This is a genomic window from Kribbella sp. DT2 (assembly GCF_049844575.1).
Lineage (GTDB): Bacteria > Actinomycetota > Actinomycetes > Propionibacteriales > Kribbellaceae > Kribbella.
Window position 1 is genome coordinate 495,917 of sequence record NZ_JBNCLH010000006.1, and the last position, 54,383, is coordinate 550,299.

The window sequence follows — 54,383 nt, forward strand, 5'->3', positions numbered from 1 at the left end:
AGCCCCGACTCCTCGACGTACCCGTTGCCGCCCAGGCACTCCAGTGCCTCGGCGACCATCATCGGCGTCCGCTTGCAGACCCAGAACTTGGCCAGCGGCAGCGCGATCCGCCGGAACGCCTTGGCCTGCTCGTCACCCGCCTCGGACGCGTCGACCGCCGAAGCGAGCCGCATCGCGAGAGCGGTTGCTGCCTCGCTCTCGACCGCCAGGTCCGCCAGCACGTTGCGCATCGCGGGCTTGTCGCGGAGCAGGTCTCCGAAGGCACTCCGGTACGACGTGTGCCAGGTCGCCTCGACCAGCGCGCGCCGCATCAGCGCCGCCGACCCGAGCACGCAGTCCAGCCGGGTCGCGGCCACCATCTCGATGATCGTGCGCACTCCGGCGCCCTCGTCGCCGAGCCGGTACCCGACCGTGCCGCTGAACTCGACCTCGCTGGACGCGTTGGAGCGGTTGCCGAGCTTGTCCTTCAGCCGCTGCAGCGCGAAGACGTTCCGGTTGCCGTCAGCAAGCACCCTCGGCACGACGAAGCAGCTCAAACCCTCGGGCGCCTGGGCGAGCACGAGGAACACGTCGGCCTGCGGTGCCGAGCAGAACCACTTGTGCCCGGTCAGCAGGTACTCGTCACCGCTGCCGGTCGGCGTCGCCGTGGTCAGGTTCGCTCGGACGTCGGAGCCGCCCTGCTTCTCGGTCATCCCCATGCCCGCGAGCACGCCGGTCTTCTCGGCGACGGGCAGCCGGCGTACGTCGTACTGGGTGGAGGTGAGCTTCGGGATCCACTCGCTGCCGAGGGACTCGGAGGCGCGCAGCGCCGGTACGGCGGCGTACGTCATCGAGATCGGGCAGCCGTGGCCGGGCTCGACCTGGGACCACACGTAGAACCCGGCCGCGCGGGTCAGGTGCGGGGACGCCTTGTCGCTGGTCCACGGCGCGGCCTGGAGCCCGAAGCCGACGGCCTTGTCCATCAGCCAGTGCCACGACGGGTGGAAGTCCACCTCGTCGATCCGGTTCCCGTACCGATCGTGCGTCTTCAGGGCCGGCGAGTTCTGGTTCGCCGGGAGCGCGTGGGAGAGCGCTTCCTGCGTTCCCGCGAGCTCTCCGAGCTCCGCCAGCGCCGGATCTTTCGCCAGGTCCCCGTGCGGGCGCAGAGCGTCACCGAGGGAGGAGTCCTGCGTGAAGAAGTTCACTCCGTGGAGTGGGGGAGCCTGGTTCGTTGCAGCGTTTGGGTCCGCCATGTCAGTACGGTAAGCGGTATGGCACGCTCTGGGTCAGCGCGAGGCGGTGGGACGTCGGTCTCACTCGCCTGGTTGCGACGTATTCCCGCGACGACCTGGAAGCTGATCACCCAGACCGTCGGTACCTGTCTGCGCTACCGGGTCACCGGGCTGGCCGCCGAGGGAGCGTTCTTCGCGATCCTCTCGCTGCCGCCGCTGATCTTCGGGCTGGCCGGCTCGATCGGTTTCATCGCCTCGCGGTACTTCGAGGTCGAGACGATCGAGGACATCAAGATCCAGATCGCCGACCTGGCGGCCCGCGCGCTGACTGACGACTCGGTCAAGACCGTCATCGTGCCGACGCTGAACCAGGTGCTCAACGGCGGCCGGCCCGACGTGATCTCGATCGGTTTCGTGCTCGCGCTGTGGTCGGGCAGCCGGGCGCTCAACGTGTTCGTCGACACGATCACGATCATGTACGGGATGGGCGGCAAGCGCGGCATCGTCCGGACCCGGGCACTGTCGTTCAGCCTGTACTGCGCGGCGCTGGTGATCGGTGTCATCGTGCTGCCGCTGGTCCTGGCCGGCCCGGACGCGGTCGACGCGTTGCTGCCGCACCGGCTGGACTTCCTGCACCAGCTGTACTGGCCCGTCGTGACGATCCTGTCGGCGGGCTTCCTGAACACGCTGTACCACCTGTCGGTGCCGGTCCGGACGCCGTGGGTCTCGGACCTGCCCGGCTCGTTCCTGGCGTTGTCGATCTGGATCCTCGGCAGCTTCGTGCTGCGCTGGATCCTGCAGAGCACGGTCGGCGGTACGTCGATCTACGGGCCGCTGGCGGCGCCGATCGCCGTACTGATGTGGCTGTACATGACGGCGATCGCCGTACTGATCGGTGCCGCGCTGAACGCGGTCGTCGACCGGCTCTGGCCGCACAAGGCGCGCAAGGAAGAGCCGGTGATGAAGGCCGAGGCCGAGCCGCACCACGAGGAGCATCCGCTGACACCGGGCGAGCTGCGGCCTGAGGTGAAGCTTGCTCGGACCGTCGAGGCGATGTCGCCGGGGTCGCCTGTTGATCCGCCGGGGCACGAGGTGGGATATCCGTCGCACGACGGGCAGCCGGCGCCGGAGAAGCAGCCGGTGGTGGCCGAGGCGCCTGCTGTTGAGCCTCCTGCTGTTGAGCCTCCTGCTGTCGAAAACCCTGCTGCCGAGAAGCCTGCTGTTGAGAAGCCGGCGGCCGAGATGGCGACCGCCGAGCCCGACAAGGTTTCGCAGACGAACCGGTCCGAATCCACGCCGTAGTAATTCCGGTGCGGTGGGTCGCAAGTCGACCTACGCTTCTCCGTAGCGCGACAGTCCGCCGGGATCCGGCGGCAGGAACCCCTGAAGGGAGTTGAGACGACCATGAACTCCGATCTGGCCCACGAGGACCACCGAGCCGATGGGCCTGCTCTCTCCCACACTGTTCGGCCGCCGAGCTGATCTCCGCGGCCGGGCCTCCCGAAAGGTTCGTCGCACCATGTCAGCAACGCTCGAATCCCTCGGCCTGGACCAGCCCACGGCCGACTACCTCTCTGCTCTTCCGGGCCTGATCCACGGCCGCGTCATCCGGGTCGACAAAGGCCTGTCCACCGTTCTCACCGAGGACGGTCCCGTCCGCGCCAGCTGGTCCGGTGGCGTGCTCGCCGCCGTCGCCGAGGACTCCCAGTCGTCCCCGTGCACCGGCGACTGGGTCGGCCTGCGGCAGTGGCCCGACGACCGGATCACGCTCGAGGCGATCGCTCCACGCCGTACGGCGATCGTCCGCGCCGAGGTCGGCGGATCGTCCCGCGGCCAGGTGCTCGCCTCCAACGTCGACGTGATCGCCATCGTCGTCGGCCTGATCCCCGAGCCGAACATCGGCCGGATCGAACGCTTCCTCGCCCTGGCCTGGGAGAGCGGCGCGCAGCCGGTCGTCGTACTGACCAAGTCCGATCTCGTCGGCGACGCGGACTCGATCGCCGAGGACGTCGCCACGGCCGCGCCCGGTGCCGACGTAGTGGTCTGCAGCGCGACGACCGGCGAAGGGATCTCCGAGGTTCGCGGGTTGCTCGCCGGCAACGCGACGATGGCGCTGCTCGGCGTCAGTGGCGCGGGCAAGTCGTCGCTCGTCAACGCCCTGGCCGGCGTCGAGCTGCTCGACGTCCAGGCGATCCGCGAGGACGGCAAGGGGCGTCACACTTCCGTACGCCGTGAGCTGATCCTGCTGCCGCAGGGCGGCGTCGTGATCGACACACCTGGACTGCGGGGGATCGGGCTGCAGGAGTTCGGCGAGGGGCTGACCTCGGCGTTCCCGGACATCAGCGGGCTGGCGGAGCACTGCAAGTTCAAGGACTGCGTCCACCAGACCGAGCCCGGCTGCGCGGTGCAGAAAGCCCTTGCCGACGGCACCCTTCCGGTCCGCCGGTACGAGAGCTGGATCAAGCTGAAGCGCGAGGCCGCGTTCATGGCCCGGCGGACGGACGCCCGGCTGCGCGCGGAGGCGAAGAAGGAGTGGGCCCGGCAGACGAAGAACTACCGCAAGGACATCACGCCGCGGCAGTGAGTGATCCGGCCGAGTGTGCGATCGGGATCGGTGGAAGACTCGGGGTATGAGTCGATCGGTGCTGGTGACGGGAGCTTCCCGAGGAATCGGCGCGGCAACAGCGAAGGCTTTTGCCGCGGCCGGGGACCGGGTCGCGGTGCACTACGGCGCGTCGGCCTCGGCCGCCGCGGACGTGCTGAAGGAGCTGCCGGGGGAGGGGCACGTCGTCGTACAGGCTGAGCTGGCCGACCCCGACGCGATCCGCCGGATGGTCGACGAAGCCGCGGCGGCGCTCGGCGGGATCGACGTGCTGGTCAACAACGCGGCGGTGTACGCGCCGCATCCGATCCGGCGTACGTCGTACGAGGAATGGCAGCAGGCCTGGGCCGACACGCTCGGCGTGAACCTGATCGGCGCGGCCAACGCGTGCTGGTGCGCCGTCCAGCACATGAGCCGCGGCGGCCGCATCGTCAACGTCTCGTCCCGGGGAGCCTTCCGCGGCGAACCGAACCAACCGGCGTACGGCGTCAGCAAGGCCGGCCTGGTCTCGCTCTCCCAGTCCTTGGCCCGAGCCCTGGGCCCCGAGGGCATCGCCGTCACCGCGATCGCCCCCGGCTGGACCACCACCGACATGGCGGCAGAAGCCCTGGCCGGCGACGGCTACGAACGCCGCCGTATGGAGAGCCCGCTAGAACGAGTCGCAGCACCCGAAGAAGTCGCCGCAGCAATCCTCTATCTCGCCTCACCCGCCGCAGAGTTCGCCACCGGCACGGTCCTCGACTTCAACGGCGGCTCTCACCTCCGCATGTGAAGCGCGGCGAACTCCTCCGCGGTCATCCCGAACACGACCAGGTCCTGGTAGGCCCCCGCCAGAAACTCGTGGTCCCGCAGCTGCCCCTCCCGCTGAAACCCCAGCCGCTCCTGCAACGCGAGCGAAGCCTCGTTGTAGGCGTACACCCCAGCCTCGGCCTTGTGGTACCGCCGCTCCTCGAACATGAACCGCAACAACACCTTCACCGCATCACTGGCGTACCCGTTGCGCTGGTGCTCCCGCCCGATCGCGATCCCGTAACTGAACCGCCCCGCCCGCCGATCGGTGTCGTCGGTCGAACAGGCCCCCACCAACGTGTCCGTCTCCACGGCCTCGATCGCCAACTGCAGTTTGTCGTCAGCCTCTCCCCGCGTAGCCTGCTCCTCCGCCCAAGCCTGCATCCCGAACGCCGACCGAGGCACGTGCACCATGTCAGCGTTCCGCTGCACCTCACTGTCCTGGTCGAACCGCAAGAAGTCCGCCCAGTCCTCCGGCTCGATCGCCCGCAGCCGAACCCGCTCACCCACCCACACAGAGCCCATGCCCCAGGATTCAAACAGCCCCAAGGATCAACTTCCACGCAATAACCACGGGCCGGCCACGCGTCCGACGAGGTGCCCCATGGTTGAGCGCCCCCATCGGCCGGGGCGCAGAAGACGGTCATGTCGCCGAGGGCACACGGCCCAGCTTGCATGCCTACGGGGCCGCCCTGGCGGTACTCGGCCAGAACGATGGCGATGCCGGCACCGCTCACCAGGCCCTGCAGAGCCCCGCGCTCTCACCACCCGCTACATGCTGTTCCCGCCGCCCCGCGCTCTCACTACCTGCTACATGCCGTTCCCGCCGCCCCGCGCTCCCTCTCCCAGTCGAGTTTGTGCACCGGCCAGTCGCGCCTGTCTCACTTTGTGCACCCACCAGCCGTCCGGAGGCCACGAGTATGGCTGACCGGTGCACAGAGTCCCGCGAGCGCAGGGGGCGAGCGGCCGCGGGACGCGGGCCGTGGCGCGGGCGGGCGCGGACCGGCGGGCCGGTGGCCGGTTGACTTTGTGCACGGTCAGCCGTTTGAGGTGCCTGGAGATGGCCGGCTGGTGCACAAAGTGGCGACGGGGCCGGCGGGTGTGAGGCAGGCGGCAGTTGGTGCCCGGCAGTCGCGTGGTGGCACGAGGGCGCGGGGCGGTGTCAATGTCACCACCCTGACGGCCGAGTACACCTAGAGTCGGAGGCCTGCGTAGCTCCCGCCGGTTGAGCAACGCCCGCGACGCCGGTCGCGTCGTGGCTCCGCCAACTCCGCCGAGCGAAGCGATGGCGCCACCGGGCAAGGGCGCAGGGCGGTCGGCTCTGCGGCTGGGGAGGTGTCCCGTGGCTGAGCTCGCGGCGGTCGGTAGTACGGGAGGAGGGGCGCCGAGGTCGGCGACGGATCCCCGGGGCATCGGTAGCCGAACGCGCGCGGTGCGGGGGCGCGCGTGGGGGATGGATGGGGTGGGGGAGGTTGGCGATGCGGCCGGGCAGGTGTCTTGTGGTTGAGGTCGCGGCGGCCGGAGTACAGGAGTGGACGCCGAGGGGGGCGACGGATCCCTGTGGCATCGGTAGCCGAGCGAAGCGAAGGTGGGGGTGTGCGCGGTGGGGGTGTGCGCGGTGGGGGTGTGCGCGGTGGGGGTGTGCGCGGTGGGGGTGTGCGCGGTGGGGGTGCGGCCTACCAACCCCATCAACCCACTGGCCGAGCGAAGCGAAGGCCCACCCGGCAGCGAACCTCAGCCACAGCAGCCGAGCGAAGCGAAGGCGGAGCGGTGGGCGGTACCGAACGGCCGGCCCAACGCGGTACGACAGCCCACCCCAGCCCCAGCAGCCGAGCGAAGCGAAGGCGAAAGGGGGTGCGGGTGGCGAAGCCCCCGCAACGCGGCAAGCGAAGCGCAGCCGCACAAAACGACGAAGGCGACCCGGTCCGCGCTCTCCGCGGACACAAGTCGCCTATCGCCTTCGTGGACGATACTGGGATCGAACCAGTGACCTCTTCCGTGTCAGGGAAGCGCGCTACCGCTGCGCCAATCGTCCGTATGAACTTTTGAAGGTTTTGCGAGGTGGAGACGGGATTCGAACCCGTGTACACGGATTTGCAGTCCGTTGCCTCGCCTCTCGGCCACTCCACCACAGAGTCTCAGCCTGCTGACCTCTTCCGAGCGAACGACCGGGTTCGAACCGGCGACCTCAACCTTGGCAAGGTTGCGCTCTACCAACTGAGCTACGTTCGCACTCTCACCGGGACCTTTTCGCTCCCTGCGAGAGCAGAACAGTAGCGCACTTTCGGGGCCAAGAAAAATCGGTATCCCACCCTCCTGAACCCCCTGATTTGGCACACTTCGGGTGTGACGAGCACCAACACACCCCCTCCCGCGCGCCCTCTTGCCACCCGCAAAGCCGACGCGCTATTGCGCCTGACCACCGACGTCGACGCCTGGGTCTCCACGGCCTCGACGGACGGCGCTCCCTACCTCGTCCCGCTCTCCTTCATCTGGACCGGCGAGACCTTCTTCCTGTCCACCGCCTCCCGCAACCCCACCAGCCTCAACCTTCAGGCCAACCCGCACCTCCACCTGGCCATCGGCGGCACCCGCGACGTCCTCCTCGTCACCGGTACGGCGCAACGCTTTACCCCCACCCAGGAGCAGGGCGACACCTTCGCCGACAAGACAGGCTTCGACCCGAGAACCCTCAAGGCGACGTACCCGTTCTTCGAGGTCACCCCGGTGAGAATCCAGTCCTGGCGCGAGGCGAACGAGCTCAAAGGCAGGGACCTGATGCTCGACGGCACCTGGCTGGTCTGAGGGCAGCGCTCGAGTTCCCGCCGGGCAGGCCGCCTACCGCGCCTTCGCCTCACGCAGGATCGCGGCGATCTCGTCGTACCCGCGCCGCCGCGCGTGCTGCAGCGGAGTCACCCCGTCACGGTCGGCGAGCGACGGGTCGGCGCCGGCGGCGAGCACGCGGACGATCTCCTGCCACGGCGCGGTGCCCTTGCCGAGGATGACGGCTTCCAGCAGCGCGGTCCAGCCGAGATCGTTGACGTGATCGACGGCGATCTCGGTCCGGACGACGCGACGGACGTACTCGACGTGCCCGCGTTCGCTGGCGGGAATCACCGATACGCCGCCGAACCGGTCGCGCAGGGTGAGGTCCGGGTGCGCCGGCAGGAGTGTCTCGAGCATGGCGACGCTCCCGGTGACACCGGTGACGAGCCGGCCGAATCCTGCCGATCGTCCTGAGCGTCCGGGTCCGCGCCGAGCCCGACCAGCAACCGGGCGACCTCCACGCGGTCGTTCGATGACGCCAGCAGCAGCGGCGTACGGCCGTGTTGTCGGTCGACTCGATCGGCGCACCGGCGGCCAGAGCTGCGGCGGCCCGGTTCGCATCGCCCGAGGTCGCCGCAGCGAGCAGCGCGGCCGCGGGGGAGTCCGGGCGCTCAGTCTCGAGTACGGCGGACACGGCGCTCTGCCCAAGCTTCCGTGCGCCCTGCACCGCCGTGGTGCCGTCGCGCTCGGCCGGCTTGGTGCGGTCGGCTCCCGCCGCGATCAGAAGCCGCACGGTGTCGACGTACTGCGGTGTGCCCTTGCCGAGCAGAACAGCCTCGTGCAGCGCGGTCCAGCCGAGGTTGTTGACGTGATCCACCGCCACTCCTGCCCGGAGCAGCCGGCCGAGCACGTTCGCGTGACCACGCTCAGCAGCGCGGATCAGCGCCGTACCGCGGTAGCTGTCGAGGCTCCGGACGTCGGCTCCGTGCTGCAATGTGAGGTCGAGCAACTCGACGTACCCCTCGCTGGCGGCGATCAGGAAGGCACTCTGCACGGTGTCGTCGACCGCGTTGACGTCCGCACTGGCGGTGATCAAGCGGCGCGCGGCGGCGAGCCCGCCTGCTACGCCGAACAGGCCCCCTACTCACCGACCGGGAAGTACAAATCCTCGCCCTCCTCGCCATAGGCCAGGCCAACCGCGAGATAGCCCGCAACCTGTTCGTCAGCGAGGCGACAGTCAAGTCCCACCTCTCCCACATCTACACGAATCTAGAGGTAGACACCCGAGCCGCAGCAGTAGCCAGAGCAATCGAACAACGCATAATCCGCCCACCCACCTGACCCAGCCGAGCGAAGCGAAGGCGAACCCAACAGACCACCTCAGCCACGGAGCCGAGCGAAGCGAAGGCAGACAGGTGGGCGGCAAAAAAGCACCAGCCAGAACGCGCACACCAGACAACCCCAACCACAACGGCCGAGCGAAGCGAAGGCCCAGGGGGTGCGGGTGGCGAAGCCCCCGCACGCGGCGAGCGAAGCGAAGCCGCACAAAACGACGAAAGCGACCCGGTCCGCGCTCTCCGCGGACACAAGTCGCCTATCGCTTTCGTGGGCGATACTGGGTTCGAACCAGTGACCTCTTCGGTGTGAACGAAGCGCGCTACCACTGCGCCAATCGCCCGTTCTGGGGTGTTGCTGGTGTTGCTCGGGAGAAACCATAGCGCATGGAACGGCGACGTACGAAACCGGCCGGGCTACTCTTGCTGCAGGACGGAGACCCCGTCGCGTTGGAGACGTGATTGTGACTTTCTCGCACGACACCGAGCATGCGCTCGGCACGCTGGTCCGGCTGGTCAACACGCTGCCCGGGCCGAACAGCCAGGTCGACACGATGGACTCGCTCGAGGAGCTGGAGAAGTTCGTTCAGGAGCGGGAGTTCAGCGCGGTCGGGGCGCTCACCGCGACGGATCTGCAGGAGGTCCGGGATCTGCGGCCGTTGTTCTCGCCGGTGTTCACGACGGGTTCGGACGCGGAGGCGGCGGCGATGATCAACGCGATCGTCGCGCGCGGTACGACGACGCCCCGGTTGACCAACCACGACGGTCATCCGTGGCACATCCACTACTCGCGGGACGGTGCGTCGCTGACCTGCCGGATCACGGTCGAGTGCGGGATCGCGCTGGCCCAGGTGATCTCGGCGGGGGAGCGCGAACGTTTGCGTCGCTGTGAGGCACCGGACTGCGACGACGCGTTGATCGATCTGTCGCGGAACCGCTCGAAGCGGTACTGCGACGCGCGGACCTGTGGCAACCGCCTGCACGTGGCGGCGTACCGGGAACGCCGTAAGGCGTCGGGGGAGTAGCAGGCCCTCGTACGACGTACGCCGCGCCGGTGCTCGCACCGGCGCGGCTTGTCGTTGTGCCCGTGGCGGGTACCGAACGACAGGAGGTCACCGCTCAGGTGGCTCGCATCGCCGCGATTCCCAGCGTGCGAAGCAGAACCCAGCGGCGAGACGTCCTGTTGCTCGGTACCACAGCGGTTACGGGTCGACGTCCTCGGCGGACCGTTCGGCAAAGACCTTGGCGACGGCGGCGGTGACTTCGCCGGGCGTGGCGAGGTCGCGGTCGTCGGCGCGATGGATGGCCTGGACGTCGCGGGTGGTCGAGGTGAGGAAGATCTCGTCGGCCTCGGCCAGCTTCGCCAGCGGTACGTCGCGCTCGACGGCGCCGAACCAGGCGATCACCAGACCGCGGGTGACGCCGGCCAGCGCGCCGGACCCGAGGGTCGGGGTGACGAGCTCCCCGTCGTACACGCAGAAGATGTTCGACCCGGTGCCTTCGCACAGGTTGCCGATCGTGTTGGCGAAGATCGCCTCGCTGGCACCGCGTTCCTTGGCGTAGGCGAGGGCGCGCACGTTCTCGGCGTACGACGTGGTCTTGAGCCCGGCGACCGCGCTGCGCTCGTTGCGGACCCACGGGACCGTGACGATCGCGGAGGTCGGCGCCGGTGCCTTGATCGCCTGCGACGCGACGGCCAGCGTCGGGCCGGACGTGCCGCGCTCCGAGGACAGCGGCGAAACCCCGCCGGTGTAGGTGATGCGCAGCCGGCCGAACGCGATGTCCGGGTCGGCCTTCACCACCGTCGCGATCGCGTCCTCGACCTGGGCCACGTCCGGAGCCGGCAACCCCAGCCCGGTCGCCGACCGCACCAGCCGCTCCAGGTGCTTGGTCACCGCGAACGGCTGCCCGTCGACGATCTTCAGCGTTTCGAAGACACCGTCACCCGTGGTCAGCCCGTGGTCCAGCACCGACAACCCGGTCGACGACGGATCCGGCAGAACGGCCCCGTTGAGCCAGACGATCATTCCCTGCTCCTTCCAACGGCCCACACAGTAGCTCTCCGTACGGCGATTCGTCTTACACCGTTGGGATTTCGGCTCCTGAGGCGTGATCAGGTGGTGAACGCAGGGTGACGAAGGGGTACCCCGATTTTTGTTCTCCCGCCTGGATGGGCTAATGTTCTTCTCGCGCCGGGGGAACGAAAACCGGTCGCGACGCGGACGTAGCTCAGTTGGTAGAGCGCAACCTTGCCAAGGTTGAGGTCGCCGGTTCGAATCCGGTCGTCCGCTCGGAGAGGGTATCCGGCAGGCCGCTTTCTCACCTGGTGGAGTGGCCGAGAGGCGAGGCAACGGCCTGCAAAGCCGTGTACACGGGTTCGAATCCCGTCTCCACCTCTGATCAACCCCGCTCGTACAACTCAACACATGGACGATTGGCGCAGCGGTAGCGCGCTTCCCTGACACGGAAGAGGTCACTGGTTCGATCCCAGTATCGTCCACGAAGGCGATAGGCGACTTGTGTCCGCGGAGAGCGCGGACCGGGTCGCCTTCGTCGTTTTGTGCGGCTGCGCTTCGCTTGCCGCGTTGCGGGGGCTTCGCCACCCGCACCCCCTTTCGCCTTCGCTTCGCTCGGCTGCTGGGGCTGGGGTGGGCTGTCGTACCGCGTTGGGCCGGCCGTTCGGTGCCGCCCACCGCTCCGCCTTCGCTTCGCTCGGCTGCTGTGGTTGAGGTTCGCTGCCGGGTGGGCCTTCGCTTCGCTCGGCCGCTGGGGTGATGGAGTTGGTGCGCCGCACCCCTACCGCGCACACCCCACTTCTGCTGGTCAGTAGTAGCGGCGGAGGTCGGGCCAGAGGGCTGACCATGGCTTGGTCGGGCCGGTGCAGAGGAGGACGTGGGCGTTCTGTTCCTCGTTGTCGACGTCTTGGCCGTTGTCCACGCGGGCGGCGTCGGAGCAGGTGCGGAAGTGGGCCTCGTATTGGGGTGAGCGTTCTTGGGCGACCAGGACGACTGGGCCGTCGTGGTCGTCGGTCGGGGGTGGCCAGTCGGCGTAGCTCATGTGGCCTGAGTAGGCCGGGGGGAGGCCTTCGTTGTACTTGGCGAGGGCGCCGGCTTCGCCGTAGTTCGCGGCGAAGAGGACGGCGCGATCACGCTCTCCGGGTGGGATCTGCTCCCAGACGGTCTTGACGGTGGCGGCCAGTTCGGGCCAGCCGATCTGTTCGCCTTGTTCGGCGTTGACGGGGAGGACGAGGTTGACGGCCGACTCCGGCAGGACCGGGAGGGTGAAGGCTGCGGAGGTGACGGCGGTGAGGACGGCGGCTGCGGCGAAGGCGGTACGGCGTACTGGCTGTCGGCCTCGGGACAGCCAGTCGAGCGTGGGTTGGGTGCCTGCGGCAACCAGTACGAGGAGCAGGGGGAGCGCGTAGTAAGACTTGCCGCCGGTGGCCAGGACGATGACGCAGAGGATCGGGTAGGCGAGCGCGACCGGGCGCGACCAGGTGAGCGTCGATGTGCGCCAGAGGTGGCGGAAGCCGGCGATCCAGAGTGGGACCAGGAACGGGGAGAGCTGGGCGATCTGGAGGGGGATGAACATGATGCGGTTCTCGGTGCCGTCGTCCTCGCTGATGCCGCCGGCGACGGTGAGTTGGGGCCAGCCGTGGGTTGCCTGCCAGATCAAGTTGGGGGCTGCGATCAGGACGGCTACCGCGATGCCTGCGGGGAGGTACCAGGTCTTGAGGATCGTGCGGGGGCCGGTGACGAGGACGGCGATCAGGAGGGCGGCCAGGGGGAGGACCACCAGGTACTTGTTCTCCAGGGCGATGCCGGTGGTGAGGCCCAGGGGAATCCACCAGCGGCCGTCGTTCGTGCGGAGCAGGCGGAGGGCGAACAGCGCGATGACCATCCAGGCGAGCAGGTCGAAGGTGGCGGTGGAGACCATGTGGCCGGTGCCGAGGACGAAGCCTGCGAGCGCCGTACAGGTGGCGGCGAGGATCTGGGCGTTGCGTTCGCCGGTGAGCTCGCGGGCGATCAGGGCCACGACGACGACGGTGAGCGCGGTGCTCACCGTCGCGACGACGCGGAGGCCCATCGGGGTGTCGCCGAAGAGCGTGATGGACACCTTGGCGAGCAGTGGGGTGAGCGGCGGCTGGTCGGTGTAGCCCCAGGCGAGGTGGTCGGCGGCGACGCGGAAGTAGAGCTCGTCGCGGTGGTAGCCGTACCGGCCGGACAGCGCGGTGAGCACGGCGGCGACCGCGGCGGCGATCAGGGTGGCGGGGACGGTGGCGAAGGCAGGGACCGACGGGCGCGTCATGGCGAAATGCTGTCAGCCGCGGGGGTCCGCAACTAGAGGTCGAGCAGCTCCGGTGGGCGCTCTCTTTCGAGCAGGATCACGCGGCCGGCGAGTGAGTCGTCCTCGATGAGTCGTACGACGGCGTCGGTGAGGGTTCGCAGCGGGATCTGCTCGGGCCCGCGGTCCTCGAGCGGAAGGGCTTCGCGTTCGGCGATGCCACGCTCGGTCGCCACCCAGTCCGGTACTACGCAGTTGACGCGGACGCGGTGCGTTTCCCGCAGCGGCGCGAGGGTCGCGGTGAAGCGGATCAGGCCGGCCTTCGAGGCGCTGTACTCCGGGGAGGCGTGCGGGCCCAGACCGCGGCCGGCGGTCGAGCCGACGTTGACGACCGCTCCGCCGTCGGCTTGGCGCATGTGGTCGAGGACGAGTTGGGTGGCGAGCATCGGGGCGCGCAGGTTGAGGTCGAGCGAGGCCGACCAGCGGGCCGCGTCGGCGTCGGGGAAGCAGGGGCGCAGTACGGCGCCGCCGCCGGCGTTGTTGACGAGGATGTCGGGACGGGCTTCGTCGAGGAGCCTCGCGAGTGCGTGGTCGTCGAGCAGGTCGACGTGTTCGTAGCGCGCCCGGGTGAGGGCTCCAGCGGCCTGGCGGCCGGCGTCGTCATCGATGTCGACCAGGGCGACCTCGGCGCCCTCCGCGGCCAGGCGGGTGGCGATGGCTCGACCGGTGCCGACGGCGGCGCCGGTAACGACTGCTCGCTTTCCGGAGATGTCCATGCGAACCACAGTGCCCGGTCCCACCGACAGATTCCGGGTTGGTATGTCTCGGCCTGTGTGAGGGCACTTGTCTGGAAGGCAGGCGGGTGATTTGGTATGTCAACCTGCCCGCCGACCGGAGGTCCGGATGACGCTGCTCTACGAGCGGATCAGTGAGTACGTGCTGGAGGAGATCCGCAGCGGCGCGCTCGGGCCGGGGGACCGGGTCGCGTCGGAGATGGAGCTGGCGGCGCAGTTCGGGGTCAGCCGGATCACGTCGAAGCGCGCGCTGGAGGTGCTGCGGGAGGCGGGGCTGATCGAGCGCGTCCGGGGCAAGGGGTCGTTCGTCGTACAGGAACTGCCGGATCTGGACGGTGTCACGACACCGCTGCGTGGACGGATCGCGGCCGCGCCGGCGCAGGCGCGGCGGAGGCCGGGGACGATCGGGCTGATCGTGCCGGACGTCTCCGAGGCCTACGGGCTCGAGCTGCTGCGCGCGATCGAGGAGCGCTGCGCCGACCACGGCGTCCACCTGCTCGTACGACGGACGCGCGGCCGGCAGGCCGACGAGGAGAAGGCCGTCGACACGTTCGTCGCCTCCGGTGAGGTCGATGGGATGATCGTGTTCCCGGTGCACGGCGACTTCTACAACGCGAGCCTGCTGCGCCAGGTGCTCGACGGCTACCCGATCGTGCTGGTCGACCGGCACCTGTCCGGGATCCCGGTCTCGGCCGTGCACACCGACAACGTCGCGGCCGCCCGGGCGCTGACCGAGCGGCTGCTCGACCGCGGGCACCGCCACATCGCGTTCGTCTCCCCGCCGCCGCAGAACACCTCCAGCATCGAGGAACGCCTGAAGGGTTTCCGCGCCGCCTTCACCGAGCGCGGGCCCGGTCCGCACCGGGCCCACCAGCTCACGACCCTGCGGGCGACGCTGCCCGGGTCGTTCACCGAGGACAGCGTGCGCTCCGACGTCGCCACGATCCGCGCGTTCCGCGCGCAGGAGCCGGAGGTGACCGCCTTCGTCGCCTGCGAGTACAACCTCGCCCGGATGCTCGACCGGGCGTTCTCCACGCCGCCGGACGGTTCAGGCGCGCACAGCGGTTCGACCCGGGCAGAGGCGCGGAGCGGCTCCACGCCGGCAGATGTCGGTTCAGGAGCGCGGAGCGGCTCGACGGCGGCAGACGTCGGTTCAGGAGCGCGGAGCGGCTCGGCGCCGGCAGATGTCGGTTCAGGAGCGCGGAGCGGCTCGACGCCTGCGGGGGTCGGCGCGAACGTCCCTGTGATCGCCTGCTTCGACTCGCCCGGCGACCCGATCTCCGGAGCGCCGTACCTGCACGTCCGGCAGGACCAGGAGGAGATGGGCCGCCAGGCCGTCGATCTCCTCCTGGCGCGCCTCCGCGGCGAGGCCGTGCCGAATCTGTCCATGGTCCCGTTCCGGCTGGTCGATGCCGACGACAACTGACTTTCGGCAGTACTGCGGTGGAGCCGTGAGTGTGTAGCGTCGGGGGGGTGACTTGGCAGCGGGCTGGTGACCTCGGGCTGTGGGGCGGCCTGGCGTTCCTGGTGCTCGCGGAGGGCGGCTCGCGGAGCGACCCGTACTGGTTGATCGGCGGCTGCGCCGCGTTCCTGGCCGTCGCGGTCCTGCTGCGGCGGACCTGGCCGATGATCGCGCTCTCCGCGGTGATCCTGCCCGAGACCGCGATCATCGGCGCCACGATGAACACGACCTCCGGGACGCCGATCGCGCTGATGCCCGCGATCTCGGCGTTCGCGTACCTGGCGGGCCGGCGGAACACGCAGCTGCGGCCCTTCGTCGCGCTGACGAGTGGATCGCTGCTCCTGCTGCTCCTGCTGCGCGTGCTCCTGTCCCGCGGTGTGGTGGTGGCCGACTCGGTGCTGGGCTGGCTGGCCGTCGTACTGCTCGCTCTCGTCCTGGTGGTGATGCCGTGGCTGATCGGCCGATACCGCGCACAGCAGGCGTTGCTCGCGACCGCCGGCTGGGAACGCGCCGAGCGGATCGAGCGGGAGCAGCGCCTGGAGATCAACCAGGTCCGGCTCAGGGAGCGCTCTCGCATCGCCGAGGACATGCACGACTCGGTCGGCCACGAGCTCAGCCTGATCGCGCTCCGGGCCGCGGCGCTGGAGGTGGACGCCGACCTGCCCGAGCGGCACCGTCACGCCGCGACCGAGCTGCGCGAGGCAGCTGCGACGGCGACCGAGCGGCTCGGCGAGATCATCGGCGTCCTGCGGGACGCGGAGGCGCAGGCGCCCGTCGTACCGAGTGACGAGTCGGTCGCGGAGCTGGTCGAACGCGCGGCGGCGTCCGGACTGGTCGTTCGGCTGGTGCAGGAGGGCGCAGCCGAGCCGTCGCCGATGGTCGACCGCGCGATCCACCGGGTGGTCCAGGAGTCGCTGACCAACGCCAGCAAGCACGCGCCCGGCGCCGAGGTCGTGGTCACGCTGACCCGTGCCGAGGACGAGATCCTCGTGAAGATCGGCGACACAGGTCCGACGCGGGCCGTCGCCGACACCGTGCCTTCGACAGGAAGCGGTCTGGCCGGGCTGACCGAGCGGGTTCGTCTGGTCGGCGGCACTTTGACCGCCGGGCCGAGAGCTGCCGGTGGGTTCGAGGTCCTCGCTCGGGTTCCCCGCGGTGGCGGGCGGCCGGAGCCGGTGATCGACGTCCGGTCGGCCACGGCCGACGAGCGTGACGTCGTACGACGACGCGCGCGGCGCGGCCTGATCACGGCGCTGCTCGTCCCGGCCGGGCTGGCGGCCGCGATCGGAGTCATTGCCTTGGGCTACTACTTGGTGGCCGGGTACAACTCGGTGCTGCGGCCGGCCCAGTACGACGCGTTGCGGATCGGGCAGAGTTTCGCCGAGGTCGAGACGGTGCTGCCGCGGATGCAGATGCTCGACCCGCCGCGGGAACGCGCGGTCGAGCGCGAAAACTGGACCTGCCGGTTCTACCGTCCCGGCAGACCGTTCTCGACCAACTACGCGTACCGGCTGTGCTTCGAGAACGACCGGCTGATCGCCAAGGAGGTCGTGCGGACCGGCTCGGTCCAGCCGACGATCGAGGGCACCCCGGTGCCCGAAGGAGAAGAGACCCGATGATCCGCGTGCTGCTGGCCGACGACGAGGCGATGGTGCGGGCAGGGGTCCGGGCGATCCTTGCCTCCGACGACGAGATCGACGTCGTGGCCGAGGCCGGCGACGGCGCCGAGGCGGTCGAGCTCGTGCGCAAGCACCGGCCGGACGTCGCCGTGCTGGACATCCGGATGCCGCGGATGGACGGGCTCGCGGCCGGGGCCGAGATCCGCCGGACGCTGCCGGACACGGCGGTGGTGATCCTGACGACGTTCTCCGAGGACGCCTACATCGCGAAGGCGCTCGGCGACGGCGCGAGCGGGTTCCTGCTGAAGTCGGGGGATCCCCGGGAACTGATCGCGGGGCTGAAGGCGGTCGCGGAAGGAGCGGCGTACCTGTCGCCCAAGGTCGCGCAGCGGGTGATCGCCGAGCTCGGTGCGGGGACCGGGGGAGGCCGGATGGCCAGGGCCGCGGAGGCGAAGGAGCAGGTCGACGTACTGAGTCCGCGCGAGCGTGAGGTGCTGTCGCTGGTCGGTGCGGGGCTGTCGAACGCGGAGATCGCCGCGCGGCTCTACCTGGTGGAAGGGACCGTCAAGGCCTACGTCAGCGCGGTCCTGACCCGCCTCGAGGTCAAGAACCGGGTGCAGGCCGCGATCATCGCCTACGAGGCCGGTCTGGTCAGCTGAGTCCACGGGCTGGGCAGGATTGTTGCCTGCCGTGGCAGTGGGTACAGGCGCCCCGTGGCCGGAAGGGGCCGCCGACGCTCCGGCGGGTGACACCCGATGGACACTTGGTCATGGGATAGTGGGACCTCCCGGCGGGACGGTTGCCGGGAGGGACCAGCAGAGCCGGGGCGGCGGCACCGCCTCGTTGAGAGAATCAGGGGATCCAGGTCGTGACCGACTCGCACAACTCCGGACAGCACAAGGACCGGGAAGCGGCGGCGGCCGAGGTCCGGAGGATGTGGCAGCCCACGCCGTCCTGGAGCCAGCCGGACCCCGGCGCCCCGGCCGAGCCCGAAGAGACCGAGCCTGCTGAGGAGAGCCAGGACGCGCTCGCCCAGGAGTTCCCCGGCGACACGTGGTCCACGCCGAGCCGGCCGGGCCAAGCCACGCCGTACGGCGAGCAGCCGGACTCGAGCCCTGCCAGTACGCCGGGCGGGCACAGCGCCGGCCCGAGCAGCAGCACCGGCCCGAGCAGCAGCACCAGTTCCAGTACGCCGGGCGCCCACAGCTCGTCGTCGTCCTCCTCAGAGCCCGAGGCCAGCCCCTGGGGCTCCAGCAAGGCGAGCACCGGTGAGGCAAGCTCGTGGAGCATCGCCAACCCGGGCTCGGCCAGCGGCGCCCCCACCGGTACGCCGGCAGCGGCCACTCCTCCCGCCGCTGACCCCTGGACGCAGCCGACCGAGCAGGCGGGGCAGCAGCCTGCCCAGCCGCCCGCGCAGCAGGCTCCGCAGCTGTCGCAGACCGCCCAGCAGTTCTTCCCGCAGGGCATCCCGAACCAGCACCCGCCGCAGGCTCCGCGCGAGGTGTCGTACCGCGCCGAAGAACTGATGCAGGCGCTGCCGCTGCCCCGCGAGGCTCCGGCCGAGCGTGGCGTCCGCAGCGTGCTGCGGCTGCGTCCGGGCAGCTCCGAGCGCGTCGAGCGGATCGCCCGCGCGACCGCCGCGACCGCGTTCCGCCGTCCGGTGACGATCACGATCGCCAACCCCAAGGGCGGCTCCGGCAAGACGCCGACCACCCTGCTGCTCGCCGGTGCGCTCGGGCAGGCCCGTGGTGGCGGTGTGGTGGCCTGGGACAACAACGAGCTGCGCGGCAACATGCACCTGCGCACCCACGACACCAACGCCCGTTCGACGGTGACCGACCTGCTGCAGGCGATGCCGATGCTGACCCAGCCGGACGCCCGGCTCGGTGACGTCGCGGCGTACCTGCGGCACCAGGTGGCCGGGCAGTACGACGTACTGACCTCTGCGACCACGACGTACTCGCAGATCGAGGCCAAGGACTTCGACCAGATCCACCGGCTGCTGAGCCGCTTCTACAAGGTGCTGGTGATCGACACCGGCAACAACGAGGGCTCCAGCAACTGGCGCGAGGCGATGCGCGCGTCCGACGCGCTCGTCATCCCGATCAAGTGGAAGAGCCTGTCCTGCGCCGCCGCCGTGCAGATGCTGGAGGAGCTCGACAACCAGGGGCCTGAGGCCCAGCGGCTGATCCGCCGTGCGGTGATCGCCGTCAGCAACGGCCCCGGCGACGTCAACAAGGAGGTCGAGAAGCAGCTGCGCCCGTACTTCGAGTCGCGCGCCGCCGCGGTCGTCGACATCCCGACCGACCCGCACATCGCCGCCGAGGGCGCACTGGACCACTCCGCCCTGCAGCCGGCCACCCGGCGCGCCGGGCTGGAGCTGGCCGCCAAGGTCGCCGAGCAGATCACGATCGCGCTGAACGTCCCGCGCTGAGCACAACGTCGAAGGGGCTCCGACCTGGTTGGTCGGAGCCCCTTCTGCATTGATCAGGCGTCTCTGCGTTGCAGGAGCCGGAGTCCCAGTGCCAGTCCGCCGACCGCCCATCCGACCAGGACGATCAAGCTGATCGTCGGCGACATCGGGTCGGTCGAGCCGCTGAGGAAGCCCTCACCGGCACCACCCGGCAGCAGTGCGGACAGCCACTGCAGCGCCCGGATGCTGCTCTGACCGACCATCATCGGTACGACGAGCAGGAGCAGGAACGCGGCGGTCAGAGTGCCTGCGGTGTTCCTGATCAGCAGTGCGATCCCCGCTGTGAACAGCCCGGCCAGCGTGGCGTACACGCCGATCTTCAGCAGGTCCACCACCAGCGCTGACGGCGTCCAGTCGGCCCAGCGGCCAGCTGCGAGTCCGGCGCCGACGGCGGCGACCAGGCCGAGCAGTGCGCCGTACAGGAAGAGGACGGGAGCCAGGACGAGCGCCTTGCCCAGTACGACGTCACGCCGTACAGGTGTCCACTGCAGGGTGCTGCGGATGCTGCCGGTCGCGTACTCCGACGTCACCGGGACCATCGCGAAGGCCGCGATGATCACCTGCACGATCATCACCGCGCCGATCGCCATCCCACCGACCTCGGCCTGCTCGACCAGCTGACCCGGCGAGGGGTTGTCCCTCTCGTACGCCGCGCTGAAGCCGAGCTGGAGACCCAGCAGGCCGGTCAGCACGACGGCGCCGACCAGGTTCAGCCAGGTGGACCGGACCGACCAGAGCTTCGTCCACTCCGCGGCCGTCGAGCCGCGCAGGCCACCGGCTGTCGACCTCTGGTGGACGGTGATGGTTGCCGTACTCATCGTTCTCCTACGGTTGTGAGCTCGACCTCGACCTCAGCCTCAGGGGGGTTGCGCTTGCGGCGCTGGTGCCGGACGACCTCGACCAGCGCGGTCACGGCCAGCGCCAGTCCGATGCCGAGGAGCACACCCTTCAGCGGGTTGTCCTCGAACGCCTTGCCGCCGATGTAGCCGACCAGGGTGCAGTACATGCCCCAGCTGATGGCAGCCAGCCCGGCGAACAAGCTGAACTTGCGGACCGGGTAGCGCACCGCGCCCATGGTGAGCGTGACGGCGGTCCGGCCGCCGGGGACGTAGCGGGCGACCACCAGGACCAGTCCGCCGCGTTCGGCCAGGGCCGTGCGGGCCCACTGGGTCATGGTGTGCCGTTTGGTGCCCGGCTTCGTCCTGTCGATCAGGCGGCCTCCCGCGCCCCGGCCGAGGAAGTAGGAGAGGTGGTCGCCGACGAACGCACCCGCGGCGGCGAGCACGATCACGCCGTACAGGTTGGGCTCACCGGTAGCGGCGAACACTCCGGCGGTGACGACCAGGGTCTCGCTGGGGATCGCCGGGAAGAACCCGTCGAGGGCCGCGAAGCCGAACAGGGCCAGGTAGATCCACCAGGAGGACATCAGCTCCTCGGTGAAGTGCAGGATCGCGTCACCCATCACGCCACCTCGGCAACGACGCCGTACTGGACACTGTCCGCCGTCAGCTCCATGTAGGCCTCTTCCAGCGACGCCTGCTTGGTGGCCAGCTCGTGCACCCGTACGCCGAGCTCGTAGGCCAGGTCGCCGACGCGCTCGACCGGTACGCCGCTGACGACGAGCTGGTCGGCCGTGGACTCGACCTGCTCGGCCTCACTGGTCAGTCGGTCGCGGAGCACTGCTCTGGCTGCTGCGTCGGGGACTCTGACGTGCACTGTGGTCCTGGACGACCCGGCGATCACCTCGGCGATCGGGGCGTCGGCGATGAGCTTGCCGCGGCCGATCACCACGAGCTGGTCGGCAGTCAGCTGCATCTCACTCATCAGGTGGCTGGACACGAACACGGTCCGGCCCTCCGCCGAGAGCGAGCGCATCAGCTGGCGGACCCAGCGCACACCGTCCGGGTCCAGCCCGTTCACCGGCTCGTCGAACATCAGGATCTCGGGGTCGCCGAGCAGGGCGCCGGCGATGCCGAGCCGCTGGCCCATACCGAGCGAGAACTGACCGGCGTGCTTGCCGCCGACCTCGTCGACGCCGACGATCCGCAGCACCTCGTCGACCCGGCTGACCGCGACGCCGTTGCTGCGGGCCATCGCGACCAGGTGGTTGCGGGCCGACCGGCGCGGGTGCAGGGCCTTGGCGTCGAGCAGCGCGCCCACCTTGGCCAACGGGACCGGCCAGTCGGCGTACGGGCGGCCGTCGACCAGGGCCTGGCCGCTGGTGGGCCGGTCGAGACCGAGGATCATCCGCATCGTCGTGGACTTGCCGGCGCCGTTCGGGCCGAGGAAGCCCGTCACCCGGCCCGGCGAGATGGTCAGGTCGAGCGCGTCGACGGCGGTCGTTCCGCCGTAGCGCTTGGTGAGTCCTGCGAGGGTGATCACGGATGCCCTTCCGGTTCCTGGAGTGTGGTTCAAACCTAGGAATCCGGGAGGGGTCGGCACATCGCACCAACGGCTGGAGCGACCCCCGACTTTCGTCAGGTCCGGGCTACGACCGGGGGATCCGGGGCGGGCCTGTGGATGGGCTGTCGGGCGGCGGGGCCGAAGTCGATACCATCACTGCGTGACCGGCATCCGGGCCGATCGCGCCAACCCGAGGAGAGCAACGTGTCGGAAGTCAAGGTCCATCTGATCGGCGTCGAGGGCGAGGCTGAGCGGAGCGTGACCGAGACGACGACGATCGGGGAGCTGTTCGCCGAGCTGTTCGGCCAGGACCGCTCCGCCATCGCCGCTCGGGTCAACGGTGAGCTGCGGGACCTGTCCCGGGTCGTCGCCGACGGCGACGAGATCGAGCCGGTGAAGGCCGGGTCGGACGACGGTCGCGCGATCATCCGCCACTCCACCGCGCACGTGCTGGCACAGGCGGTGCAGGAGCTGTTCCCGGCGGCCAAGCTGGGCATCGGCCCGCCGGTCGAGAACGGCTTCTACTACGACTTCGACGTGCCGACTCCGTTCACCCCCGAGGACCTGGGTGCGCTGGAGAAGAAGATGCAGCAGATCATCAAGGAGCGGCAGCGGTTCGCCCGCCGGGTGGTCTCCGACGACGACGCGCGCACCGAGCTGGCAGGAGAGCCGTACAAGCTCGAGCTGATCGGGATCAAGGGCTCCGCGGCCGACGCCGCCGAGGGCGCCTCGGTCGAGGTCGGTGGCGGCGAGCTGACGATCTACGACAACGTCCGGCGCGACGACTCGGTCGCCTGGAAGGACCTGTGCCGCGGGCCGCACGTCCCGGCGACCGGTTACCTGGGCAACTTCAAGCTGATGCGCACCGCGGCGGCGTACTGGCGGGGGAGCGAGAAGAACCCGCAGCTGCAGCGCATCTATGGCACGGCCTGGGAGTCCCGCGACGAGCTCAAGGCGTACCTGAACCGTCTCGAGGAGGCCGCCAAGCGCGACCACCGCAAGCTCGGGACCGAGCTCGACCTGTTCAGCTTCCCCGACGAGATCGGCTCCGGGCTGGCAGTCTTCCACCCCAAGGGCGGCGTGCTGCGCAAGGTGATGGAGGACTACTCGCGCCGGCGTCACGTCGAGGACGGCTACGAGTTCGTCTACTCGCCGCACATCACCAAGGCGCAGCTGTTCGAGACCTCGGGCCACCTGGACTGGTACGCCGACGGCATGTACCCGCCCATGCACCTCGACGAGGAGCGCGGGCCCGACGGCGAGATCCGCAAGCAGGGCCAGGACTACTACCTGAAGCCGATGAACTGCCCGATGCACAACCTGATCTTCGACGCGCGCGGCCGGTCGTACCGCGAGCTCCCGATGCGGCTGTTCGAGTTCGGCACCGTGTACCGGCTGGAGAAGTCCGGCGTGATCCACGGGATGACCCGCGCCCGCGGCTTCACCCAGGACGACGCGCACATCTACTGCACCCGCGAGCAGATGCGCGACGAGCTGAAGAACCTGCTCACCTTCGTGCTCGGGCTGCTGGCCGACTACGGCCTGGACGACTTCTACCTCGAGCTGTCGACCAAGAACCCGGAGAAGTTCGTCGGCTCCGACGAGGTCTGGGAGGAGGCGACCTCCACGCTGCGCGAGGTCGCGGAGAGCTCCGGCCTCGAGCTGGTGCCGGACCCGGGCGGCGCGGCGTTCTACGGGCCGAAGATCTCGGTGCAGGCCCGCGACGCGATCGGCCGGACCTGGCAGATGTCGACGATCCAGCTGGACTTCAACCTGCCGGAGCGCTTCGAGCTGGAGTACACCGCCTCCGACGGGTCGCGGCAGCGGCCGGTGATGATCCACCGAGCGCTGTTCGGGTCGATCGAGCGGTTCGTCGCGGTGCTGACCGAGCACTACGCCGGCGTCTTCCCGCCGTGGCTGGCGCCGGTCCAGGTGATCGGGATCCCGATCACCGACGGGCACGTCGACTACCTGTTCGAGGTCGCCCAGCAGCTCAAGGCGCAGGGGATCCGGATCGAGGTCGACGCCTCCGACGACCGGATGCAGAAGAAGATCCGCAACGCCCAGAAGGCCAAGGTCCCGTACATGCTGATCGCCGGCGACGAGGACATGGCCGCCGGGTCGGTCTCCTTCCGGTACCGCGACGGGTCGCAGAAGAACGGCATCCCGATCGCCGACGCGATCACCGAGATCGTCGAGTCGGTCGAGAAGCGCATCCAGGTATGACGGAGCAGCCGCCCGGTTCGCCGTACGCGCCGGAGGACGTGGTGCGTCAGGAAGGGGTCGGCGACGCCGACCCGTTCCTGCGGCTGTGGACCCCGCACCGGATGGCCTACATCGCCGGTGAGAACAAGCCGACCAGCGACCAGGCCGGCGCGGGCTGCCCGTTCTGCCGGATCCCGTCCCTGCCGGACGCGGACGGGCTGATCGTGCAGCGCGCGGAGGCGGCGTACGGCGTACTGAATCTGTACCCGTACAACCCCGGGCACCTGATGGTCGTCCCGTACCGGCACGTCGCCGACTACACCGAGCTGACCCCGGCCGAGGTCGCCGACGTCGCCCGGCTCACGCAGGAGGCGATGGTCGCGGTGCGCGCGGTGTCGGCGGCGCACGGCTTCAACATCGGCATGAACCAGGGCGAGATCGCCGGCGCCGGCATCGCGGCCCACCTGCACCAGCACGTGGTCCCGAGGTGGGGCGGCGACACCAACTTCATGCCGGTGATCGGCCAGACCAAGGTCCTGCCACAGCTGCTGGCCGACACCCGCTCCCTCCTCGCAAAAAACTGGCCGACCAGCTAGCCGAGGTGCTCGATCGCTGGTGCCCGCCGACCGAGAACGCGCCGTTGTCAGATCACAGGTTCACGCCGGTTGTTGTCGGACGGCGCCGGTGATGGTGGTGGTGACGAACTTGCTGACGGTTGCTGCGGGGGGTGGGCCGGGGTCTCGGTCTGCGAACAAGAGGTGGCCGCCGCCGACCAGTGAGAGCGTGATCGAGTCGAGGTCCGCGTCGGCGGCGATGCGGCCGAGGGCGCGCTCGTCGGCCAGGTAGGCGGAGATCGCGGTGGTGGCTTCGGCGAGGATCGCGATGCCGCCGCCGGGCTTGGCATCGCGGAGCCGTGCGCGGAGTTCGTCGCGGAAGGTGATGAGCGGGATGATCGCGACGGGGATCGGTCCGAAGAGCGTGGTCAGCGCGGTGGTGAGGTTGTCGGCGATAGTTCCGGTGCCTGCTGAGGCGCGGAGGGCGCTCGCCTGCGTCTCGAGCTGGGCGGCGCGGTCCAGCACGAGGGCGGCGAGGAAGCCGTCGAAGTCGGTGAAGTGCTTGTGCAGGACGCCTTTGGCGCAGCCTGCCTCGTCGGTGACCGCCCGGCTGGTCAGCCCGTTCGGCCCGTCGCGCAGGAGCACGCGCTCGGCCGCGTCGAACAACTGCTGCCGCGCATCACGAAGGTGTACTCCGGTCGGCACTCCCGGCTCCTCTCGTACGGTCGTTCGCAGGCACTCGTTGCCTGAGTGGGCATGTGCCCACTAAGGTGGGCGCATGCCCACAATACCTTTGGTGCCACCAGAACCACCTGCGGGGGACCCGCAGAAGCCCGCACCGCACGAGCCGAACCCGCACGAGCCGCGGCCGCCGGAAGTCTGCCCGCGCCAGGCCCGCCCGCAGGAGGCCCGGCCCAAGGGAGCCCGACCACACGAGGCCCGGCGGATGGCTGAGTCGTTCGGCGTCAACGCGGACCGCTACGACCAGGCGCGCCCCGCCTACCCCGATGAACTGGTGACGCGGATCGTGGCGGGGCGCACCGGGCTCGGCGTACTGGATGTCGGGTGCGGTACGGGCATTGCTGCTCGCCAGTTTCAGGCCGCGGGGTGCGCTGTGCTCGGCGTCGAGCCTGATGTGCGGATGGCCGAGTTCGCCCGAGGGCGTGGGCTGCAGGTGGAGGTGGCGACCTTCGAGGACTGGGAGCCCTCGGGGAGAACGTTCGATGCGGTAGTTGCGGCGCAGGCCTGGCACTGGGTGGATCCGGTGGCCGGGGCTGTGAAAGCGGCGCGGGTGCTGCGTTCGGGCGGGCGGTTGGCGGTCTTCGGGCATGTGTACGAGCCGCCTGCCGAAGTGGCCGAGCCGTTTGCGGCGGCCTACCGTCGGGTGGCGCCCGACTCGCCGTTCAGCGGGCAGTCGGGTCGGCGTGCGATCGAGGTCTATCAGGCGGCGTACGCGAAGGTTGCCGACCAGCTTCGGGAGAGCGAACTGTTCGAGGATCCCGAGCAGTGGCGGTTCGACTGGGAACGGTCGTACACGCGTGACGAGTGGCTCGAACTGCTTCCCACGACCGGCGGGCTGACTCAGCTCGGGCCCGATCAGCTGGCCGAGGTGCTCGGCGCGGTCGGGAACGCCGTCGACTCGCTGGGGGGAAGCTTCGTGATGCCGTACACGACGCTCGCCGCGAGCGCCGTACGGCGGTAACAGTCAGCGGAGGAACAACGGGAGCAGCGGGTCGACGATGTCGAGCAGCGACTCCAACGGGACTTCGCGCGGCGGGTCGGTGAGGGCGCTGACCCGGACGACGCGGCGGCCGTTGCGGAAGACGAGCTCGCCCTGGTCGGGCAGGTAGTAGCCGGGCCGGCCGATCGGGGCTGAGCGCGGCGGGGGAGTCTGGGTCGCTTCCGGGATCGTGTCGGTGTGGAGGGACTCGACGATCGCGACCGTGGCCTGGGTGGTTCCCCAGATGCAGGTGAGGGCGCCGTTCACGCGGTAGTCGCGGCGGAGCTGGACCAGTACGCCGATGAAGCGCTCGGCCATCGCGTTGGACAGCTGGCAGGCGGCGTCGGACTGGCGCGCCGGGCGGATCACCTGCGGTACGACGTTGCGGACCGAGACCGCGACGCGGAGCAGTTCGCCGTCGGGCAGGCCGGACGCGCTGGTGATCCGGACGATCCGGCTACCGGTCTCGAAGACGATGCCGTTGCCGCTCGTCCGGGCGCCCGGGCCGAGATCGCGGGCGGCGCCGCCGAGCTTGTCGGCCGGTTCGAACAGGCCGAGCGTGTTGGCGACGCGTTCGAGCGTGTCGGGCGAGGCCGGGAGTGAGCTGACGCCGATGACGGCGGGCCGGCCTCCGACGACGAGGGTGCACAGGTCGAAGGCGGGGAGGCCGCCGTCGTTCCAGCCGAAGGGCTTGGCGGTCCACTTGCTGCTCGGGCGTTTGACGAGGTTGTCGGCGCCGGTGACCGCCGTACAGGCGTGTTTGCCGGGTTGCCCGACGGTGCCGTCGATGCCTTCGGGCTGCGGCGGGGCGATGACGGTGGGGATCGGGGTGTCGGGTCGAGGTGGTTCAGGCGGCTTTTCGTTCGCCCGCTGTGCGACGGAACACCCGGCAAGCATCACGGCGGCAAGGAAGAAGGAGAGCAGGCGTCGGGCGAAGGTCCGGTGGCGTCGGGCAGTGCCGAGGCACCGGCGTACCGGGGTGGCTGTGGGCATGGGGGCCTCCGCAGCCGGGGAGTGAGGTCGGCTGAGGCCATGGTGCGCCTTGGCGGTGGGGTTCGCCAGTGCTGCCGGAGCGGCTGGGAGCGGTCCCGGAGTGTCTGTGTCACCCGATGGTGGTCCGGCTGGACTACGATCGCGACGCCATGCTTAACAGATTCCGGCAGTTCTGGACCAAGGTGATCTCACCGATCGCCAACCTTCTGCTTCGGCTCGGGGTGAGCCCGGACGCGGTCACCCTGGTCGGCACGATCGGCGTGTGCGCGGGCGCGCTGGTGTTCTTCCCGCGCGGTCACATCTGGCTGGGCGCCGTGGTCATCACGCTGTTCGTCTTCTCCGACCTGATCGACGGCTACATGGCCCGCACCTCGGGTAAGGCGTCGAAGTGGGGCTCCTACCTGGACTCCACGCTCGACCGGCTCGGCGACGGCGCGATCTTCGGCGGGCTGGTGCTGTTCTACGCCAACGCCGAGGCGGGCGACTCGACGCTGATGGCGGCGGTGACACTGTGGGCGCTCGTGATGGGCGCGACCACGTCGTACGCGCGGGCGAAGGCGGAGAGCCTCGGCCTGCACGCCAGCGGTGGACTCGCCGAGCGCTCCGACCGGCTGGTCGCGGTGCTCGTGGTCGGCTTCTTCTCCGACGTGCTGAACCTGCCGATCCTGCTGAAGATCATCCTGTGGGCGCTGGCCGTCGCCAGCACGATCACGGTCATCCAGCGCACGCTCTCGGTCCGCAAGCAGGTCCTGGCGGACCCGGCGAACGCGAGGCTCGGTACGCCGGGTGCACCGGCCGGCCCGGCTGGTGGCGCTTCGAGCGCGGGAACGAGCGCGCCGGGAACGAGCGAGCCAGGGGCGAACGGCCCGGCAGGGCCCGCGTCGGGCACCACTGGTCCCGGGGCACCGGGTTCCGGAGCCCCAGGTTCCGGGCCTGAGCAGCCCGGGTCCGGCCCTTCGTCGAGCACCTGAGTCGTGGACGGGCTGCGCCAGCGGGCGGTTGATCTGGCCTTCGCGGTGGCGTGGGCCCTGGTCCGGCGCCTGCCGGAGCCGGTGGTGACGTGGGTGTTCACGCGCGTCGCCGACTTCGTCGTACGGCGTGACAGCAACGGTGTACGACGCCTGCGCGGCAACCTCGCGGTAGTGCGGCCGAACGCGTCGGCCGAGGAGCTCGACGGGCTCGTCCGCGCCGGGATGCGGTCGTACCTGCGGTACTGGCAGGAGGCGTTCCGCCTGCCCGAGTGGTCCGACGAGCGGATCGTCGGCCGCGTCCGCACGGTCAACGAGGAACGTCTCCGCGACGCCCACGCCGCGGGCAAGGGCGTGATCTGCGCGCTCCCGCACCTCGCGAACTACGATCACGCCGGCGCCTGGGCCGGCCGGACCGGTATGCCGGTCTCGACCGTGGCCGAGCGTCTCAAGCCGGAGTCTCTGTTCGACCGCTTCGTCGCCTACCGCGCGAAGCTCGGCATGGAGGTCCTCCCGCTGACGGGCAGCGACGAGCACGTGTTCGGCGTACTGGCCGAACGCCTCCGCGCGGGCGGTTTCGTCTGCTTGGTCGCCGACCGGGACCTGTCCGAGCGCGGTGTCCCCGTCGAGTTCTTCGGCCGCAAGTCCCGGATGCCCGCCGGCCCGGCCGCGTTGAGCGTCCGCACCGGCGCACCGCTCGTCCCGGCGACGTTGCACTACGACGGCCCGGACCTCGTGATCACGTTCCACCCGCCGATCCCGCGCGAAGGCGGCCCGGCCGCGATGACCCAGCGCTGCGCCGACGCGTTCGCCGAGGGCATCGCCGCCCACCCGCAGGACTGGCACATGCTGCAGCGCATCTTCGTGGACTGACCGTCATGAAGATCGGCATCGTCTGCCCGTACTCGCTCGGCACGCCGGGCGGCGTCCAGAACCACGTCCGCGATCTCGCCGAGGCGCTGCTCGCCCGCGGTCACCAGGTCTCCGTGCTCGCCCCCGTCGACGACGACAAGGCTCCGTCGTACGTCGTCTCCGCAGGTCACGCGGTCGGCGTTCCCTACAACGGCTCGGTCGCCCGCGTCACCTTCGGGCCGCGTACGGCGGCCCGCGTCCGCAACTGGCTTGCCGACGGCGACTTCGACGTCGTCCACGTGCACGAACCGACCACCCCGAGCGCCTCGATCCTCGCGCTCTGGGCCGGCGACGGGCCGTTCGTCGCGACGTTCCACACCTGGCAGGTCCGCTCCCGCGCGATGAGCGCCGCGTCCGGTCTGCTCCGCCCGGCGCTGGAGAAGCTCGATGCGCGGATCGCGGTCTCGGAGAACGCCCGCTCGATGATGGTCCAGCACATCGGCGGCGAGGCGGTGGTGATCCCCAACGGCCTGTACGTCGACCGCTTCGCGGGCCGCGTCCGCCCCGAGTGGCGGGGAACCGACGGCACGATCAGCTTCATCGGCCGGATGGACGAGCCGCGCAAGGGCCTCGCGGTCCTGCTCGCGGCCGTCCCCGCGCTGGTCACGCAGCGGCGCGACTTGAAGGTCTTGATCGCCGGGACCGGTCAGGGCGAGGAGGCGCGGCGCTCGCTCCCGGCGTACTGCCGCGACAACGTGCTGTTCCTGGGCGCGATCGACGACGAGGCGCGCGCGGACATGCTGGCCGGCTCGGACCTGTTCGTCGCGCCGCACCTGGGCGGCGAGAGCTTCGGCATCGTCCTGCTGGAGGCGATGGCCGCGGGCGCGCCGGTCGTCGCGAGCGACTTCACAGCCTTCCACCAGGTCCTGGACGGCGGCCGCCTGGGCGAGCTGTTCGAGCCCGGTTCACGCGACGCCCTGGTCGCCGCCTGCCTCCGCCTGCTCGCGTCCCCCGACGAGCGCGACAAGCTCCGCGACGCCGGCCTGACCGCCGTACGCCGTTACGACTGGTCCGTCCTCGCCGACGAGATCCTCGCCGTCTACGAGCTCGTCGCCCGCTGACGTACTCGGCGGGTCAATGGCCGGCGAGGACTGTGGCCTTGCGGATGCCGGGGCTGATCGTGGCGATCAACGCGACGAGGAGGGTCAGGCCGCAGAGGGCGAGGACCGCGCCGGCCGGGGTGACCACGTCCAGCAGGCCGCCGGCCAGCAGGGAGCCGAACGGGATCGTCCCCCAACTGACCAGGAGGACGACGCTCTTGACCCGCCCGAGCATCTCGTCGGGGATCACTGTGTACTGGTAGCCGATGACGACCACGTTCCACACGGGTCCGACGAAGGCCATCGCGGCCACGAGCGGGGCGAGCACGATGAGGTTGGGGGCAGCGGCCATGGGCGGTAGGAGTACCACCCACAGCCAGGTCGCCGCCATGGCCACCGGAATACTGCCGAGCGCGACGATTCGGCCGGCCTCGCTCCAGAGCATCACCCGTCGCCGGTCCCACCGGTCGACCAACGCGCCGGCCGGCAGGTAGAACAACAGGTAGGGCAGCGTGGAGACGAAGCCGGCCACGCCCGCCTTGCCGGCCGACCCGGTCATGGCCAGGACGACCAGCGGAACCGCGACGGACGACATGCGGGTTCCGAGTATCGACAGCACCTGGCCGGACCACAGCAGCATGAAGTCCCGGTTGTGCCACAGCGACGGCGGCCGCGGCGTGCCCGGTTCGGACTTGGTCATGTCACTCCACCCGGCTTCCTGTTGCGTCCTGGCTTTGCGGATCACAGAGTTCGACCAGTGTTCCTCAGCTCAGGTACTCGGCCAGCCCGATCAGGATCTCCCCGGGACCACGCACGTAGCAGACCTTCGTGTTGTCGCCGTACCGGGCGATCTCGCCGACGAGCTCACCGCCGAGCGGCCGCAGGCGCGCGACGACGTCCTCGATGCCGGTGACCGTGAACATCACGCGGTGCATGCCGACGAGGTTGTGCGGGGGCCGCTGCGGAGTCATCGGGCCCGCGACCGGCGACAGGTACTTGGCCAGCTCGAGCCGGCCGGGTCCGTCCGGGACCCGCATCATCGCGATGTCGCAGCTGACGCCCTCGAGCCCGACGCACTGGTCGGCGAAGGTGCCTTCGACCCGTGCTCGGCCTTCGAGCTCCAGGCCGAGCTCGGCGAAGAAGGCGACGGCCGCGTCCAGGTCGTCGACGACGATGCCGACGTTGTCCATCCGCTGGAGCGTCAAGGTGGTTCTCCTCGGTCTCTTCGCGGCCTGGGTGGCCGCTGGTGTACCTAGGACGAAGCCGGCCTCATGGTCTCGACACCTGGTTCGGATCCTTCCGGAAGGCGTTCAGGAGCGTGGCGCGGGACTCGGGGGAGAGGGCGTCGGCGGGCAGGAACGCCATCCACCGCAGTGGGACCAGCCGCCCTCGGACGGAGTGCGAGATCGTGGCAACGGTCGTCATGACGCTCCCCTCGAGAGTTCCGGACACCTGCTCAGTGCCAGAACCCCCGGGAAGCATTACAGCCGCAGTTCGGCCGCGGTCTCGGCGATCACGTTGACGTCACCCGGCGTCGGGTGCCACGGAAGCTGCAGCGGGTCGTCCTTGTACCGCGGTACGACGTGCAGGTGGGTGTGGAAGACGCTCTGCCACGCGTCGGCGCCGATGCAGCTGAGCAGGTTCGCGCCGTCGGCGTCGAGGCGCTCGATCACGCGGCTCACCAGCGACTGCGCGAGCAGCGTCGCGGCGGTGAGGTCCTCGGCGGTCGTCTCGCGCAGGTCGGTCGAGTGCACCCGCGGGACGACCAGCAGGTGTCCGCGGGTCGCCGGGTTGATGTCCATGAACGCGATCGCGCGCTCGTTCTCGGCCACCTGCTGCGACGGGATCGACCCCGCGACGATCCCGCAGAAAAGACAGTTCTCGGTCATGCCCCCACCCTAGAGCGTGCGGGACAGGCGAACTGGCGCTGGCTTAGACTGCGCGGGCCGGTTGACCTGGCGGTGTGAGGCCTAGGAGGGGACGGGATGGCGGACGAGCTGCTGCGGCCGACGATCACGGCGAACGTGGATCTGTCGGTGCGGCCGTGGCGGTTGATGTCGCAGGCGTACGTCGCGTTCTTCGGCGGCGTGCTCGCGGTGACGGTGATCGCCTTTCTCAACGCGCGGCGGCTCGGCGTCGATGCGTCCCGGCAGCGGCTGATCGTCGCGGTCGGCGTGGCCGCGCTGGTGGTGTCGGCGGTCGTGGTCGTGTTCCTGACCGAGGACGACGCGAGCAGCGGTCTGCGGATCGCCACCCGGGTGGTCGCCGTGCTCTGCTGCCTGGCCCAGCTCCGGGTCCAGCGGCCGATGGATCGCGCGTTCCAGCTCCGCGGCACCGACTACAAGTCGCTGTGGGGACCGGGGATCGCCGCGGTGATCGGGCTCGGTCTGGTGGAGCTCGTGCTGCTCGCCGTACTGGCGGTGACGTTGTGAGCGAACCGACCGAGGCCCGCCTGCAGATGGCCGGGCACTGGCTCCAGATCGGCCATCCGGAACGCGCGCTGGGCGAGCTCGAAGGGCTCTGGGGCGACGCCGCGATCGACTACCGCGCGTACCTGTTCCGGGGTGCCGCGCTGCACGCGCTGGACCGCAACGACGAAGCCATCACCGTCCTGCGGGACGGCCTCAGCCATCACGGCCCGTTCCTGCCGCTCCTGCAGATCCTGGCCGCGGCACTGCGCGCGGAGGGCCGTCTCCCCGAGGCCGAGGCAGCGCTGCTGCAAGGGCTCAGCCTCGACCCGAACGACCCCGACCTGCTGCTCGGCTACGCGATGGTCTGTCTGTCGGCCGGTCAGGCGGAGAAGGCCGGTGCCCTGGTCGAACGCGCGGCCTCGCAGGCTCCCGAGAGCCCACAGATCTCCGCGGCCCGCGCCCAGGTGGCATTTGCCCTGGGCAAGGATCGCGACATGCACCGGCACTCGCAGAAAGCGCTCTCGCACGATCCCGACGACCCCGGCGCCCGCGCCCTGCACGGCACGTCCGCGATGCTGACCGGCGACGCGAAAACCGGGTACCGCTCGCTCTCGTCCGCGGCCGCGTCCGATCCCGGCGACTCCGACCTGCGCGCCGCTGCCCGGGAGGCCCGGCTCGCGAACCACCCGCTGATGCGTCCGCTCCGGCCGTTCCAGCGATTCAACCCGCTCGTGGTCTGGATCGCCGCGGTCGCCGTCATCTACGGCCTCCGCCTGGCCGGCCTGAGACCGCTCGCCGTGGTCGCGGCCGTCGCCTGGTTCGGCTTCTGCATCTACTCGTGGGTGGCGCCGCCGTTGCTGCGCCGCTGGCTCAACCGGAACTGGTGACGATGACGAACGACCGGATCTCCGCGCTGCGCAAGGCGGTCGAGGCCAACCCCGACGACGTCCTGCTGCGGCTCGTCCTGGCCGAGACGCTCGTCGCCGCCGAGGAGACCGAGGCCGCGCTCGACCAGTACGTCGTACTGCTGGATCAGCAGGGCCTCCCCGAGGACCAGCTGGTGGCGGTCGGCGAGCTCGCGGCCGCGAACGGCCGGCTCGCGCTGCTGCGCAACTGCCTCGAGACCGCGCGTCAGGCGGGCGTCGTCGAAGGCACCGGCCGGCTGCAGCAGCTGGTCGACGAGATGATCGCGACCCGGACCGGCGTGAAGGTGAAGGTCGGGCCGGAGGAGACCGGTGACGGTTCGGTCAGCGACGCGGCGAAGGAGACGACGACCTTCGACCAGGTCGGCGGCATGGACGAGATCAAGCGGGTGATCCACCGGATGGTGATCCTGCCGCTGAGCCGTCCGGAGCTGTACGAGAAGTACGGGCGCCGGTCCGGCGGCGGCGTGATGCTGTACGGCCCGCCCGGGTGCGGCAAGACGCTGCTCGCCCGGGCGACGGCGGGGGAGTGCGGGCTGCCGTTCGTCAACGTCCGGATCGAGGACGTGATGGACCCCTACCTCGGGGTCTCCGAGCGCAACCTGCACGCGGCCTTCGAGCGCGCCCGGGCGAACTCGCCGTGCGTGCTGTTCCTCGACGAGCTCGACGCGCTCGCGTTCGCGCGGCACAAGCACGGCGGGTCCGAGGCGCGCCGGCTGGTCGACGTACTGCTGCAGGAGCTGGACGCGATCGGCTCGGACAACTCGGGGCTGCTGGTGATGGCCGCGACCAACGCGCCGTGGGACGTCGACGAGGCGATGCTGCGACCGGGGCGCTTCGACCGCGTGATCTTCGTGCCGCCGCCGGACGAGCCGGCCCGGGCGGACATTCTGTCCGTCGTACTGAAGGAGGTGCCGTCGGCGGGGCTGGACCTGAAGTCGCTGGCCGCGCGGACGCCGATGTTCAGCGGCGCGGACCTGCGGGCGCTGGTCGAGCGCGGGGTTGACGCGGTGATCGACGAGGCGCTCGCGAGCGGTGATGAGCCGCCGCTGGCGATGCCGCACCTGGAGGGAGCGCTCTCCGCGGTGAAGCCGTCGACGCTCGACTGGTTGCACCGGGTGCGTTCGTACATCGAGTTCGCGAACCAGTCCGAGCGGTACGACGACGCGGCGGCGTACCTGAAGTCCAAGGACGTCCGGCGGCGGCTCTCCTAGACCTTCACCTTCGAGGCTGCTGAGTCCGGCATCGCTTCGTACCGCGCGAACGAGCGCGTGAACGACGCCGCGCCGTGGGACAGCGAACGCAGGTCGATCGAGTACCGGGTGATCTCCACCTGCGGCACCTCGGCCTTCACCAAGGTCCGGTCGTCGCCGATCTTGTCGGTCCCGAGCAGCTTGCCGCGCCGTCCCGACAGATCACTCATCACCGCGCCGACCAGCTCGTCCGGCACCAGCACCGACACCAGGTCGACCGGCTCGAGCAGGTTCACCTTCGTCGCGTTCGCGGCCTCACGCAGCGCCAGTCCACCGGCCGTCTGGAACGCCATGTCGGACGAGTCGACGCTGTGCGCCTTCCCGTCGAGCAGCGTCACCCGGATGCCGACCATCGGGTAGCCGGCGCCGACGCCCTTCTCCATCTGCGCCCGGATCCCCTTCTCCACGCTCGGGATGAACTGCCGCGGCACCGCACCGCCGACGACCTTGTCGACGAACTCGAAGTCGTTGCCCTCCGGGTGCGGCTCGACCTCGATGTCGCAGACGGCGTACTGGCCGTGGCCGCCGGACTGCTTGACGTGCCGCCCGTGCCCCTTGGCCTTGCCGCCGAACGTCTCACGCAGCGGGACCCGCAGCTCGACGGTGTCCACCGAGACGCCGTACCGGTTGGCCAGAGCATCCAGAACGACGTCCGAGTGGGCCTCGCCCATGCACCACAGCACGATCTGGTGGGTCTCCGGGTTCTGCTCGATCCGCAGCGTGGGGTCCTCGGCCGCGAGCCGTTGCAGCCCGCCCGACAGCTTGTCCTCGTCGGTCTTGGCACGTGCCTGGACGGCGATCGGCAGCAGCGGTTCGGGCATCGCCCAGGGCTTGAGCACGAGCGGGTCGGCCTTGTCGGAGAGCGTGTCCCCGGTCTCCGCGCGGGTCAGCCGGCCGATCGCGCACAGGTCGCCGGCGACAACGCCCGAGGCCGGGCGCTGCTGCTTGCCGAGCGGGAACGACAGCGTGCCGATCCGCTCGTCCTCGTCGTGGTCGGCGTGGCTGTTCGCCTCGCCGAAGAAGGACGTGAAATGGCCCGACACGTGAACCGTCGTGTCGGGCCTGATGGTGCCGGAGAACACCCGCACCAGGCTGACCCTGCCGACGTACGGGTCCGAGGTCGTCTTCACCACCTCGGCGAGCAGCGGCCCGGCGGGATCGCAGCTCAGCTTGCCCTTCGCGACGCCGTGCGGCGTGAACACCTCGGGCAGCTGGTGCTCCGGAGGTGACGGGAACCCGCTGGTCGCGATCTCCAGCAGCTCGAGCGTGCCGACGCCGGTCCCGCTGCAGACCGGGATCGCGGGGAAGAACGACCCGCGCGCGACCGCGCGTTCCAGGTCCTCGACCAGCACGTCCTGGCCGATCTCCTCGCCTTCGAGATAGCGCTCCATCAGCGACTCGTCCTCGGACTCCTCGATGATCCCCTCGATCAGCGTGCCCCGGTGCTGCTCGATCAGTTCCTCGTACGACGCCTCCGGTGGATGTGTCGTGCGCTTCCCGTCGGCGTACTCGTAGTGCGTCTTCGACAGCAGCCCGATCACGCCCTGGCCGGCCGGGAGATAGAGCGGGAGAACCTTGTCGCCGAACGCGGCCTGCGCGGCGGAGAGCGCGTTCTCGTAGTTCGCCCGGGCGTGGTCCAGCTTGGTGACCACGACCGCACGCGGCATGCCGACCTGGTCGCACTCCTGCCACAGCGCCTTGGTCGGCTCGTCGACACCCTCGTTCGCAGGGATCACGAACAGGGCGCAGTCCGCCGCTCGCAACCCGGCCCGGAGCTCACCCACGAAGTCGGCGTACCCGGGGGTGTCGATCAGGTTCACCTTGACGCCCTCGTGCAGCAGCGGCGCGAGCGCGAGCCCGACCGACCGCTGCTGCCGGATCTCGGCGTCGTCGTTGTCGCACACCGTCGTCCCGTCGACGACGCTGCCGGCTCTGGTGAGCACCCCGGAGGCCACCAGCAGCGCCTCGACGAGAGTGGTCTTGCCTGCGCCGGACGGACCGACGAGCACGACGTTGCGAATGGCGGCGGGACTGTCCGCACCCGGTGCGCCCTGGGAAGTGTTCGCCTTGTCTGCCATGACGTTTCCTCCTGTTCGCCCACCATTCCCCGAAGCACCGCCTCAGCACAAGACCTCCCAGCCGTCGCGGCTACGGCTGGACCCACACCAGCACTTCTCCCGGCGACCAGGGCTGAACACTCGTGACGCGCCAGCTCTGGGGCGGCGACTCGATGTCGGGGTGGACCGGCTGCCCGTTGACAGTTGCCGGCCTGTTGTCGATGTAGGCCGCCACGGAGACCTTGCGCTGCTCGAGCAGTGGGAGGACATCGGCGATTCGACGACCTTCCAGTTTCAGTCCGGCGAGCTCTTCCCCGGGGCCGGTGGCAGACGATGCCGGCCAGGTGTACTTCTCGCCGGGCTCCGCCTGCCGGCCGAACTCGAGGACTGCTCGTCCGGCGAACGCCTTGTCCACCTCGATGCCCTGCTTGCACCCGAGATCGACCGCGGTCAGGGTCGCCGGGCAGGACTCTCCAGCGGCCAGCAACTCGATCTTGCTCTCCTCCTGACCACCTCCCAGCACGGTGAAGGTCGCGATGCCGCCGACCCGCGACGGAGAGGTCGGGACGGTCTTGACCGTGATGTCCAGGCCGAGCTTCTCGAACTGCTGGTTGTAGCGCTTCGGGTCCGCCTGCGGATCGACCACCCGGACGATCAGAGTGTCGCCTCGCTGGGTGACCGACAGAGCCTCGGGCTGGTCCTGGCCCGGCAAGGTGAGCACCGTAGCGCCGCACAGACCGGCCAGCAGGACAACGGCGGCTGTCGCGAGGACAAGACGGCGCGTTGGTCGGCGGGTGGTGCGTGACGGGGCAGCGATCGGTGCGGCGGCGACCGGTGCGGTGGCCGGTTCGGTGGCGGTGACCCATCTCGACAGCTCGTCCCACGACGCCGGGTCGATGTCGCGGGCGATTTGCGTGTCCGTGGCCCGCGCGATGTCGCGCAGGGCGTCTACCTCAGGCGCCTTCATGGGTTGCCTCTCCACTCGAAGCGGTCTGGAACGGGGTGTGGGCCAACTTCGCGAAACGTCGTTTCGCCCGGTGCAGCCTGATGCGTACGGCGTTGCGGCTGCAGCCGAGCACGACCGCGATCGAGGCGGTGTCGAGCTCTTCCCAGGCGACCAGCGCCAGAAGCTCCTGGTCGGCTTCGGACAGCTGCCGAAAGAGCTGCAGCGTCCTGGAGTCCTCCTGGGCCGGCAGCGTCAGCGTCAGCTCGTCGCGGAGGCGATGCGTCAGCGCGTGCCGCCTGCCTTCGCCCCGCCGGTGGTTCGCGAGCACCCGGCGCGCGACGCCGTACAACCAGGACCTGGCCAGCGCGTCGCCAGGGATGTCGTCCAACCGGCGCCACGCGATCACGAACGTCTCGGCCAGCAGGTCGGCGGCGGCCTCCGGAGTGTCCGTCCGCCGGACCAGGTAGCCGAGGATCTGCGCGCGGTACGCGGTGAACAGGGCCTCGAACCGTGCCTGCCGCTCATCCGCCGGACGGTCGACCACGCTGCCCCCTCCGAGCCGGGACCTCGTCGGTATCTGATTCATGCTCTGGAATGTCCAGCAGACCCCAAGATCATTTCACCCTCGTACGCAGTTTTCTGACGGGTCCCGATCAGCGCCCTTAGGATCGTGTCCGTACACCGCTCGATCTCCGGCTCAACCGCGAGCAGGCGATCATTGGTCCAGTCGGCGTCGCGGGAAGGGACACGGAGATGGAAGCTACGGAGGCGCGGCGTGCGGTGGCTGCGGTGATGGCGACCGCCGCAGAACTCGACCTGGCCGTCGACGACGCGATCGTTCTCAGCGACTCCAACCGACTCGTCCTCCGCCTGACGCCGTGCGACACCGTCGCCCGGGTCACGCCCCTGACACACTTCGCGAGCGCAGAGCAAGAAGTCGACCTCGTGAGACGGCTGACGCAGCGGGACGGCCCTGTCGCCCCGCTCGAGCCTCGGGTCGAACCACGCGTCTTCGTGCGTGACGGCTTCCAGGTCACCCTGTGGGCCTACTTCGAACCTGTGCAGTCCCGAAGGCTTCCGCCGGCCGAGTACGCGCAGGCGCTCGCACGTCTTCATGCCGCCCTGAGACGAACCGAGGTCGCGGCACCACACTTCATGGACCGAGTGGCTGATACTCAACGAGACGTTGCCAGCCGCAACATCACTCCCGATCTCGCGGACAAGGACCGGGCGTTGCTCACCGGCACGCTGCACGACCTGGGGCGATCGATCGTCAACCGGCGCGGCACCGAACAGCCGCTGCACGGCGAGCCGCACCCGTTCAACATCCTCGACACGAACAGCGGGCCGCTCTTCATCGACTTCGAGAACACCGCCCGTGGGCCGGTCGAGTACGACCTGGCTTGGGTGCCCAGCGAGGTTGTCCGGAACTATCCCGACGCTGACCAGGATCTGGTCGGCGAGTGCAGGGGGGTCGTGCTCGCGATCATCGCAGCGCATCGCTGGAGTCTCAACGACCAGCACCCGAGCGGCAGAGAATCGGGAGTGGGGTTCCTCCGCGTTCTGCGGGAGGGCCCGCCGTGGCCGGCGCTCGACGAAGTCGTCTGGTAGAGCGACCTCCCCCTGGCCACGGCCCGAACGTGCCCATGCACCTGGCAGCAGCAGCGCGGCGATCGGCGGCCCCACGCCTGCGGCCGTCGGAGGAACCGCGGTGTGAAGGCATCGGAGGTTTCTGACCGTCGGTCAGCCGAGGTCAGACGGCCTCGTGGTCGACACCGGAGCCACCCCGTCCACTACCTGCGCCCAGGCCATCGCAGCCCGAGTCGCCGGTTCCGGTTAGGGCTGACCGTGCGCGTCGCGTTGGCTGGTGAGGGCTGTGACGAGGGTCTTCAGGTCGTCGGGGTGGAGGCGGGTGGTGGTGAGCTGGGCTCTGACGGTCTCGAGCTCGGTGGTTGCCTGGGTGGCCTGGTGCTGGAGCTGCTCGGTGCGGGCGCGGAGGGTTTCCAGGTCGGCGCGGCCCTGATCGTGGGCGGTGGTGAGCCGTTGGAAGGCTTCGGCCTGAGCTGAGCGGGCTGCTTCGGCTTGCTGGGTCTTCTGCTGCTGCTCGGAGAGCGCGTTCTGGAGCGTCGCCAGGTCGGCCCGCGCGGTTTCGACGTCCGTACGCCGTACAGCCTCAGCCTCGCGAGCGGTGTCTCGCTCGGCGCGGAGCGTCTCGCGATCGGCGTGCAGGGTGTCGCGCGCTCGCTGTGCAGCCTCGACATCGCGACGAGCCGCGTCGCGTTCGCCGTGGAGAGCTTCCCGTTCGCGGTGGGCCGACTCGAGTTCACGACGGGCAGCGTCGCGTTCGGCGAGCAGGCGTTCGGCGGCGACGGCGATCTCGCGGAGCTGTCGGTCGGTACCGGCGGCGCGTTCTGCTTCCTTGGCAGCCTGAGCCTCAGCGGCCCGGCGCGCGGCGACGGCCTCTTCGGCCTGCTGCCGAGCGGCGCCCAGCGCCTCGGTCGCATCGAGGGCCTGGCGGGCGGCGGCGGAAGCGCGTTCCACGGCTTCGGTGCGTTCCTTGGCAGCACGCTCGGCGGCGGCCTGGCTCTGGCGGGTCTTGTTCTCGGCGTTCTCGCGCCCGTCCTCGGCGCTCAACCGCGCCTGCTCAGCCTCAGCAACCTGCGCATTCGCCGTCTCCACCGCAGCGATAGCTGCCGCCTCAACTGTATCCAACCGGTTGGTTACCGAATCGAGGGCGGTGGTGAGCGCTTCCACCGGTCCTCGTACGGCGTCCAGGTGGTCGCGCAGGCGCTCGGCGTCGAGGCGGAAGGTGCTGCTGCCGGCGTCCAGGCCCAGTGCGCCGAGGGCTTCCTTCTCCGCGCGGGCCATCTGGGCGCAGGTCCGGCCGTCTTCCCAGCGGGTCTCCCGGCAGAAGGTCCGCGGGCGTCCGCCCTGGAGTCCTGGAGCGGGCAGCTCGGCCCGGCACTTGCTGTAGCCGCATCTTCCGGCGTCCACGATCATGCTCAGGACCCTAGATGTTCGGAGTTAGAAAACCTGGAAACCGGTTCGGCGTTTTCAAAACTAAACCTAACCACCACGAAACCAGTGTTTTGTGAGTGTTCGGGAGACTGCGGAGTGGGAAGCCGGAGCGGACTGGGTTGGGCGCGAAGATGGCGTTATGGATGGATTACTGGTCGTGCTGGAAGAGGCCCGGAGAGCGCGGGACGAGGCGCGCGAGAGCGACCACATGGTCGTCGCGGAAGGAACCTGGCCGGGTGTCGAGGATCCGGAGACGCTGAGAGAACAGGTCGCCGACTGGCTGAGCCAGTACGCGAACGCGGGGACGCGACGGACGTACGGCTACGCGTTGGGGTTGCCGATGGCCTGGGTGGACCTGGTCGTGGGGGAGGACCTTGGAGCTGAGCGGGCGAAGACCTCGGCGAGCAAGAGCCCGGACGGTGACTGGGGCCAGGGCGGCGCCAGCGCGGGCCCGGGAGGCGCCGGAGGCTCGCGGCGGGAAGGACCGCTGCACGACTTGGCCTGGTTTCGGTGGTGTGCGGGGCGGGGGATGGATCCTCGGGCGGCGACCGGGCGAGACGTGAAGGCGTGGTTGCACCTGCTGGATGCGGCCGGCGCCGAGAAGCGGACTCGGCAGCGGATGCTCAGCACCCTTTCGGCGTTCTACGGGCACCTGACCGAGACCGGCGTCGTACCGGCGAACCCAGCAGCGCTCAACCGGGCGCGGCTCGGGCTCAACCGGAGCTCGCGCGACGCTTCCCCGACGATCCGGCTCACGGCGGCGCAGTTGCACGCGCTGCTCGACGCGGCGGGCAAGCTGCCGAACAGGACGCGCTTCAAGGATCTGTACGCCGCGCGCGCGGTCGCCGTGGTCGCGTTGCTGACGCTGGGACTGCGGGTCTCGGAGCTGGTCGGGCTCGATCGTCAGCATCTGGTGGTCTCCGGTGGAGAGCCGATGCTTCGAGTGCTCGGCAAGGGCGGCGTGCACCGCGAGGTCTACCTGACGACGCTCGCGGGCCAGGCGCTCGAGCGCTACCTGAGAGAGCGCGATCTGCTGCAGGAGACAAGCACCCCGGCGCTCCGCGGGAGCACGAACGGGAAGGCGACGAGTCCGCTGATCGCCACGAAGGACGGCGCGAGGTGCTCCCGGTTCGACGTGAACGCGCTGCTGCGGCGGGTCGCCGTACAGGCTGGTCCGGCGTTGGAGGATGTCGCGGACAAGGTGCACCCGCATGCGCTGCGGCACGCGTACGTGACGATCGCGCTGGAGCAGGACGCCCGCATCCAGCACGTCCAGGCCGACGTCGGCCACGCGAGCATCGCGACCACGCAGTACTACGACCGAGGACGCCGCACCCGCGACACCACCGCAGCAGATCTGGTCGAGGCCGCAATCCGCGCGGCGGGAGAAGGACCTCTCGACAACCAGGACCTGCTCTAACGGGTACGTCGCTCCGCAAGCACCGCTGCTCCCCACCCCGCCGCCGCGCCGATCATCGCGGCAATCGGCGCCAAGACGATGGCTGGATTTGTCCACTCCGAGCCGCCTGCCAGCCGGGCCCATACCGCGTTCGCGATCATCAGAACGACCGCACCAGCGACGGCCCACCAGTTGCGGCGACGATTCTGTGCCGGCGAGGCCATGCGCCGACGATATCCGCTCGACCCGCCGCGGCACAGAGCCCATGAGTGTCGGCGGTGGACTGAGATCTCGGTACTGTCGCGGCATGCGAAGGGGACTCTGGACCGCCGTGGTCACGCTGCTCACCGGGCTTGTTCTGACCGGGTGGGCGCTGCCGGCGAACGCCCGGCCGGCTGACGTCGGTGACGTCGTCGAACGGATGCGGATCGACTACACCGTGAACAACGACGGCGTGCTGCACGTCAAGGAGACGATCGACTACAGCTTCGGCAGCTCCGGGCGGCACGGGATCTACCGCAACCTGGTCACCCGTGAACCGTGGGCCGACGACGACTCCAAGGACCAGGAGTACCGGATCTCGGACATCACGGTCCACAGCGACGACGCGCCGGACGAGTTCGAGACGACGACCGAGAAGAGCAAGACCCAGCGCGACCAGTCGATCCAGATCAAAATCGGTTCGGCCGACGAGACGGTCCCCGGGCGCCGGGCGACGTACGTGATCGAGTACGACGTCCGCGGCGCGCTGCGGCACTTCGAGGACCACAGTGAGCTCTACTGGGACGCGACCGGCACCGGCTGGGACGCGACCTTCCGGCAGATCGCCGTCACCGTCGAGGTGCCCGACGACGACGTGCAGCAGGTCGACTGCTTCGTCGGCGCCCAGGGCAGTGAGCAGTCCTGCGACAGCAAGTCGGTGGTCGGTGGCAAGGGAGTCTTCACCGCTTCCGGACTGGACCGCAGCGAAGGCCTGACGATCGTCGCCGGCATCAAGCCCGGTGTCGTCGCCAACGACGCCCCGATCGTCGTCGACCCGCCCGCCTGGCTCAAACGCAACGGCATCAACGTCCCCGGCCTCGTCACCGCCGGCCTGGTCACGCTCGCCGGTCTGGGAGCGGCCGTCCTGTACGGCAAGCGCGGCAACCGCGACCTCCGGTACGCCGGGATGCCGCCGGGCACGTTCCCGCCGAACGGCGCGACCGTTGCCGCGGTCAAGGACACGCTGACCACCGACCAGATCCCGGTCGCGTTCTCCCCGCCGCCGATCCCGGTCGGCGAAGGCGGCCTGCTGATCGATGCGAAGGCCAACACCACCGAGACCGCCGCGACGCTGATCGACCTCGCGGTGCGCGGCGCCGTACGGATCGACAACAGCGGGGACGAGCAGAAGGCCGTGCTGCTCAACCCCGCGCTGGCCACCGCGCCGCACGAGCAGGTCCTGCTGCAGAACCTGTACCCGGGCCTGGCGCCCGGCACCGAGATCACGCTGGAGCGCCGCCCGACCGGTGACAACTCGATGCGGCTGGCGCACGACGGGATGATCGCCGCGCTGCGTCAGCAGGTGCAGGCACGCGACTGGTACACCCGGATGCCGTGGGCCGCGCGCGGCAAGCAGCTGTCCGGCGTGTTCCCGTGCGCGTGCATCGCGATGATCGGGATCTGGGTCTTCGGCGCCGGCATCATCGGTACGGCGGTCGGCGCGGCCACCGGCGGCCTGGGCCGCGCGGTCGTGATCGGACTGCCGGTGCTCGCGGTGATTGTTGCCATCGGCACCGTTGTCACGCAGCGGGCGAAGGGCCGGCGCAATCCTGCCGGACGCGCCGTGACCGACCAGCTGATCGGGTTCCGGCTCTACCTGTCCACGGCCGAGGCGGACCAGCTCCGGTTCGAGGAGGGCGAGGACATCTTCAGCAAGTACCTGCCCTGGGCGATCGCGTTCGACCTGGCCGACCGGTGGCAGCGGGTCTGCTCGCAACTGGTCGCGGCGGGACGGATCCCGGCCGACCCGTACTGGTACAGCGGGCCGTCGTACTACACCTCAGGGTTCGCGGCCGGCAGCATCAGCCAGACCGTGGCGCACACCTTCGACCCGCCGCCGGCCCCTGCGGGCAGCGGTGGTGGTGGCGGTAGCTCCTCCGGCTTCAGCGGAGGGTCCTCCGGTGGCGGCGGAGGCGGTGGGGGCGGCGGTTCCTGGTAGACCCGCGGGGGAGTGGGCCGCCGTACCAGGTACGGCGGCCCCGAAACTCCCGGGTGGAACTGGTCGGTCAGACCTTGCCGCCGGCCACGGCCGGAGCGGTCGGGTCGGCCCCTGCGTCGCCGACGGTCTCACGGGCCAGGTAGTCCTCGAGGTGGAACAGGTTGTCACCGGCGCGCTTCGCGACGTTGACCAGCGTCGTCATCGCGGCGACCTCCTCGACCTGCTCCTTGAGGAACCACTGCATGAACTGCTCGCCGAGGTAGTCACCGTCGTCGCGGGCGGTCCGGGCCAGGGTCTCGATCTGCTTGGTCACCGTGATCTCCTGCTGCAGCGCGAGCTCCAGCGGGTCGAGCGCGGTCTTGAACTCGTTGACGATCTCGCCGACCCCCGGGATCTGCGGGCGGACGTCGAGGTCCAGCAGGTACTTGACCATCATCATCGCGTGGTTGCGCTCTTCCAGGGACTGCTTGTAGAAGTGCGCGGCCAGCTGCGGGAGATCCTGATCGTCGTACCAGACAGCCACTGCCGCGTACTGCTGTGACGCCGTGAATTCGTTCCGGATCTGTTCTTGCAGGAGTTTCGCGTACGTGCTCATGTTCACCAAGGTAGTGGCCTTCGGGCGAATTATCACCGTTGGCGAGCCTCGCCTAACGGCGTGTCAGATCGCACCGGTGACGTGCGAACGGATCGCGGGAAGGTTGCCCAGCGGGGCGAAGTAGCCGCTGGTGCCGTGGTCGAAGGTGATCGCCGCGATGCCCTGCTGCAGCCAGACCGGCGCCTGGGCGACCGCGTCGACCGGGGTGAGCGCGAGCACCTCGACCTCTTCGTCGGCGGCCGCCAGGCTGTTGGCGACCGCGAAGTCCCGCGCGCGTTGGGCGGAGGTGAACGCCATCAGGAACGGCTGGTCGCCGTTCACTCCCACGAAGGGCTGCGGGTTGCCCGGTTCGCCGCGCTGGACGAACCACCAGCGCTCGAGGGAGAAAGTTGCTGCCCACAACTTTTCCTGGTTGGTGGTGCTCGGGTCGGCGCCGACGGCTTCGGCGAGGACGTCGGTGGGGGATGCTTCCTGCATCCCCCGACCGTACGTCGTCAGCGGTCCCCGAGCACGACGATTTCGCGGTCGCCGCCGGGGAGTGTGATGGTGATCTCGCGGCTGTCCACCCGTACGTCGATGCCTTCGGCAAGCGCTTGCGGGGCGAGTTCGTCACGGGTCAGCAACACAGCGTGCACGAGCACGGTCGGGTCGCCGGTGTGGGGGGCTGTCAGGTACGGCGTCGCGGAGTGCGGGCCGAAGGCGTTCACGCCGAGTCCTCGGTGGACGCCGGCGGAGGTGTAGCCGTGGAGGGCGACGACTGAGGACTGGAGGCCCTCGGATGTTCTTGCCGAGGCCCATACGGCGGTGGCTGAGGAGGCCGACATGCCGGCGGGCACGTCGCTTGTGGCTGAGGCCGCGGCGCCGGCAGAAGTGCTTAAGAGGTCCGAGTTGTCTGCTGGGGTGGTCGCCTCGGCGCCGGTGGCAGCGCCGGTCGCGGTGGTTGTTGCGTCGACCGAGGTGTTGGTGGTGCCTGGCGTGGTCGCGCCGCTTTCTGCTGTTGCTGTGGGCAACGTGTTGGCGGCTACGGCGTAGCCGCCGCTGCAGATCAGGGACCCGGCGGGGCCTTCGACGAGGTTGACTCGGACTTCCAGGCTGCCGTGGACCACCGAGATGGTTTCGATGGGCCAGGGGCCTTCGTTGCCCAGCCAGGCCTTGTGCCAGGAGGATGCCGTACGGGCTCCTACGCCCAGGCGGCGGATTCGGCCTCGGGTGCTGGAGTTGCCTTGCTGGTCGACCAGTGCGACCAGGTTGTCGATGCGGGGTGCGTTGTCGGCGAGTTCGGGGCCGGCGTGGTTGGAGTAGGCGAGGCGGTCGTAGTGGGAGTCGACCGGAGGCTCGACGCCTTCGGGCTCGGTGAGTGGCGCGTGGTCGGCGCCGTGGTTGATCAGGCGGACGAGCTGGTCGTGGCGGCTGTTGTGGACGATCCAGCCGGGGGCCGGCATCGAGCGGACCTGGTCCTCGTCGTCGAGCGGGATGGACTCCTCCGGCGCCGACCACACCGGGTGCTCCGGCGGCAGCAGCAATCCGACGAAGCCCTTCGAAGCCCAGTACGGCGAGCCAGGGCCGGAGTATTGCTGCGTCGTCGGCAGGAACGTGTCGTACCAGCCCAGTGTCAGCAGTCCCCGCTCGTCGGGTACGCCGTGCTGGACGAAGTGCCGCGCGATCCCTGAGCACAGCCGCCGCGTCTGGCCCGGTGACAGCGGTGTCGCGTCCATCAGCGCACCCATCCAGTACGGCGCGGCCGCCGCCATCCGGTACGTCAGCGACCGCCCCTGGTACACCGGCGCCCCGTCGTTGCCGACGAGGTGCACCGCGTCCTCCAGGAACAACGCCAGCCGCTCCCGGTAGACCTTCAACCGGTCGTCGACAGCAGCCCCCGGCGTGGCCGCGGCCATCCGTGTCCACAGCGCCGGGTACAGGTGCATCGCCCAGCCGATGTAGTTGTCGAAGTTCTGCCCGTCACCGTCGGAGTACCAGCCGTCGCCGACGTACCAGTCCTCGATCCGGTCCAGACCGCCGTCGATGTCGTCCTGCGAGTACGGCGCTCCGACCGACGCGAGGAACTGCTCGCTGACCACCTGGAACAGCCGCCAGTTGTTGTCGTGCGTCGTCGACCCGATGAACCCACCGAGCCACTCCGCCACGTGTTCCTGTGCGCGGGTGTCGAGCCGGTCCCAGATCCACTCGCGCGACTCGTGCAGCGCGACGGCGATCGCGGCCGCCTCGACCATCTGCTGCGAGCGCGGAGTCAGCCGCAGCCAGGACTCCGGGTGGTCCGGGTTCGCGCCGTTGGCGACCCCGCGCGCGTACCGCTCGATCAGCTGCTCGCAGCCCTCGCCGCGAACGCCCCCGATCCGGAACGCGGCGAGCATGAACGACCGGGCGAAACCCTCCAGCGCGTCGGACGCCGTACCGGATCTGCTCGGGCGACCCGGCAGCTCGACCAGCGCGGAGCCGGGGGAGAAGTACGGGTCGAGCGAGTCGAGCAGGTGGTCGGCCAGCGCCTCCCAGTGCCCGCGGACCCAGCCGGTCTGACGAGACAGGACACGATCGGTGGCGGGCAGAATCAGCCTGGTCACGGGGCCTCCAGATCTGGACTGAGGAGCGAAGCGACTGAAGCGGCGAGGGAAGATCTGGAGGCAAAGCCCCGTGACCCAGCACGCCGGAGGCGGGCAATGTGCACAGTCATGCGATCCTTCCGAGTTCGGTCGGGCTGATGGCGTGCTGCAAGGGGAGGCCGGCGGCCAGACGCTCGACTTCGCCGACCGCGAGCTCACCCAGGCGGGCGACCTCGTTGCCGACGGCGCCGGCCAGGTGCGGGGTGAGGAACACGTTCGGCAGGTCGAGCAGCCGCGAGTCCGGCAGCAACGGCTCGGGATCGGTCACATCCAGTACGGCGTCCAGTCGGCCGGCCACGCACTCGGCCTCGAGCGCGGCGGCGTCGACGATCTTGCCGCGAGCCGTGTTGATCAGCACCGAGCCGTCACGCAGCAGCCCGAGCAGCCGCGCGTCGACCAGGCCGACCGTCTCGGGGAGCAGCGGCGCGTGCACGCTCAGTACGTCGCTGCGCCGGAAGAGCTCGTCGAGCGAGACGAGTTCGGCGCCGAGCTCGGCGGCTTCGTCCGCGGACAGGTACGGGTCGCTGAGCAGTACCTCGAGGTCGAACGCCTTGAGCCGTTCGGCGACCATCCGGCCGATCCGGGAGGCGCCGAGCAGGCCGACGGTCGTGCCGTAGTTGCCGGGGATGTTGCTCGGGTCGGGCCGGTGCTTGCTGCGCTTGTACTCCTCGCCGAGCCGGAACGCGCGCTTGCCGCTCAGGACGATCGTCGCGACCGTGAACTCCGCGACCGGCAGCGCGTTGGCGACCACGGCCGAGGTGACCTGGATCCCGCGGTCGAAGGCGACCGGCGTGACGAAGTGCTTCACCGAGCCGGCCGCGTGCACGATCGCGCGCAGCCGGGGTGCGGCGTCGAGCACCTCCGGGGTGATCTGGGGGCAGCCCCAGCCGGTGAGCAGGATGTCGACGCCGGCCAGCGCGGCGCGGATCGACGGTTCGTCGAGGAACGTGCCGTCGGCACGGATCTGCAGGACGTCGGCGACCTGGTCGAGCCGGTCACGCACCGCCGGGACCAGCACCCGGTCACGGCTGGACTCGTTCATCGCCAAGAGGACGGTCGGCCGAGCGGTGGGCGGGGCAGCGGGGGACAGCTCAGATTCGGTGCGCACAGGAGCACGCTAGCAAGCGCTTTCCGAATCCGCAGGTCCGATCCGCGCGGGAATCGGTGAAAAACTTCTCAACTGCTGGAATTCCTGCCCGGTGAGCGGGCGTTGTCACCTGAGAAGGCAGGATAGAGGGGCCTGACCGCCCTGTTGGCCCGCGATGAAGGAGACGAGTTACATGCTGCGACCGGACGACCTCTACGAGATCGTCGACGAGTCGGTGGCGACCGGCCCGGCGGCGACGCCCAAGGTGCTGGTGCATTCGCTCGACGGATTCATGGACGCCGGCCAGGCGGGTCGCGTGACGGCCGACCACCTGCTCGACGTACTGGACAGCCGTCTGCTGGCGCGTTTCGACGTCGACCTGCTGCACGACTACCGGGCCCGCCGCCCCGAGGTGACGTTCTCGGAGGACCGCTTCATCGACTACACGCCCCCGCAGCTCAACCTGCACCTGCTGACCGACGACGCCGGGGTCGAGTTCCTGCTGCTGGAGGGTGTCGAGCCCGACAACCACTGGAACCGGTTCGCCGGTGCGGTCCGGCAGCTGATCGAGAAGTACAACGTGACGCTGACGGTCGGCGTGCACGGCATCCCGATGGGCGTGCCGCACACCCGCCCGCTCGGCCTGACCGCGCACGCGACGCGGCCCGAGCTGGTCACCCGGTCGAACATCTGGGACGGCGAGATGCGGCTGCCCGCGAGCGCCGGCACGATGCTCCAGGTCCGTCTCGGTGAGGCCGGCAAGGACGCGATGGGCTTCGCGGTCCACGTCCCGCACTACCTGGCCGAGAACCGTTTCCCGGGTGCCGCGCTGGCGCTGGTCCACGCGATCTCCGCCGCGACCGGGCTGCTGCTGCCGAGCAAGGCGTTGCTGGACGAGGCCGCCATCACCGGCCGGATGGTCGACGAGCAGGTCGAGCAGTCCGACGACGCCTCGGCCGTGGTGAACGCCCTCGAGACCCAGTACGACGCCGCCGCCGGCTCGATCAGCCGCGGGAGCCTGCTGGCCGGTTCGACGCCATCGGCCGACGAGCTGGGCGCCGAGGTCGAGCAGTTCCTCGCCGAGCTGAACCGCGACGACGACACCAACTGATCCACCGCGCAAAGGGCCCCGGGAACTCCGGGGCCCTTTGCGTTGGCCGTGGTTCAGACCGACAGCGTCGCCCGGTCCGCGGTCGAGCGGACCAGGATGCGGTCGATGCTGTAGCGTCCCGGCCCGACCGCCGCGAGCGTCAGCGCGGCCAGTCCCAGGACGACGACCAGCTCCCAGCCGCCTTCGGCGACGAACACGCCGTTCGACAGGTGCACGAACAGGAACGCCCCGGCCATGTCGAGCGCCAGCAGCACCCCGGCGACCGTAGTCAGGAAGCCGAGGATGAGCGCCGCACCGGCGATCAGCTCCGCACCGGCGGCGTAGTACGCCGACAGTGTCGGCGCCGGGACGCCCATCTGCTCGAAGCCGCTCGCGGTCGCGGCCAGGCCGTTCGTACGGAACTTCTGCCAGCCGTGGGCGACGAACACGACGCCGAGGCCCACCCGGGCGATCAGTAGGACGAGGTCACGGGCGTGGCGGGTGGCGCCGGAGGGGAGGCGGCTCACGGGGGCTCCTTCGGTCGGTCGGGTATTTGGTTGCGCGTTCAACCGCAGCCTACGGACGGCACCCGAAAGCTCACCGAAAACAACCGCGTGAGGGCAACCACAGATGCCCGGCCACGGGCCGCTGACCTGTCAGGATGAGGCATGCCCGAGTCTGTGGAGGATCTGGTCGACCTGCTCGACCTGGAGAAGATCGACGACGACCTGTTCCGCGGCCGCCAGCCGCAGACCGCCGCGCAGCGGGTGTTCGGCGGGCAGGTGCTGGGCCAAGCGCTGGCCGCGGCCGGTCAGACCGTCGAGCCGGAGCGCGTGGTGCACTCGCTGCACGGCTACTTCCTGCGCCCGGGCGACACCGCCGTACCGATCGTGTACCGGGCCGAGCCGACCCGCGACGGCAGAACGTTCAGCAGCCGCCGGGTGGTCGCCTCGCAGAACGGCAAGCCGATCTTCTACATGTCGGCGTCCTTCCAGCGCCCCGAGCCCGGGCTGGACCACAGCGACCCGATGCCGGACGACGTCGTACCGCCGGAGGAAGCGCCGACGCTGGCCTCGGTGCTGGAGGCGGCGACCGGGCGCAAGGCCGAGGACTGGAACAAGGAGTGGGCGGCGCTCGACATGCGGCTGGCCGGCGTGAGCGGCCGGCAGTTCTGGATCCGGGCCGCCGGCAAGCTGCCCGACGAGCCCGCGCTGCACGCCTGCGTGCTGGCCTACGCCAGCGACCTGACGTTGCTCGGGGCAAGCTTGTTGCCGCACGGCCTGGTGATCGGCGACCGCCGGATCCAGCCGGCCTCGATCGACCACGCGCTGTGGTTCCACCGGCCGTTCCGCGCCGACGAGTGGCTGCTCTACGACCAGGCGTCGCCGTCGGCGTCCGGTGCCCGCGGGTTCGCGACCGGTCGGCTGTTCACACAGGACGGCAGGCTGGCCGCGTCGGTCGCGCAGGAGGGGCTGATCCGCCCGGTCGGACTGGATCTGCACGACGAAAGCGATTGACGGATCTGCTAGCTTGGTGGACATGCAGCGTTTCAGCGCAGTCACGACGACGCCGGAGTACGTCTCGGCGCGCTGACTCACGCAGTCTTCCAAAAGCCCCGGGGCGAGTGCCCCGGGGCTTTTTGCATGCCACCGCCGACTCGCCCCTGACCCAGAGCGAGGAAAGCCATGTTCGACCACCGCAAACTCGGCCGCGAGCTCGGCCTGTTCGACTCCGACCCGCTGATCGGCGCGGGCCTGCCCTACCTGCTCCCGGCCGGTGCCGCGATCCGGCACGCCTTGGAGAGCTACGTCGCCGAGCTGGAACGCCGCGCGGGCTACCAGCACGTCTACTCACCCGTCCTCGGCAAGCGCGAGCTCTACGAGATCTCCGGCCACTGGTCGCACTACAGCGACGACATGTACCCACCGATGAAGGTGGGGGAGGAGGAGGTGGTGCTGCGCCCGAGCCTGTGTCCGCACCACGCGCTGATCTACCGGTCGCGCTCCCACAGCTATCGCGAGCTCCCCCTGCGGTACGCCGAGCTCGGCGGCATGTACCGCTCGGAGCTGTCCGGCGTACTCGGGGGACTGACCAGGGTGCGCGCGATCCAGCTGAACGACGGCCACATCTTCTGCACCCTCGATCAGGTGGCCGGTGAGGCGCGGGCCTCGCTCGACCTGATCCTGCGCGCGTACGACGACCTCGGCCTGAAGCCGTCGCGCTTCCTGCTGTCGCTGCCCGCGGCCGACGCCCGGATCGGCGCCGCCGACAGCAAGTACGTCGGCGACCAGGAGAGCTGGGACCGGTCGGCGGCGCTGCTGAAGGAGGTCCTGGACGAGGCCGGGGTCGACTACGAGGAGGCGCCGGGGGAGGCCGCGTTCTACGGGCCGAAGATCGACATCCAGCTCGAGGACGCGGCCGGGCGTGAGTACACCCTGTCCACCATCCAGGTCGACTTCCACCAGCCGGCCCGGTTCGAGCTCGAGTACATAGGTGCCGACGGCAACAAACACCGGCCCGTCATGGTGCACCGGGCGATCATCGGCAGCCTGGAACGGGTGATCGGGCAACTGGTCGAGCAGCACGGCGGCGCCTTCCCCGCCTGGCTCGCGCCGGTCCAGGTCGTCGTGCTGCCGCTGTCGGACGCCGAGGAGCCGTACGCCGCCGAGATCGCGCGCCGCGCGATGAACCGTGGCCTGCGGGTCGAGGTGGCGCACGCCGACGAGGGCACCCTCGGCGCGCGGATCCGGGAGAACCGGCACGCGCCGTACCAGCTGGTGGTGGGGAAGCGGGAGGTTGCCTCCGGCCACTTGGCGGTGCGGCACCGCGACGGTCACCAGGACGATCCGGCCGAGGCCGTGGATGTTCTCGAGTATTTATCTTTCCATTGCCGTGCAAACTCTTGCCAGTCGCTGCCGGACTGAGAGATGGTGACGGTCAGTCATGCACTCCCTACCCAGTGCAAAGGCGGTCCGCCCCCATGAAACGCCTCACCGGAATCCTCGGCAGCGCGGTGCTCGGCACCGCGCTGCTGGCCAGCCCCACCGTCGCGCACGCGGCCCCCTCGTACGTCGCGCTCGGTGACTCCTACGCCTCCGGCGTCGGCACCCGCTCCTACATCCCCGACAGCGGCGCGTGCCAGCGCTCGACCAAGTCCTACCCGTACGTCGAGGCCGCCCGGATCGGCGCGACGCTGACGTCGGTCGCCTGCTCCGGCGCCCGGGTCGCCGACGTCACCGCGAACCAGCTCGGCCCGCTCACCGCGGCCGTCAATTTCGTCACCCTGCAGGTCGGCGGCAACGACGCGGGCTTCACCTCGGTGATCACCGAGTGCGCGAAGCCGGCCTGGCTCGGCAACTGCGACGCCGCGATCAACACCGCCCAGGCGACGATCAACAACACGATCCCGGGCCGGCTCACGACTCTCTACGCGACCGTGCGCAGCCGGGCGACGGCCGCGAAGGTGGTGATCGTCGGCTACCCGCGCCTGTTCAACGGAACCGACTGCAACGCCGGCACGTTCTTCAGCGCCGCCGAGATGACGCGGCTGAACCAGACCGCCGACCTGCTGAACAGCAAGATCTCCGCGGCCGCCGGCGCGGCCGGCTACACGTTCGTGAACCCGACGAGCGCGTTCACCGGGCACTCCGTCTGCGGCAGCCCGGAGTGGATCAACGGGCTGTCCAACCCGATCGGCGAGTCGTACCACCCGAACGTCACCGGCCAGGCGACCTTCGCCAACCTGGTCCAGCCGCACCTGAGCTGACACCCGAAGGGCTGCGCGGCGCCCCTGTTCGTGGTGTGATGCAGGGGTGCCGTACCGGTGCGAGGCCGGCCCCGGAGGGGTGGTCGGTGTCGTCGCCGGCCGGTCGGCGCTCTCTCCCGATGCACGAATCCCCTTCTGCTGCTGGCCTTCTGGTGCCGCAGACCCACCTGTGCCAGCACTCTCGGTAGCGCCCTTTGAGCGTGAAGTCGCCGCTCCCAACTCACGATGCGTGAGGTCGCGATCGCGTTGGTGTGAGATGGATCACGGGAGGTCGCTTTCCGGATTCGGCGAATGACAGGGTGCAGCCGTCACCCGCCTGTCGAGAGCGAGCTTGGGGGCTTGTGGGCTCTCGGCGACACGCAGTACTGGGAGGAAACGCCTGTGAAAGCTCGCACCTGGCTGGCCGGCTTAGCCGCCGGCGCAGTATCACTCACCCTCGTGGCACCGGGAATCGCCAGCAGCGCTCCCGTCGTGGACCAGGCGGCCGCCGCCAAGGGTCCCGAGGTCCGCACGGTGGAGACCCCGAAGGCCGGCGGCGCCGGTCTGGTGACCAAGCGCGACGCGACCGGTCGCGCGCACTCGGTCCGTCCGGCCACGCCGCTGAAGGCTCCGGCCTCGGTCAGCGCGAAGGCCGGAAAGTCCGCGACCAGCAAGCCCGACGCGGCCGCGGTCGCGAAGGCCCAGGTGACTGCGGTCGCGCCGTACTTCGGAGCGCGCCCGGCCGACCTGGTGGCGCAGACCAGCACCCTGTCGGAGTACGGCTCGCAGACCCGCTTCCAGCAGGTCATCGACGGCGTCGAGGTGTACGGCGGCGAGATCGTCACCAGCCTCGACAAGACCGGTGCGCTGGAGGCCGCGAACGGCGAGGTCGCGCTGGCGACGTACGGGACC

Annotated in this window: 53 protein-coding genes, 7 tRNA genes and 1 pseudogene (2 of these 61 running past the window's edge); 30 read left to right on the forward strand and 31 right to left on the reverse strand. The window is 69.9% G+C overall.

Translation table 11 applies throughout. The features are described from left to right. Positions 1-1,232, reverse strand: the 5' portion of a protein-coding gene (locus tag ACLQ2O_RS26880; protein WP_425836163.1) for an acyl-CoA dehydrogenase family protein. Its footprint begins 394 nt before the window's first position; the window shows 1,232 of its 1,626 coding nt (coding positions 1-1,232); its start codon is at positions 1,230-1,232; its stop codon lies off the left edge, out of view. Positions 1,233-1,250: 18 nt separating this feature from the next. Between ACLQ2O_RS26880 and ACLQ2O_RS26885 the strand changes: the two genes are divergently transcribed. From ACLQ2O_RS26885 to ACLQ2O_RS26895, 3 genes are all read left to right on the forward strand, one after another. After that, the gene (locus tag ACLQ2O_RS26885) at positions 1,251-2,513 is read left to right on the forward strand and encodes a YhjD/YihY/BrkB family envelope integrity protein (protein WP_425836165.1); all 1,263 of its coding nucleotides are present in this window, start codon (positions 1,251-1,253) and stop codon (positions 2,511-2,513) included. A 217-nt stretch (positions 2,514-2,730) separates the two neighbouring features. Further along, positions 2,731-3,795 carry a ribosome small subunit-dependent GTPase A gene (rsgA, locus tag ACLQ2O_RS26890; protein ID WP_425836167.1) on the forward strand — a complete coding sequence of 355 codons (1,065 nt, stop codon included), beginning with the start codon at positions 2,731-2,733 and terminating at the stop codon, positions 3,793-3,795. A 46-nt stretch (positions 3,796-3,841) separates the two neighbouring features. Further along, the gene (locus ACLQ2O_RS26895) at positions 3,842-4,585 is read left to right on the forward strand and encodes an SDR family NAD(P)-dependent oxidoreductase (RefSeq protein WP_425836169.1); all 744 of its coding nucleotides are present in this window, start codon (positions 3,842-3,844) and stop codon (positions 4,583-4,585) included. On the opposite strand, the gene ACLQ2O_RS26900 is transcribed toward ACLQ2O_RS26895, so the two are convergent. The 4 genes from ACLQ2O_RS26900 to ACLQ2O_RS26915 form a co-directional block, all read right to left on the reverse strand. Beyond that, on the reverse strand, positions 4,570-5,127 hold the full coding sequence (locus ACLQ2O_RS26900; RefSeq protein ID WP_425836171.1) for a GNAT family N-acetyltransferase: 558 nt from the start codon (positions 5,125-5,127) through the stop codon (positions 4,570-4,572). The two genes, ACLQ2O_RS26895 and ACLQ2O_RS26900, sit on opposite strands and share 16 nt — an antisense overlap. A 1,438-nt stretch (positions 5,128-6,565) precedes the next feature. Beyond that, a tRNA-Val gene (locus ACLQ2O_RS26905) sits at positions 6,566-6,637 on the reverse strand. 24 nt (positions 6,638-6,661) lie between these two features. Continuing rightward, positions 6,662-6,732: transfer RNA gene (locus ACLQ2O_RS26910), tRNA-Cys, on the reverse strand. Between the two features lie 29 nt (positions 6,733-6,761). Beyond that, positions 6,762-6,834 (reverse strand) — tRNA-Gly (locus tag ACLQ2O_RS26915). A 114-nt stretch (positions 6,835-6,948) separates the two neighbouring features. Here ACLQ2O_RS26915 and ACLQ2O_RS26920 point away from each other — a divergent pair. Next, on the forward strand, positions 6,949-7,407 hold the full coding sequence (locus ACLQ2O_RS26920; RefSeq protein WP_425836173.1) for a pyridoxamine 5'-phosphate oxidase family protein: 459 nt from the start codon (positions 6,949-6,951) through the stop codon (positions 7,405-7,407). Between the two features lie 33 nt (positions 7,408-7,440). Here the strand turns inward: ACLQ2O_RS26920 and ACLQ2O_RS26925 are convergent, their stop codons facing one another. The 3 genes and pseudogenes from ACLQ2O_RS26925 to ACLQ2O_RS26935 form a co-directional block, all read right to left on the reverse strand. Beyond that, positions 7,441-7,785 carry an ankyrin repeat domain-containing protein gene (locus ACLQ2O_RS26925; protein ID WP_425836175.1) on the reverse strand — a complete coding sequence of 115 codons (345 nt, stop codon included), beginning with the start codon at positions 7,783-7,785 and terminating at the stop codon, positions 7,441-7,443. Beyond that, positions 7,716-7,889, reverse strand: a complete 174-nt coding sequence (locus ACLQ2O_RS26930) for a hypothetical protein (RefSeq protein WP_425836177.1) — start codon at positions 7,887-7,889, stop codon at positions 7,716-7,718. Before ACLQ2O_RS26930 ends, ACLQ2O_RS26925 begins: the two co-directional genes overlap by 70 nt. Before the next feature lie 275 nt (positions 7,890-8,164). Continuing rightward, positions 8,165-8,422, reverse strand: a pseudogene (locus ACLQ2O_RS26935) (ankyrin repeat domain-containing protein); the annotation flags it as partial. A gap of 128 nt (positions 8,423-8,550) precedes the next feature. Between ACLQ2O_RS26935 and ACLQ2O_RS26940 the strand changes: the two are divergent. Further along, positions 8,551-8,709, forward strand: a complete 159-nt coding sequence (locus ACLQ2O_RS26940; RefSeq protein WP_425836521.1) for a response regulator transcription factor — start codon at positions 8,551-8,553, stop codon at positions 8,707-8,709. A 265-nt stretch (positions 8,710-8,974) separates the two neighbouring features. On the opposite strand, the gene ACLQ2O_RS26945 is transcribed toward ACLQ2O_RS26940, so the two are convergent. Continuing rightward, positions 8,975-9,046: transfer RNA gene (locus ACLQ2O_RS26945), tRNA-Val, on the reverse strand. A 114-nt stretch (positions 9,047-9,160) separates the two neighbouring features. On the opposite strand from ACLQ2O_RS26945, the gene ACLQ2O_RS26950 reads away from it, so the two are divergent. Beyond that, complete coding sequence (locus tag ACLQ2O_RS26950) at positions 9,161-9,727, forward strand: CGNR zinc finger domain-containing protein (RefSeq protein ID WP_425836178.1); 567 nt, start codon at positions 9,161-9,163, stop codon at positions 9,725-9,727. Between the two features lie 177 nt (positions 9,728-9,904). On the opposite strand, the gene ACLQ2O_RS26955 is transcribed toward ACLQ2O_RS26950, so the two are convergent. Continuing rightward, positions 9,905-10,729 carry an aminotransferase class IV gene (locus tag ACLQ2O_RS26955; RefSeq protein ID WP_425836180.1) on the reverse strand — a complete coding sequence of 275 codons (825 nt, stop codon included), beginning with the start codon at positions 10,727-10,729 and terminating at the stop codon, positions 9,905-9,907. A gap of 191 nt (positions 10,730-10,920) precedes the next feature. Here ACLQ2O_RS26955 and ACLQ2O_RS26960 point away from each other — a divergent pair. The 3 genes from ACLQ2O_RS26960 (at position 10,921) to ACLQ2O_RS26970 (ending at position 11,202) form a co-directional block, all read left to right on the forward strand. Continuing rightward, a tRNA-Gly gene (locus ACLQ2O_RS26960) sits at positions 10,921-10,993 on the forward strand. 34 nt (positions 10,994-11,027) lie between these two features. Next, positions 11,028-11,098 (forward strand) — tRNA-Cys (locus ACLQ2O_RS26965). A gap of 32 nt (positions 11,099-11,130) precedes the next feature. Further along, positions 11,131-11,202 (forward strand) — tRNA-Val (locus ACLQ2O_RS26970). A gap of 323 nt (positions 11,203-11,525) precedes the next feature. On the opposite strand, the gene ACLQ2O_RS26975 is transcribed toward ACLQ2O_RS26970, so the two are convergent. Next, on the reverse strand, positions 11,526-13,010 hold the full coding sequence (locus ACLQ2O_RS26975; protein ID WP_425836182.1) for an ArnT family glycosyltransferase: 1,485 nt from the start codon (positions 13,008-13,010) through the stop codon (positions 11,526-11,528). A 32-nt stretch (positions 13,011-13,042) separates the two neighbouring features. Continuing rightward, positions 13,043-13,762 (reverse strand): SDR family NAD(P)-dependent oxidoreductase, encoded by a 720-nt coding sequence (locus ACLQ2O_RS26980; protein WP_425836184.1) that lies wholly within the window; start codon positions 13,760-13,762, stop codon positions 13,043-13,045. Positions 13,763-13,889: 127 nt separating this feature from the next. Between ACLQ2O_RS26980 and ACLQ2O_RS26985 the strand changes: the two genes are divergently transcribed. The 4 genes from ACLQ2O_RS26985 (at position 13,890) to ACLQ2O_RS27000 (ending at position 19,295) form a co-directional block, all read left to right on the forward strand. After that, positions 13,890-15,206, forward strand: coding sequence for a GntR family transcriptional regulator (locus ACLQ2O_RS26985; protein WP_425836186.1), 1,317 nt, complete (start codon positions 13,890-13,892; stop codon positions 15,204-15,206). A gap of 47 nt (positions 15,207-15,253) precedes the next feature. Beyond that, complete coding sequence (locus ACLQ2O_RS26990) at positions 15,254-16,861, forward strand: sensor histidine kinase (RefSeq protein WP_425836189.1); 1,608 nt, start codon at positions 15,254-15,256, stop codon at positions 16,859-16,861. Continuing rightward, positions 16,858-17,520, forward strand: a complete 663-nt coding sequence (locus ACLQ2O_RS26995) for a response regulator (RefSeq protein ID WP_425836192.1) — start codon at positions 16,858-16,860, stop codon at positions 17,518-17,520. The genes ACLQ2O_RS26990 and ACLQ2O_RS26995 overlap by 4 nt, the downstream gene beginning before the upstream one ends. 209 nt (positions 17,521-17,729) lie before the next feature. Next, positions 17,730-19,295, forward strand: coding sequence for a MinD/ParA family ATP-binding protein (locus ACLQ2O_RS27000; protein ID WP_425836195.1), 1,566 nt, complete (start codon positions 17,730-17,732; stop codon positions 19,293-19,295). 53 nt (positions 19,296-19,348) lie between these two features. Here the strand turns inward: ACLQ2O_RS27000 and ACLQ2O_RS27005 are convergent, their stop codons facing one another. The 3 genes from ACLQ2O_RS27005 to ACLQ2O_RS27015 are packed head-to-tail and all read right to left on the reverse strand — an operon-like array spanning position 19,349 to position 21,716. Beyond that, positions 19,349-20,152: an ABC transporter permease gene (locus ACLQ2O_RS27005; protein WP_425836198.1), complete on the reverse strand. Its 804-nt coding sequence runs from the start codon at positions 20,150-20,152 to the stop codon at positions 19,349-19,351. Next, a complete protein-coding gene (locus tag ACLQ2O_RS27010; RefSeq protein ID WP_425836200.1) occupies positions 20,149-20,796 on the reverse strand; it encodes a DedA family protein in 648 nt (215 codons plus the stop codon). Before ACLQ2O_RS27010 ends, ACLQ2O_RS27005 begins: the two co-directional genes overlap by 4 nt. Continuing rightward, positions 20,796-21,716: an ATP-binding cassette domain-containing protein gene (locus tag ACLQ2O_RS27015; protein WP_425836203.1), complete on the reverse strand. Its 921-nt coding sequence runs from the start codon at positions 21,714-21,716 to the stop codon at positions 20,796-20,798. The genes ACLQ2O_RS27010 and ACLQ2O_RS27015 overlap by 1 nt, the downstream gene beginning before the upstream one ends. 225 nt (positions 21,717-21,941) lie before the next feature. On the opposite strand from ACLQ2O_RS27015, the gene thrS (ACLQ2O_RS27020) reads away from it, so the two are divergent. Beyond that, positions 21,942-23,963: a threonine--tRNA ligase gene (gene thrS / locus ACLQ2O_RS27020; RefSeq protein ID WP_425836206.1), complete on the forward strand. Its 2,022-nt coding sequence runs from the start codon at positions 21,942-21,944 to the stop codon at positions 23,961-23,963. Beyond that, a complete protein-coding gene (locus tag ACLQ2O_RS27025) occupies positions 23,960-24,538 on the forward strand; it encodes an HIT family protein (protein ID WP_425836209.1) in 579 nt (192 codons plus the stop codon). Before thrS (ACLQ2O_RS27020) ends, ACLQ2O_RS27025 begins: the two co-directional genes overlap by 4 nt. Positions 24,539-24,598: 60 nt before the next feature. Here the strand turns inward: ACLQ2O_RS27025 and ACLQ2O_RS27030 are convergent, their stop codons facing one another. Then, entirely contained in the window at positions 24,599-25,201 is a 603-nt protein-coding gene (locus ACLQ2O_RS27030) for a TetR/AcrR family transcriptional regulator (RefSeq protein WP_425836212.1), read from the reverse strand. Between the two features lie 73 nt (positions 25,202-25,274). Between ACLQ2O_RS27030 and ACLQ2O_RS27035 the strand changes: the two genes are divergently transcribed. After that, positions 25,275-26,198 carry a methyltransferase domain-containing protein gene (locus tag ACLQ2O_RS27035; protein WP_425836215.1) on the forward strand — a complete coding sequence of 308 codons (924 nt, stop codon included), beginning with the start codon at positions 25,275-25,277 and terminating at the stop codon, positions 26,196-26,198. Positions 26,199-26,201: 3 nt separating this feature from the next. On the opposite strand, the gene ACLQ2O_RS27040 is transcribed toward ACLQ2O_RS27035, so the two are convergent. Beyond that, a complete protein-coding gene (locus ACLQ2O_RS27040) occupies positions 26,202-27,209 on the reverse strand; it encodes a hypothetical protein (RefSeq protein WP_425836218.1) in 1,008 nt (335 codons plus the stop codon). A gap of 149 nt (positions 27,210-27,358) precedes the next feature. Here ACLQ2O_RS27040 and pgsA point away from each other — a divergent pair, with 149 nt between their 5' ends. From pgsA to ACLQ2O_RS27055, 3 genes are read left to right on the forward strand one after another with little or no spacing between them, the layout of a single operon-like run. Further along, entirely contained in the window at positions 27,359-28,180 is an 822-nt protein-coding gene (gene pgsA / locus ACLQ2O_RS27045) for a phosphatidylinositol phosphate synthase (protein ID WP_425836221.1), read from the forward strand. Between the two features lie 3 nt (positions 28,181-28,183). Then, on the forward strand, positions 28,184-29,050 hold the full coding sequence (locus ACLQ2O_RS27050) for a phosphatidylinositol mannoside acyltransferase (protein ID WP_425836224.1): 867 nt from the start codon (positions 28,184-28,186) through the stop codon (positions 29,048-29,050). Positions 29,051-29,055: 5 nt separating this feature from the next. Then, positions 29,056-30,150, forward strand: coding sequence for a glycosyltransferase family 4 protein (locus tag ACLQ2O_RS27055; RefSeq protein ID WP_425836226.1), 1,095 nt, complete (start codon positions 29,056-29,058; stop codon positions 30,148-30,150). 13 nt (positions 30,151-30,163) lie between these two features. Here the strand turns inward: ACLQ2O_RS27055 and ACLQ2O_RS27060 are convergent, their stop codons facing one another. The 4 genes from ACLQ2O_RS27060 to ACLQ2O_RS27075 form a co-directional block, all read right to left on the reverse strand. Beyond that, positions 30,164-30,829 (reverse strand): MFS transporter, encoded by a 666-nt coding sequence (locus ACLQ2O_RS27060; protein ID WP_425836228.1) that lies wholly within the window; start codon positions 30,827-30,829, stop codon positions 30,164-30,166. A gap of 64 nt (positions 30,830-30,893) precedes the next feature. Continuing rightward, positions 30,894-31,334 carry a VOC family protein gene (locus ACLQ2O_RS27065; RefSeq protein ID WP_425836230.1) on the reverse strand — a complete coding sequence of 147 codons (441 nt, stop codon included), beginning with the start codon at positions 31,332-31,334 and terminating at the stop codon, positions 30,894-30,896. Positions 31,335-31,398: 64 nt separating this feature from the next. After that, complete coding sequence (locus ACLQ2O_RS27070) at positions 31,399-31,554, reverse strand: hypothetical protein (protein WP_425836233.1); 156 nt, start codon at positions 31,552-31,554, stop codon at positions 31,399-31,401. 56 nt (positions 31,555-31,610) lie between these two features. After that, on the reverse strand, positions 31,611-32,018 hold the full coding sequence (locus ACLQ2O_RS27075) for an HIT family protein (protein WP_425836235.1): 408 nt from the start codon (positions 32,016-32,018) through the stop codon (positions 31,611-31,613). Between the two features lie 96 nt (positions 32,019-32,114). Between ACLQ2O_RS27075 and ACLQ2O_RS27080 the strand changes: the two genes are divergently transcribed. The 3 genes from ACLQ2O_RS27080 to ACLQ2O_RS27090 are packed head-to-tail and all read left to right on the forward strand — an operon-like array spanning position 32,115 to position 34,677. Continuing rightward, positions 32,115-32,561 carry a hypothetical protein gene (locus ACLQ2O_RS27080; protein WP_425836238.1) on the forward strand — a complete coding sequence of 149 codons (447 nt, stop codon included), beginning with the start codon at positions 32,115-32,117 and terminating at the stop codon, positions 32,559-32,561. After that, positions 32,558-33,427 (forward strand): tetratricopeptide repeat protein, encoded by an 870-nt coding sequence (locus tag ACLQ2O_RS27085; RefSeq protein ID WP_425836241.1) that lies wholly within the window; start codon positions 32,558-32,560, stop codon positions 33,425-33,427. The genes ACLQ2O_RS27080 and ACLQ2O_RS27085 overlap by 4 nt, the downstream gene beginning before the upstream one ends. Before the next feature lie 2 nt (positions 33,428-33,429). Beyond that, entirely contained in the window at positions 33,430-34,677 is a 1,248-nt protein-coding gene (locus tag ACLQ2O_RS27090; RefSeq protein ID WP_425836244.1) for a tetratricopeptide repeat protein, read from the forward strand. Here ACLQ2O_RS27090 and ACLQ2O_RS27095 read toward each other — a convergent pair. The 3 genes from ACLQ2O_RS27095 to ACLQ2O_RS27105 form a co-directional block, all read right to left on the reverse strand. After that, on the reverse strand, positions 34,674-36,794 hold the full coding sequence (locus ACLQ2O_RS27095) for an elongation factor G-like protein EF-G2 (protein WP_425836247.1): 2,121 nt from the start codon (positions 36,792-36,794) through the stop codon (positions 34,674-34,676). The genes ACLQ2O_RS27090 and ACLQ2O_RS27095 overlap by 4 nt on opposite strands. A gap of 70 nt (positions 36,795-36,864) precedes the next feature. Next, positions 36,865-37,740: a hypothetical protein gene (locus tag ACLQ2O_RS27100; RefSeq protein WP_425836249.1), complete on the reverse strand. Its 876-nt coding sequence runs from the start codon at positions 37,738-37,740 to the stop codon at positions 36,865-36,867. Beyond that, entirely contained in the window at positions 37,727-38,305 is a 579-nt protein-coding gene (locus tag ACLQ2O_RS27105; protein ID WP_425836251.1) for an RNA polymerase sigma factor, read from the reverse strand. Before ACLQ2O_RS27105 ends, ACLQ2O_RS27100 begins: the two co-directional genes overlap by 14 nt. A 167-nt stretch (positions 38,306-38,472) precedes the next feature. Between ACLQ2O_RS27105 and ACLQ2O_RS27110 the strand changes: the two genes are divergently transcribed. Further along, positions 38,473-39,330, forward strand: a complete 858-nt coding sequence (locus tag ACLQ2O_RS27110) for a phosphotransferase (protein ID WP_425836253.1) — start codon at positions 38,473-38,475, stop codon at positions 39,328-39,330. Positions 39,331-39,555: 225 nt separating this feature from the next. Here ACLQ2O_RS27110 and ACLQ2O_RS27115 read toward each other — a convergent pair whose 3' ends face one another. Further along, complete coding sequence (locus ACLQ2O_RS27115; protein ID WP_425836255.1) at positions 39,556-40,719, reverse strand: hypothetical protein; 1,164 nt, start codon at positions 40,717-40,719, stop codon at positions 39,556-39,558. A 157-nt stretch (positions 40,720-40,876) separates the two neighbouring features. Here ACLQ2O_RS27115 and ACLQ2O_RS27120 point away from each other — a divergent pair, with 157 nt between their 5' ends. Continuing rightward, positions 40,877-42,157 (forward strand): tyrosine-type recombinase/integrase, encoded by a 1,281-nt coding sequence (locus ACLQ2O_RS27120; RefSeq protein WP_425836258.1) that lies wholly within the window; start codon positions 40,877-40,879, stop codon positions 42,155-42,157. Here the strand turns inward: ACLQ2O_RS27120 and ACLQ2O_RS27125 are convergent. After that, positions 42,154-42,360 carry a hypothetical protein gene (locus tag ACLQ2O_RS27125; RefSeq protein WP_425836260.1) on the reverse strand — a complete coding sequence of 69 codons (207 nt, stop codon included), beginning with the start codon at positions 42,358-42,360 and terminating at the stop codon, positions 42,154-42,156. The two genes, ACLQ2O_RS27120 and ACLQ2O_RS27125, sit on opposite strands and share 4 nt — an antisense overlap. An 83-nt stretch (positions 42,361-42,443) precedes the next feature. Here ACLQ2O_RS27125 and ACLQ2O_RS27130 point away from each other — a divergent pair, with 83 nt between their 5' ends. After that, the gene (locus ACLQ2O_RS27130) at positions 42,444-44,336 is read left to right on the forward strand and encodes a DUF2207 domain-containing protein (RefSeq protein WP_425836263.1); all 1,893 of its coding nucleotides are present in this window, start codon (positions 42,444-42,446) and stop codon (positions 44,334-44,336) included. A 67-nt stretch (positions 44,337-44,403) separates the two neighbouring features. On the opposite strand, the gene ACLQ2O_RS27135 is transcribed toward ACLQ2O_RS27130, so the two are convergent. From ACLQ2O_RS27135 to ACLQ2O_RS27150, 4 genes are all read right to left on the reverse strand, one after another. Next, positions 44,404-44,931 (reverse strand): ferritin, encoded by a 528-nt coding sequence (locus ACLQ2O_RS27135; RefSeq protein ID WP_425836265.1) that lies wholly within the window; start codon positions 44,929-44,931, stop codon positions 44,404-44,406. Positions 44,932-44,994: 63 nt separating this feature from the next. Then, positions 44,995-45,408: a hypothetical protein gene (locus ACLQ2O_RS27140; protein WP_425836268.1), complete on the reverse strand. Its 414-nt coding sequence runs from the start codon at positions 45,406-45,408 to the stop codon at positions 44,995-44,997. Between the two features lie 17 nt (positions 45,409-45,425). Further along, entirely contained in the window at positions 45,426-47,510 is a 2,085-nt protein-coding gene (locus tag ACLQ2O_RS27145) for a DUF2264 domain-containing protein (RefSeq protein WP_425836271.1), read from the reverse strand. A gap of 106 nt (positions 47,511-47,616) precedes the next feature. Continuing rightward, a complete protein-coding gene (locus tag ACLQ2O_RS27150) occupies positions 47,617-48,657 on the reverse strand; it encodes a hydroxyacid dehydrogenase (protein ID WP_425836274.1) in 1,041 nt (346 codons plus the stop codon). A 172-nt stretch (positions 48,658-48,829) separates the two neighbouring features. Between ACLQ2O_RS27150 and ACLQ2O_RS27155 the strand changes: the two genes are divergently transcribed. After that, entirely contained in the window at positions 48,830-49,747 is a 918-nt protein-coding gene (locus ACLQ2O_RS27155) for a proteasome assembly chaperone family protein (RefSeq protein WP_425836277.1), read from the forward strand. A 53-nt stretch (positions 49,748-49,800) separates the two neighbouring features. On the opposite strand, the gene ACLQ2O_RS27160 is transcribed toward ACLQ2O_RS27155, so the two are convergent. Next, on the reverse strand, positions 49,801-50,253 hold the full coding sequence (locus ACLQ2O_RS27160) for a DoxX family protein (RefSeq protein WP_425836280.1): 453 nt from the start codon (positions 50,251-50,253) through the stop codon (positions 49,801-49,803). 141 nt (positions 50,254-50,394) lie between these two features. On the opposite strand from ACLQ2O_RS27160, the gene ACLQ2O_RS27165 reads away from it, so the two are divergent. The 4 genes from ACLQ2O_RS27165 to ACLQ2O_RS27180 form a co-directional block, all read left to right on the forward strand. After that, positions 50,395-51,243 carry an acyl-CoA thioesterase gene (locus tag ACLQ2O_RS27165; protein WP_425836283.1) on the forward strand — a complete coding sequence of 283 codons (849 nt, stop codon included), beginning with the start codon at positions 50,395-50,397 and terminating at the stop codon, positions 51,241-51,243. Between the two features lie 168 nt (positions 51,244-51,411). Beyond that, positions 51,412-52,650: a threonine--tRNA ligase gene (thrS, locus tag ACLQ2O_RS27170; protein ID WP_425836285.1), complete on the forward strand. Its 1,239-nt coding sequence runs from the start codon at positions 51,412-51,414 to the stop codon at positions 52,648-52,650. Positions 52,651-52,706: 56 nt separating this feature from the next. Next, on the forward strand, positions 52,707-53,492 hold the full coding sequence (locus ACLQ2O_RS27175) for an SGNH/GDSL hydrolase family protein (protein ID WP_425836288.1): 786 nt from the start codon (positions 52,707-52,709) through the stop codon (positions 53,490-53,492). Positions 53,493-53,930: 438 nt separating this feature from the next. After that, positions 53,931-54,383, forward strand: the 5' portion of a protein-coding gene (locus tag ACLQ2O_RS27180) for a M4 family metallopeptidase (RefSeq protein ID WP_425836290.1). It continues 1,800 nt past the right edge of the window; the window shows 453 of its 2,253 coding nt (coding positions 1-453); it begins with the start codon at positions 53,931-53,933; the stop codon falls past the right edge of the window.

What these genes read in the sequence shown, in the direction of transcription:
- ACLQ2O_RS26885 (WP_425836165.1), top strand. Translation starts at nt 1,251, where the DNA reads ATGGCACGCTCTGGGTCAGCGCGAGGCGGTGGGACGTCGGTCTCACTC.
- rsgA (WP_425836167.1), top strand. Translation starts at nt 2,731, where the DNA reads ATGTCAGCAACGCTCGAATCCCTCGGCCTGGACCAGCCCACGGCCGAC.
- ACLQ2O_RS26895 (WP_425836169.1), top strand. Translation starts at nt 3,842, where the DNA reads ATGAGTCGATCGGTGCTGGTGACGGGAGCTTCCCGAGGAATCGGCGCG.
- ACLQ2O_RS26900 (WP_425836171.1), bottom strand. Translation starts at nt 5,127, where the DNA reads ATGGGCTCTGTGTGGGTGGGTGAGCGGGTTCGGCTGCGGGCGATCGAG.
- ACLQ2O_RS26925 (WP_425836175.1), bottom strand. Translation starts at nt 7,785, where the DNA reads ATGCTCGAGACACTCCTGCCGGCGCACCCGGACCTCACCCTGCGCGAC.
- ACLQ2O_RS26955 (WP_425836180.1), bottom strand. Translation starts at nt 10,729, where the DNA reads ATGATCGTCTGGCTCAACGGGGCCGTTCTGCCGGATCCGTCGTCGACC.
- ACLQ2O_RS26975 (WP_425836182.1), bottom strand. Translation starts at nt 13,010, where the DNA reads ATGACGCGCCCGTCGGTCCCTGCCTTCGCCACCGTCCCCGCCACCCTG.
- ACLQ2O_RS26980 (WP_425836184.1), bottom strand. Translation starts at nt 13,762, where the DNA reads ATGGACATCTCCGGAAAGCGAGCAGTCGTTACCGGCGCCGCCGTCGGC.
- ACLQ2O_RS26985 (WP_425836186.1), top strand. Translation starts at nt 13,890, where the DNA reads ATGACGCTGCTCTACGAGCGGATCAGTGAGTACGTGCTGGAGGAGATC.
- ACLQ2O_RS26995 (WP_425836192.1), top strand. Translation starts at nt 16,858, where the DNA reads ATGATCCGCGTGCTGCTGGCCGACGACGAGGCGATGGTGCGGGCAGGG.
- ACLQ2O_RS27005 (WP_425836198.1), bottom strand. Translation starts at nt 20,152, where the DNA reads ATGAGTACGGCAACCATCACCGTCCACCAGAGGTCGACAGCCGGTGGC.
- ACLQ2O_RS27010 (WP_425836200.1), bottom strand. Translation starts at nt 20,796, where the DNA reads ATGGGTGACGCGATCCTGCACTTCACCGAGGAGCTGATGTCCTCCTGG.
- ACLQ2O_RS27025 (WP_425836209.1), top strand. Translation starts at nt 23,960, where the DNA reads ATGACGGAGCAGCCGCCCGGTTCGCCGTACGCGCCGGAGGACGTGGTG.
- ACLQ2O_RS27035 (WP_425836215.1), top strand. Translation starts at nt 25,275, where the DNA reads ATGCCCACAATACCTTTGGTGCCACCAGAACCACCTGCGGGGGACCCG.
- ACLQ2O_RS27040 (WP_425836218.1), bottom strand. Translation starts at nt 27,209, where the DNA reads ATGCCCACAGCCACCCCGGTACGCCGGTGCCTCGGCACTGCCCGACGC.
- pgsA (WP_425836221.1), top strand. Translation starts at nt 27,359, where the DNA reads ATGCTTAACAGATTCCGGCAGTTCTGGACCAAGGTGATCTCACCGATC.
- ACLQ2O_RS27055 (WP_425836226.1), top strand. Translation starts at nt 29,056, where the DNA reads ATGAAGATCGGCATCGTCTGCCCGTACTCGCTCGGCACGCCGGGCGGC.
- ACLQ2O_RS27060 (WP_425836228.1), bottom strand. Translation starts at nt 30,829, where the DNA reads ATGACCAAGTCCGAACCGGGCACGCCGCGGCCGCCGTCGCTGTGGCAC.
- ACLQ2O_RS27070 (WP_425836233.1), bottom strand. Translation starts at nt 31,554, where the DNA reads ATGACGACCGTTGCCACGATCTCGCACTCCGTCCGAGGGCGGCTGGTC.
- ACLQ2O_RS27075 (WP_425836235.1), bottom strand. Translation starts at nt 32,018, where the DNA reads ATGACCGAGAACTGTCTTTTCTGCGGGATCGTCGCGGGGTCGATCCCG.
- ACLQ2O_RS27080 (WP_425836238.1), top strand. Translation starts at nt 32,115, where the DNA reads ATGGCGGACGAGCTGCTGCGGCCGACGATCACGGCGAACGTGGATCTG.
- ACLQ2O_RS27090 (WP_425836244.1), top strand. Translation starts at nt 33,430, where the DNA reads ATGACGAACGACCGGATCTCCGCGCTGCGCAAGGCGGTCGAGGCCAAC.
- ACLQ2O_RS27095 (WP_425836247.1), bottom strand. Translation starts at nt 36,794, where the DNA reads ATGGCAGACAAGGCGAACACTTCCCAGGGCGCACCGGGTGCGGACAGT.
- ACLQ2O_RS27100 (WP_425836249.1), bottom strand. Translation starts at nt 37,740, where the DNA reads ATGAAGGCGCCTGAGGTAGACGCCCTGCGCGACATCGCGCGGGCCACG.
- ACLQ2O_RS27105 (WP_425836251.1), bottom strand. Translation starts at nt 38,305, where the DNA reads ATGAATCAGATACCGACGAGGTCCCGGCTCGGAGGGGGCAGCGTGGTC.
- ACLQ2O_RS27110 (WP_425836253.1), top strand. Translation starts at nt 38,473, where the DNA reads ATGGAAGCTACGGAGGCGCGGCGTGCGGTGGCTGCGGTGATGGCGACC.
- ACLQ2O_RS27115 (WP_425836255.1), bottom strand. Translation starts at nt 40,719, where the DNA reads ATGATCGTGGACGCCGGAAGATGCGGCTACAGCAAGTGCCGGGCCGAG.
- ACLQ2O_RS27120 (WP_425836258.1), top strand. Translation starts at nt 40,877, where the DNA reads ATGGATGGATTACTGGTCGTGCTGGAAGAGGCCCGGAGAGCGCGGGAC.
- ACLQ2O_RS27125 (WP_425836260.1), bottom strand. Translation starts at nt 42,360, where the DNA reads ATGGCCTCGCCGGCACAGAATCGTCGCCGCAACTGGTGGGCCGTCGCT.
- ACLQ2O_RS27130 (WP_425836263.1), top strand. Translation starts at nt 42,444, where the DNA reads ATGCGAAGGGGACTCTGGACCGCCGTGGTCACGCTGCTCACCGGGCTT.
- ACLQ2O_RS27135 (WP_425836265.1), bottom strand. Translation starts at nt 44,931, where the DNA reads ATGAGCACGTACGCGAAACTCCTGCAAGAACAGATCCGGAACGAATTC.
- ACLQ2O_RS27140 (WP_425836268.1), bottom strand. Translation starts at nt 45,408, where the DNA reads ATGCAGGAAGCATCCCCCACCGACGTCCTCGCCGAAGCCGTCGGCGCC.
- ACLQ2O_RS27155 (WP_425836277.1), top strand. Translation starts at nt 48,830, where the DNA reads ATGCTGCGACCGGACGACCTCTACGAGATCGTCGACGAGTCGGTGGCG.
- ACLQ2O_RS27165 (WP_425836283.1), top strand. Translation starts at nt 50,395, where the DNA reads ATGCCCGAGTCTGTGGAGGATCTGGTCGACCTGCTCGACCTGGAGAAG.
- thrS (WP_425836285.1), top strand. Translation starts at nt 51,412, where the DNA reads ATGTTCGACCACCGCAAACTCGGCCGCGAGCTCGGCCTGTTCGACTCC.
- ACLQ2O_RS27175 (WP_425836288.1), top strand. Translation starts at nt 52,707, where the DNA reads ATGAAACGCCTCACCGGAATCCTCGGCAGCGCGGTGCTCGGCACCGCG.